Origin of the sequence: Rhodococcus sp. 14-2470-1a, assembly GCF_002259425.1 — a bacterium.
Lineage (GTDB): Bacteria > Actinomycetota > Actinomycetes > Mycobacteriales > Mycobacteriaceae > Rhodococcoides > Rhodococcoides fascians_E.
This window is the reverse complement of the sequence record NZ_NPFZ01000033.1, coordinates 57672-115342: the sequence shown is the minus strand read 5'-3', so window position 1 is coordinate 115342 and position 57671 is coordinate 57672. Positions and strand designations below refer to the sequence as shown.

Here is a 57671-nt window from a genome sequence, read left to right as displayed (position 1 = left end):
TCGTCTGTCTCAACTCAGAAATCTTGGATCGTTGCGATCCCTGGTGTCCGAGGGGGGACTTGAACCCCCACGTCCGTTAATAGGACACTAGCACCTCAAGCTAGCGCGTCTGCCATTCCGCCACTCGGACCAGATGTTGTTCAATTGTTCGCACACCCGCTCGCTGCGTGCTCGACAAAGATATAGCAAGGGTGCCCGATCGCCCAAATCCGCACGTCAGTTCGCCCGAGGCCCGAAGACTGGTGGTAGGAAAGTGGTGTGTCTTCTTCCGATAATTCACCTGTCAGTTCTGTCCGCACCACCGCGCTCGACGAGGTCGTGGACCTCGTCAGTTCGCTGATCAGATTCGACACGTCGAACACCGGCGAACTGGCGACGACCAAGGGCGAGAAGGAATGCGCCGAGTGGGTGGCGCAGAAGCTTCGGGAAGTGGGATACGAGACCGAATACGTCGAATCCGGTGCACCCGGTCGAGGTAACGTCTTCGCGACACTTCCGGGCGCGGACCCGAACCGAGGGACGTTGCTGATTCACGGTCACCTCGACGTCGTCCCGGCGGAGCCGGCGGACTGGAGCGTCCACCCGTTCTCCGGCGCGGTCGAGGACGGGTACGTCTGGGGCCGCGGCGCCGTCGACATGAAGGACATGGTCGGTATGGCACTCGCGTTGGCGCGCCAGTTCAAATCCAACGGAACGGTGCCGCCGCGCAACATCATGTTCGCGTTTCTCGCCGACGAGGAGAACGGCGGTCGGTGGGGTTCGCAGTGGCTCGTCGAGCATCGTCCCGACCTGTTCGAAGGCGTCACCGAAGCTGTCGGTGAAGTAGGCGGGTTCTCGCTGACCGTCGCCCGGCCGGACGGTACCGAGAAGCGTCTCTACATGGTCGAGACGGCGGAGAAAGGCCTCGGGTGGATGAAGTTGACCGCGAAGGCGAGGGCAGGCCACGGATCCTTCCTGCACGACGAGAACGCCGTCACCAATCTCGCGGAAGCTGTGGCGAAGTTGGGCAACCACACGTTCCCTCTCGTGATCTCCGACTCGGTCGCAGAATTCCTGTCCGCGGTCGCGGAGGAGACGGGCCTCGACTTCGACCCGACGTCGCCCGACCTCGACGGCACCCTGCAGAAGCTCGGAAGCATCGCCAGGATCGTCGGTGCCACGCTTCGGGACACCGCCAACCCGACGATGCTGAAGGCCGGGTACAAGGCCAACGTGATTCCGCAGACCGCGGAAGCCATGGTCGACTGCCGTGTGGTTCCCGGTAGGCAAGCCGAGTTCGAGCGCGAGGTCGACGAGTTGATCGGCCCGAACGTCGAGCGGGAATGGGTGACCAAGCTCGACTCCTACGAGACGACGTTCGACGGGCACCTCGTCGACGCGATGAACGATGCAGTCCTCGCGCACGACGAGAACGGTCGAACCGTTCCCTACATGCTGTCCGGCGGCACCGACGCGAAGGCCTTCGCGAAGCTGGGCATCAGGTGCTTCGGTTTCGCGCCACTGAAGCTGCCGCCCGAGCTGGATTTCGCGGCACTCTTCCACGGCGTCGACGAGCGGGTACCGGTCAGTTCGCTCGAGTTCGGTACACAGGTATTGGAACACTTCTTGCTCCACAGCTGACAAGCAATATTCGAGAGGGCTGATCACGTGACGTACGACCCCTATGCATCACTCCCGTCGCTTCCCACCTTCGAGCTGACGTCCGAGGACGTCACCGACGGTGGAACTCTGGCGACGCAACAGGTCAGCGGCATCATGGGTGCAGGTGGCCACGACAACTCACCGCAACTGTCCTGGTCGGGCTTCCCCGACGGGACCAAGAGCTTCGTCGTCACCGTGTACGACCCGGACGCGCCTACCGCCTCGGGCTTCTGGCATTGGGCAGTGGCCAACATCCCGGCATCGACGACGTCGCTCGTCTCCGGCGCAGGAGACGACGGTGGCACCGGAATCCCGAGCACCGCGGTGACGCTGAAGAACGACGCGGGGCTGTTCCGCTACATCGGCGCCGCACCCCCGGCCGGTCACGGGCCGCATCGCTACATCTTCGCGGTGCACGCCGTCGACGTGGAAAGACTGGAGGTCGACGAGACCGCGACGCCGGCGTACCTCGGGTTCAACCTGTTCTCGCACGCGATCGGCAGGGCGCTGCTGACCGCTACCTACGAAGCCTGATTCAGCGACTGCGCCCGCTCCGCCCGCTGTCGAGCGGGCGGAGCGGGCGCAGTTCGGCAGTGCAGCTGCCCGGCGGTGGAGTGGTTCGACTCAACTGTGCGCGGAGCCCACGGCGTCGGAGAGTGTGCTGAATCCTTCCGCGCGGAGCCGCTTCGCGATTCCTCGGTTGATCGACCGCATCCAGAACGGGCCGCCGTAGATGAAGCCGGTGTAGCCCTGAACCAACGACGCTCCGGCCGTGATGCGATCCCAGGCCTGATCGGGTGTCTCGATTCCTCCGACCGACACGAGTGTGATGGATCCTCCGACACGCGCGTACAGCCTCCGGAGGACATCCAAGGACCGGTCGGCCAACGGCGCGCCGGACAGCCCTCCTGCGCCGATGGTGTCCACCGCGTCGACGGGCGTCCGCAGACCGGACCGGCCGATCGTCGTGTTGGTGGCGACGATTCCGTCGAGACCGAGTTCGACGGCAAGGTCGGCGACCGCGTCGATGTCCTCGTCGAGCAGGTCCGGAGCGATCTTGACCAACACCGGCACCGATACGACGGATTGGACCGCCGACAGGATCGGGCGCAACGATTCCACCGCTTGAAGGTCGCGAAGACCAGGGGTGTTGGGGGAACTGACGTTCACGACGACGAAATCCGCGAGCGGCCCGAGGAGAGTCGCGCTTGCGGTGTAGTCCGCGGCGGCCTCGGACGCCGGGGTCACCTTCGTCTTGCCGATGTTGGCCCCGATGGGAATTCCTCCTCGGCGGTGGCGCAGCGCGTTCGCCGCATGACCGGAGCCGTGATTGTTGAAACCCATGCGGTTGATCAGTGCGCGGTCGGCGGGCAGCCTGAACAGTCGTGGCTGCGGATTGCCCGGCTGTCCCTGCGCGGTCACCGTGCCGATCTCGGCGAAGCCGAATCCGAGCGGCCCCCACACGTCGACTCCGTCGGCGTTCTTGTCGAATCCCGCGGCGAGCCCGAGTGGAGTGGGGAAGTCGACGCCGAAGGCGGTGCTCCTCAGCGCCGGATCGTTCACGACGAGGACCTTCGCCATGAGCGCGCGGATCGGTGACCACGCCGTTGCTGCGCGCATCGCGAAGAACGCGAGATGGTGAATGCGTTCCGGGGAGACAAGGAACATCAAGCGGAGCAGAGCGCGGTACACGAGCCTTCTTTCGACCTAGATTCCCGGATCCGGGATGTGGTGGGCAGTCTTCTTACGTTTGAGCAGTACTTTCCGGCTGCCGTCGGTGTAGAGGCGCACGCGAGAGAGCTCCCAACCACCGAATTCGGCTTGGATCGCCAGTCTCATGGATGCGGTCACTCGCGTGACATCGGGCGGCAGTCGCAACGGAATGTACTCCCAGTCGTCGGACCCGGACTCCCACTCCGTAGGCATCCTGCTGCGTGTGCTGTTGTTCTTCAAACGCTGCGCCCTTCCCTGCCGTGTGCCGTCGACCTGCGGTGTGCCGTCGACCTGCGGTGAGCGTTGCGAGTGCTCAGCCCCGTTCGGCGGTGTCGATCCGTTGTAGACCGCCTCCGGTGGCCGACCCGACGTAGAGCGCACCCGAATCCGGGTCGACCGTGATCGAGTCCGGCTGCCTCACCGTGGAGAACCTGCCGGACTCGACGGGAATTCCTGTGTCGAGGGTGTAGCCGACCACCTCGTTGTCCGCGGGAGTGGTGACCCACACTGTGTCGGACTTGTCATCGTAGGTGACTGCCCACGGCTGCGCACCGACCGGAAAACGTTGGCGAAGAAGAAGGTCGTCGGACGAGTACACCAGCAGTTCGCCGCCTGCGGCGTCCGTGACGAGGATCCGGCCGTACTCGTCCGTGTCGAGGCGTGCGGCGCCTGTGCCCGCCCTGAGGGCCAGACCGAGGGATTCGTCGTCGACGTTCACCTGGGTCAGCGAAGTCTGGTGGCGGTCGAGGGCGGCCAGCCCGTGTTCGGTGGACGCAAGTGCGTCGACGGAGGTCAGCCCGCCGATGGACTGTGACCGATTCGCACCGAAGTCGACGATATGAATGCTGCCACTGTCGTCACCGGCGACGACAGTGCCGTCCGAGAGAGTGGCCGCGCTGAGGAGGTTTCCGCCGGTGTCCACGTTTCGAACCCCGGAGCTGCGGAGATCGACCTCGGCGAGGCTTCCGTTCATCGGAAGAAGCAGGGTGCCGTCGACGCCGGGAACGACGTCGGCTGCCGCACCGGAAAGCGGGACCGACCGCGGCGGTGCGGCCGCGTCGTCGGCGTCGAAGACCGTCAGGGCGGTGCGAGCATCGTCGAGCGCGACGATGCTGCGCGTCACCGGTTCGAATGTGGTGGAATGCAGTCCGGAGGGGGAGGGAACGACCGAGCCGCTCGGGGGAACCGATGTGTCGGGCGACGTTATGCCGGTGAGGGGTTCGAGGTCGACCGCATCCGGTTCGTCCGACGAGCCGGAGCCGGAGTCCGAGCATCCGGCCACCAGCAGACATGCGGATGCGGCCGCGGCAAGTAGATGCCACGGGGTGTGTCGAACGTTCATCGATCCGCAAATCCTTCTCTCGGGGCGCTGTCAGCACCGTCGGTGCACCCGTTCACCTTGCCTGATGATCGATGACCGGTGTTCGCCGGACCTCCGGTGACCGGGCATGCACACATCGGCGGTACCGTGATTCGGCACCCTGTTCCGTCGAAGGCCAGGACCGTCGAGAGCCAGGACCGTCGAAAATACGAGGAGTGGAGTTGGCGACCGAACACGACAGCGACGCGTCGAGTGTCGCGACGTTCCAGGTGGAGCAGGTCAGCACCGGAGCTCAGGCAAGCGGGTTCGGCAGCACCGAGGACAACAGGCCCTTCGCGTTTCGCGTGTACAAGAGAACGCTGTACCTGGAGATCTATCGCGCGGATCTTCCGTCGCCGGTTCCGGACCGCTCCGACGTGACGGCCGTTGCGGAGCAGTCGGTCACGGAAATCGACCTGACCGACGAGCGAAGCATCGTGGCAGCGGTCAGAGATGCGGTCGGCTCCGCCGATTCGCTCGACGCGGACGCCAAGGAATCCTCGGCCGTCCGATCCTTTCTCGGCCGTGTCGGCTCGGTGATGGCGTCCATCTAGAAACCGGCTGGCTGCGAACCTTTCGCTCGATCGCCGCGAACGGGCAGTACCAGCAGTCCGCCGGTACGTGGATGGTCGAACACCTCCACGCGGTGGCCGTACACGCGGGTCAGAAGCTCCTCGTTCAGAGTCGACCGCGGAGAACCGACCGCGACCAGAGCGCCGCGGTCGAGGATCGCGATTCTGTCGGAGTAGGCGGCCGCCAGGGCGAGGTCGTGCAGGACCACGACGACTGCGTCTCCGCGGCGAGCTCGATCACGTGCCACGGACATGACGGTTTCCTGATGGCCGATGTCCAGCGCGGCGGTCGGTTCGTCGAGCAGCAGCGTCGAGGTTCTCTGCGCCAGCACTCGTGCCAGTGAGACTCGGGCACGCTCGCCGCCGGACAGACCGGCGAACGGTCGATCCGCGAATTCCGTGACATCGCAGTGCTTCATGGCGAGGGCGACCGCCGCATCGTCGTTCTCCGCCTCGTCCGTGCCCGCCCACGGCGCCCTGCCCATGCGGACGACCTGATGCGCGGTGAAGGAGAACCCGACGGTGTGCTGCTGAGGGAGCACCGAACGGCGTCTCGCGGCGTCGAGGTCCGACCAGCGCGTGAGCGGTCGTCCGTGCAGTTCGACCGAGCCTGCGGCAGGTCGGAGTTCGCCGGTGAGTACGGCCAGCAGTGTGGATTTGCCTGCGCCGTTCGGCCCGACCAGTGACAGAACTTCGCCGGCGACGACGTCGATGTCGACGCCTCGGAGTACTTCCCGACCGGAACGGACGGCGGTGACTCCGGCGGTGCTCATGGTCACGGTTCCGGCCGTCACGTCGTCGGGAAGGTCCCGGTTCCGTCGAAACAGCGTCATGCCCATCCGCCTTGCTCGGCGCGAGTTCTACGCAGCATCCAGAAGAAGAACGGTGCGCCGATCAGTGACGTGAGCATGCCGAGGGGCATGTCCACGTTGTCGACGAGCGTTCGTGCGAGGAGATCCGACGCCAGGAGAACGACGGCACCGCACAGCGCGCTCGCCGGAACCAAGGTTCGGTGAGCCGGACCGAGAAGCATACGCATCAGGTGCGGGACGACGAGGCCGACGAACAGGATGATTCCGGTGAACGCGACGCCGGAGGCGACCAGTACGGCCACGATGACGATGGCGGTCTGTCGCAGCCGTTCCACGTTCACACCGAGGTGCCGGGCGACGTTCTCCCCGAGTGCGAGCAGGTCCAGTCGTCGTGACAGGGCGACGGACGCCCCGATTCCGACGACGGCGAGCGGCGCCACCACGCCGACGGCCTGCCAGGTGGCGCCCGAGAGTGATCCGAGTTGCCAGAAGACGATCTGATCGCGTGCTGCCGGTGAGGCGACGAAGGTGAAGAACGCGATGAGACCGCCGGCGAACGCATTGATGGCAACGCCGGTGAGGATCAGCGTGACGACTTCCGTCCGTCCACCGCCTCGGGCCAGTACGTAGACGAGCACCGTCGTGATCAGACCGCCGAGGAATGCGGCGGTGGCGACCGACCACACCCCGGCGAACGCTCCTCCGAGCACGAACACGGAGGACGCGCCGACAGCTGCGCCCGAGGACACGCCGATCACTCCTGGTTCGGCGAGCGGATTGGCGAACACTCCCTGCAACAGTGCACCGGCCGTGCCGAGACAGGCGCCGACGACGGCACCGAGAACGATGCGTGGAAAGCGAACCTGCCACAGGGTGACTTCCCCGCTGGGGTGGGCAGGCATGGGTCCGACGTCGAGGCCGATTCGATGCAGGACGCTGCCCATCACTTCGAGTGGCGTCGTCGGAACCTGGCCGACGCACGCCGAATACACGGCGAGTCCGACGGCGAGGATCGCCAGAACGGCGAAGACGACGGTGGTGCGGAGCCGAGCAGGTGTCGGCACGGCTGCAGTCGAAGTGTCCATCAAGCGGGCGCGTAGACGGCCTCGGCCAGCGCACTCAGAACCTTGCCGGTGTTGGGGCCGAAGCTGAGAACGACGCCGTCGGCCATGTCGACGACGCGCTGGGACTGCCCTGCCGGTGTCTGTGCGATGCCGGGTACCTGCTCGAGGCCGTCGATCCCACCGATCGAGTCGAGTCCGCCGGTCATCATGAGGATGACGTCCGGTGCGGCGGCGATGAGGGCTTCGCTGGTGATCGGGACGAACTGTTCGGTGAGACCCGATGCGGTGCCCGCGTCTTCCGCGCCCAGGCCGGCGATGAGCGCATCGGCTCCGGACCCGGGCCCGGCGAGCATCTTGATCGCCGGACCGCGCATGTAGAGGAACGCGATCTTCACCGGTTCGCCGTCGGTGGGTGCACTCGACGATGCCTCGGCGATCTCGGCCTCGGTGCGCTGCGCGAGAACTGATCCGCGCTCGGGCACCCCCAGAGCGTTCGCGACGGAGACGATCTGGTCCCCGACCGTGTTCATCGTTCGGGTCGGATCGAAGAAGACGACGGGGATCCCGGCGGCGCGGAGCTGATCCTGCACTCCGCGTGGGCCGACACTGGTGTCGGTGAGCACTACCGTCGGGGCGAGCGCGAGGATGGATTCGGCGCTGAGCGAATGGCCGTTCGGCGTGACGTCGGTGACATCGGCGACGGCCGGAAATTCTGCGGACGTGTCCCGACCGACGAGGTTGTCGCCGAGTCCGAGCGCGTAGACCGTGGTGGTGAGCGTTCCGTATTGATCGGCTGCGACGATGCGGCTGGCGTCGGTGATCGTGACGTCTGTTCCGTCGAAACCGCGGACCGTCACCGGCAGGGTCGGCTGCTGCCGGGAATCGACGGGTTCCGGATCGGGGTCGGCGATCACGGCGGTGCGCGGGCCGATGGAATCCGCCCCGGAGTGCGTCTGCTGGTCGGGGGCGGAGCACGCAACCGAGGCCAACACGGTAGCCGCCACGACAGCAACCACAGCCGAGCGACGCGAAGAGCGTTGCAGTGTCGACGAGAAGTTCACGCAGACAAGGTTAGCCTGAGTTGACTCAGCTGCTGACGTCGTCGAGTGCGGACGTGATGGCGCGGGGGAGTTCCAGGTCCTCGACGACCAGGATGCCGGTGAGCTGAGCGAGATCACGTGCACCGACGATCGCCGACGCCACCCCTGGCCGGTCGCGCGCCCAGGCGAGGGCCACGGTGAGCGGGGATGTCTTCAAGCCACTTGCAGCGGTGACTGCGGCTTCGACGACGTTGGCGGCGCTGTCGGTCAGGTACCCGGCGATCGACTCGGCATAGGCGTCGTCGGCGCCGCGTGAATCGGCAGGTGTGCCGTGGCTGTACTTTCCGGTCAGTACACCGCCGGCGAGCGGAATCGCTGCCAGCACTCCGACACCGTGGTGCTGCGCGGCGGGCAGGAGTTCGTCCTCGATCCCGCGTGCGAGCAGCGAGTACTCGGCCTGCGTCGCGACGATTCGTCCTGCGTCTGCCGCGCCCGCCGCCGTCGCCAACTGCCAACCGAGGTAGCCGCGTGCGCCGACGTACCGCACCTTGCCGCTCGTCACCGCATAGTCCAACGTCGAGGCGATCTCGTCGACGGGGGTGTGCTCGTCCCAGGCGCCGACCTGCCACAGGTCCAGGTACTCGGTGCCGAGTTCGCGCAGCGTGTTGTCGAGTTGGTCGAGCAACGATCGGCGAGAGCAGTCGACGCGGTAGCGCCCACCGGTGGTGATCACTCCCGCTGCGCTGCTCACGATCAGTTCGCGCCGCGGGACGACGTCGTCGAGTACCTCGGCGAGTACGCGTTGGGCGCGGCCTTCGCCGTAGGACGGAGACGAGTCGACGAGTGTTCCACCGGCCTCGGCGAATGCCGACAACTGCGCGGCGGCGTCGTCGCCGTCCGTTCCGCTACCCCAGCCGAGAGTTCCGAGACCGAGTCGGGACACGCGCAGGCCACTGGATCCGACAGATCTCTGCTTCATGGTGTTCTCGAGATTCCTCACGTTGTGTCCGGCGCCAGATGAGCACAGTAGTGCGCCCGCACCGTCGATGCGAGCTTGCCGCGGCTCGTCAGCGTGTGTCGGCCTGTGCGGCAGTGCGCTGCCGGGTACCGTCGTGGCCGTGAAATGTGTAGAGGGCCCAGGTTTCGACGTGCTCGGGGAATCGGGTCGTGCGGGGGTGCGCCAGTGATCGGCGAGTCGATGACCTGGTTGCAGGCGATCATTCTCGGAGCTGTCCAGGGGCTGACCGAGTTCCTCCCGATCTCGTCGTCGGGGCACCTGAGGATCGTGTCGGAGGTGTTCTTCGGCGACGATGCAGGCGCGTCGTTCACCGCCGTGAGCCAGCTCGGCACGGAAGCTGCGGTGCTCCTCTTCTTCTGGCGCGACATCGTCCGCATCGTGAAAGCCTGGTTCGCCGGGTTGCTGGACAAGGCGAAGCGAGATCTCGATTACCGGCTCGGCTGGTACGTGATCATCGCGACCGTTCCCATCGGTGTCCTCGGCATTCTGTTCAAGGACCAGATTCGGACCGGCGCTCGAAACCTGTGGCTCATCGCCACCATGCTCATCGTGTTCGCGATCGTCATCGCGGTGGCCGAGTACGTCGGCACCAAGCGTCGCCCCATCGAGAAGATCACCACGCGTGACGGTCTCGTCATGGGTGCCGCTCAGTGCCTCGCGCTCATCCCGGGCGTGTCGCGTTCCGGAGCAACGACCAGCGCCGGGTTGTTCCTCGGTCTTGAGCGCGAGGCCGCCGTGCGATTCTCGTTCCTGCTGGCGATCCCCGCCGTCACCGCATCCGGCCTGTTCTCGCTGCCCGACGCGTTCGAGCCGGCCGGGGAAGGACTGAACGCGTCGGGTGCGCAGTTGGTGGTGGCGACGATCATCGCGTTCGCGCTGGGGTACGCATCGATCGCGTGGTTGCTGAAGTTCGTGGCGAACCATTCGCTGTACTGGTTCGTCGGTTACCGCATCGTGCTCGGCGTCGGTGTCATGGCGTTGTTGTCGGCGGGCGTCGTCTCCGCGACCTGACGGCTCGCCGACGGATACTAGTGTGGTGCCATGACGGTGATCTTGTTGCGGCACGGCCGCTCGACTTCCAACACCGCAGGAACGCTTGCGGGTAGGTCACCCGGGATCGACCTGGACGACAAGGGGCGCGAGCAAGCGCAGCGCCTCGCCGAACGTCTCGGCGGACTTCCCGTCGAAGAGGTCGTTCGCTCTCCGTTGCAGCGGTGCGCGCAGACTGTCGAGCCGCTGCTCGAGCGCAGAGGCCTGACTGCGGTCGTGGACGATCGTCTCGAAGAGGTCGATTACGGCGCGTGGACCGGCCGCAGCATCAAGGAACTGCTCGCCGAGCCGCTCTGGAAGGTGGTGCAGCAGCATCCGTCGGCGGCGGTGTTCCCCGGCGGTGAGGGTTTGGCTCAGGTCCAGGCACGGGCGGTGACGGCGGTGCGTGAACACGACCGCAGGCTCGCCGCCGAGTACGGGCGCGACGTGCTGTGGGTGGCGTGCTCCCACGGCGACGTCATCAAGTCGATCCTGGCGGACGCGGTCGGCTGCCACCTCGACGCGTTTCAGCGCATCGTGGCCGATCCGGCGTCGATCAGCGTCATCCGGTACACCGAGACCCGTGCTTTCGTCCTTCGAACCAACGACACGGGAGCCGATCTGTCGGGCCTCGTCGTCGCGGCCGAGAAGGCGCCGCACGCCGAGTCCGCAGCCGGTTCGCCGTCGGATTCGGACGCTGTCCCCGGTGGCGGCTCCGGGCCCGCGGCCCACAGTGGCGGATAGGTTCGGGGTCTTCGCCCCCTCGATAGCGGATAGGTTCGGGGTCTTCGCCCCCTCGGCGGCGGAGAGGTCCGGGGTCTTCGCCCCCTCGGCGGCGGATAATGGGCACTGCCCGCAGGGGCGGATAATGGAGAGCTGTGATCCTTCGTCGGTGAAGAATCACGAGACAGGATTGTCGACAATATCTAGACGCAGGAGGTGCAATGCCACGCGCAATACATGTTTTCCGCACCCCTGATCGATTCGTCGCCGGAACCGTGGGTGAACCGGGCGACCGATCGTTCTTTCTTCAGGCCGTGCACGAGCACCGCGTGGTGTCCGTTGCACTGGAGAAGCAGCAGGTGCAGGTCCTGGCGGACCGTATGGGATTGCTGCTCGACGAAGTGCATCGTCGTTTCGGCGCCGAGATCCCGCCCGAGGAAACCGAGGTCGGGGACACCAGCCCGCTCCTGACACCGATCGACACCGAGTTCCGAGTCGGGACCATGGGACTGGGGTGGGATGCGGATGCAGGCGCTGTCGTCGTGGAACTCCTCGCCGTGAGCGAATCGGAGATCGACGAGTCCGTCGTGCTCGACGACACCGAGGACGGTCCCGACGCCGTCCGCGTGTTTCTCACTCCGGTGCAGGCGCGAGAATTCGCCCTTCGATCCGAGCGCGTGATCGCCGCCGGACGTGCTCCGTGCCCCCTGTGCGGACAACCACTCACGCAGGAGGGCCACATCTGCATCCGGACGAACGGGTACCGACGCGACGCCACCTTCGGATCCGCGTCGGAACTCGGTGACGAGCTTTGACCGACACTCGGCCGCCGTTCGATGGCCTGCAGTCCATGACCGTCGGTGAGCTCACCGTCGTCGGACGGGTCGTCACGGCCAGCAACGCGACATTGGTGTGCGACGCAGCCGACGCTGCGGGCGGTGAACCCGTGCGGTGCGTCTACAAGCCGATTCGTGGCGAAATTCCGTTGTGGGACTTCCCCGACGGGACCCTCGCCGGACGCGAGGTCGCCTCGTTCGAGATATCCGACGCCCTCGGCTGGGACGTCGTGCCCCCGACCGTGCTGCGGGACGGTCCCTTCGGGCCCGGCATGGTGCAACGCTGGATCGACACCCCCGAACCGCACGGAGACCGGGGCGACCGAGTGGATCTGATCGACATCTGCAGGCCCGATCTGGTCCCGTCCGGGTGGATACCGGTGCTGCAGGCATACGACGGTGAGGGGGAGGAGGTCGCGTTGATTCACGCGGACGACCCTCGCCTCCAGCGGATGGCCGTTCTGGACGTACTGCTCAACAACGCGGACCGCAAGGGCGGTCACGCGCTCGAAGGACTCGACGGTTATGTCTACGGCGTCGACCACGGAATCTGCCTGCACTCGGAGGACAAACTGCGGACCGTGCTGTGGGGTTGGGCGGGCACCACCGTCGACGACGCGTTGATGGCCGACGTGGTGACCTTCGTCGACACCTTCGCCGACGCGGTGGAACCCCGCATTCGCGGGAAGATCACCGAGGCCGAGGTCGATGCTCTGCTGGCCCGCGCGTGCGCGTTGGTGGCCGACCCGGTCATGCCGGAGCCGCGCTCGAGCAGGCCGATACCCTGGCCGGCCTTCTGACGCCCTGCCCGCGCTCCGATCCGTCTCGGATAGGCTTGTACGCATGCAATCTTGGTCCGATACTGCCGTACCGTCGATCCCTGGTCAGGGGCCGCCGCTGCGGTTGTACGACACGGCGGATCGTCAGGTCCGGCCGGTCACACCGGGTTCCGAAGCGAAGATGTACGTCTGTGGAATCACCCCGTACGATGCCACACACCTCGGGCACGCCGCGACGTATCTCACATTCGATCTGGTGAACCGCATCTGGCGGGACGCCGGACACGACGTGCACTACGTCCAGAACGTGACCGACGTGGACGATCCGCTGTTCGAGCGTGCGGACCGAGACGGTGAGAACTGGATCGACCTGGGCACCCGCGAGATTCAGCTCTTCCGTGAGGACATGGAGGCGCTCCGAGTTCTTCCGCCCCGCGACTACATCGGAGCCGTCGAGTCCATCGACGAGGTCATCGAGTTGGTGGAGAAGCTGGTGGCTTCGGGTGCGGCGTACGTCGTGGACGATTCCGAGTTCCCCGACGTCTACTTCCGAGCAGACGCGACCACGGAGTTCGGATACGAGTCGGGCTACGACCGGGCAACGATGGACCGATTCTTCGCCGAACGTGGCGGCGACCCGGACCGTGTGGGCAAGCGTGACCCGCTCGACGCTCTGTTGTGGCGCGCCCACCGCGAAGGCGAGCCGTTCTGGCCGTCCCCGTTTGGAACTGGACGTCCGGGATGGCACATCGAGTGCGCCGCAATCGCACTGAACCGCATCGGGACCGGTTTCGACATCCAGGGCGGTGGAAGCGATCTGATCTTCCCGCACCACGAGTTCTCGGCCGCGCACGGTGAAGCAGCCGTCGGAGGCGGTCGGTTCGCCCGGCACTACGTGCACACCGGCATGATCGGTCTGGACGGTGAGAAGATGTCCAAGAGCCGCGGCAATCTCGTGTTCGTGTCCAAACTGCGTCTCGCCGGCGTCGACCCGGCGGCAATCCGCCTCGGCCTGCTGTCCGGTCACTACCGGCAGGACAGGGCCTGGACGGACGAGGTGCTGGGGCGTGCGACAACTCGTCTCGCGTTGTGGCGCGCGGCGGCCGCTCTCGAATCTGCCACGAGCGCAGACGATGTCATCGTTCGGCTGCGTCAGCACATCGCCGACGACCTCGATACCCCCAAGGCGCTCGACGCGCTCGACGCCTGGGCGAGCTTTGCCGTGGAACGCGGGGGAGCGGACACGTCCGCTCCGGCTGCATTCGCGGACGCAGTCGATGCATTGCTCGGGGTTTCGTTGCGCTGAGCCCTCCGGCCGTTCTTGTCGGGGACGCTCGGCTCAGCTCAGGTCGCGCAGAAGATCGGGGATGGTCCGTTCCTCCATCACTGCCCGGCCGGACCGGTGCATCGCGTGTGCCAATTCGGGGTCCCACGGGCTCTCCGCGGGAAAACCTTTGAGGGGCTCCGAGTTTCTCGCATCCAGCGCCTGCTCGTAGGACTGCAGGTCCATCCGCCAGGGGACGGCGTCGTAGCGGGCGACAGCGCGACCGGTCATGCGCAACCCTGCCCAGTCGAAGTCGTTGCGCCAGTGGATCTCGGTCCCCGACCGGCGCCCGGCGAGCAGTTTGTGCACCGCAGCGGACGGTTGCCCGTCGGTACAGACGATCGCCCCGGACTCACCACCCAATGTTCGCGCTGCAGCGGCGATCACGGCGATGTTCTCGCACACGAAGATTCGGTCCGCGGTGTTGGTCAGTGGTCCCCGAGTGATCATGTCGAGCGTCAGAGGAAAGGGAATGCCCGCGTCCGCGGCTTCGTTCGACCACCGGGCCACCACGTGGTCCTCGGAGACCCGATACCCCAGCACGACGACACGGCTGGACAGTGCATCGACCGAGACGCCCGCGGTTTCCCACAGCAGACGAATGCCGACAGGATCGACCGGCCGCGGAATACCCTCCTTGAGAGACAACGCTTCCAGGACCAGCTTGGGTGCACCGCCGGACGAGAGAGCCTTCGTGTCGCCGCAGGCCAGCTCGGCCACTTCCGTCAAGGAAAGACCGTCCGCGGGAAGCACTGCGAGGACCTTGGTCGCGACAGCCAGAGCATCGACGGCGACGCGGCCGCCGAGGGTTCCGTCCTGATTCAACAGAGACGAGAGCCAGCGATCCAACCACTCGCCGTGATCGGTTGTCGCGAGCAGCGAGCGAGCGTTGTCGAGCGCCCGCGCCTTGACGTCGGCCTTGTCCGCGGCGATGCGCTTCTTGTCCTGCAGCGGTGCACGCTCTCGCAGTGTGTCCAGCAATCCGACACCGCCGTTGACGGAGTGGCCGAGCCAGGCGTCGAACCGGGCAAGATCGAGTCGTGACGACCTCGCTCGGCTCAGTTGAGACGACGATCCGTTCACTGCGCTCATGAGCCTCGACAGGTCCGGCGCGGCATCGAGCTGTACGGTGACGCTGCCCTCGACCTTCAGCCAGTTGGACTCCAGCTTCTTGCGTGCAGCGGCCAACAGCACGTCGAGTTCCGGTGTGCCGCGCCACCCGGCGCCGTGATCATCGGACAAAGTCGAGCCCACCTTCCGCTCGGGTCGGAACGCGCCTCGTCAGCGGCGACCCGAGTGCGGACGCCAGGTCACCTCCGTCGTGTTCCTGGAGCAGCTCGCCGTTCGCCCATACCATCAATGCTGCGCTGACGGTGTTCTCGGCCGCTGAATGCGCCAGGTCGTAGTGCGCACAGCCCGGCACGTCGGCGTAGGTGATCCAGAGGTCGAATCCGGTCATGAACAGGTCGAGATCGAACTGAACGCTCAGGCCGAGCAACTCGCTGCGACCGTTGTCGTCGACGCCTGCGAACGCTTCGTCGAGCGCCAGCAGCCGTGGGCAGTGAGGATCCGCGGAGGACAGCATCACATGCGCTGCGGCGAACAACGGCAGGTGAAGCGACACCGACTGTTCGCCTCCGGACAACGCACTGTGCTTGGCGACGGTGAGCCGATCCTCGGTGCCGTCGCCTCGAATCAGACTGAACGAGAACACACGCCAGCGTCGGTAATCCAGCGTCGATGCCAGGATCTCGGGATACGAGCGCTCGGGATGCGCAGCTCGGGCAATTCTGATCTCGGATGCGAAGTGCGCGCGCATCTTCGCGAGGTCGTCCGAGCTCAATGCCGACGCGTCCCGGTCGAGCAGCTTGGAGATCTCGCGGGCACCGTCGTCGAGATTGTCCGCCAGAACCCAATGCACGCCGATGGTGTTGCCGGAGGACATCTTTCGCTGCTTCATCTCACTGGCCATCTGTCCGATGAGCTCACGAGCGTCGACGGTGCGTTCGTGGATCTGCTGTGCAAGCCCGGTCAGGAGAGCATCCTCGAGGATCCTGCGTTCGTGCTCGGTGAGGAGCGTCTCCTGGTTGGATCGTGCGTCGCCGATGCGGTCGGCGAAGTCGCCGATCGAGGAGTAGCCCTGTTCGTCCTGGACGCGAACCACTGTCAACCCGTCCGGGGCGTCCCACTGAAGTCGGTAGTCCTGACCGGACGACGCGAGCTGCGAGTCGAACTCCTGCAGCGCGGTCGTCAGCGACGTGCGCGTGCTCTTGCGGTAGGACTCACCGGCTTTCACCGATGCCGTGGCCTCGTCGAGCGCCGCGTGCAGTCCGGCGACTGCGACCGGGAGCACCTGGAAGTCGTCGTCCGGCGCCGCCGCATGCTGGATGCGGTAGAGGATCTGCTCGACGCCGAGCCACGCGGAGTCGCTCGACGGCCACGCGTACGGATCGTGCACACCGAGAATGGCGAGCAGGTCCTTGCGTGCGTAGGGAGCGAGACGCTTGGCGTCGTCGATTCCTTCGGTGAGTGCAGCGCGCAGACTCTCCTGTGCGGTGTTGCACGCACCCTCGGCCTTACCGATGGCCTCGCCTGCGTCCTTGTCGGCCTTGCGGGCGGCGCGCTGCTCGACCTTGCACGCCTCGATCTTCCCGCGCGCACGTTCCAGATCGGCGTTGATCTGATCGGCCGTCGACCCGAGCTTCTCGCTGAGAATCTCCAGCTTCTGGACCTGTTGAAGATGATTCTCCTCGGCGATGGCCGCTTCCTCCGCGAGTTCCTCGGCCAGGCCGGTCTGCTCCTCCAACCTGTTCAACGCTTCGCGACCGCGTTCGGCCTCGCGCACGCGGTCACCGCGTCGGCGCAGGACCAGCTCGCCTTGATTCTGGAAATGTCGAATGGCCGCGGCCAGCGAGTCGATCTCCCGCGCGGTGTGCGGTGTGCGGTGCGCGACCGCCGTGGAACGTAGATGCTTTTCTCGGGCGGACAGTTCCGCGATGGCCTGGTCGAGTTCGGCGTCCGCAGCAGCTGCCCCGGCCTGTGACGTCCGCAAAGCCCCGGCGGATTCCGTCACGGCCTTCTGCGACTTGATGATCGCCGACGCCTTGGGCAGCTGCTTGGCTGCCGCGGCGAGTCCGCGAAGAAGGTCGGCGGCCGAGCGTTCCTCTTCTCGGGTGGCGTTCAGCGACGCCTCGGAACCGGCGATGGATTTGTCGAGCTCGGCGATACGGGTAGCGCGGCGGGCTGCGCGGGCCGTCGCTCCGATGTACTCGGCGTCCTGCTTCCGATGCCGTCCCCGCTGAAGTCCCTGACGGAACCGGCCGTCGACACCGACACACGTCACGCCGTCGACCAGTCCCAACGAGATCGAGGACAGGATGTCTCGAATCAGTTCCTCCGGCACGTCCGTCCCCGACTCGGGAACGAGGACGTCCACCAAGGTGGGACCGGTCGGGCGGGACTCCACGGGAGCGGGAACGAGGTACTGCTCGGACTCGAGCGAGTCGGGGACGGCTGTCGGCGAGACCCAGCCGTCGAGCAGGTTCGCGGCCTGCAGTGCGGATTCGACACCTGCCGCCTCGGACGGATCGACGCCCTCGGCGAACCGCACGAGCTGCCACAGCGGCGCACCGAGCAGACCGTCACGCGAGGACGTGCGTGCCGCGAAGGGTGGAGGTGCGTCGTCGTGTTCGGCGCTGACGAGGTCCCGCTCGGCCCGCATCGAGGACAGTTCCTCGGTCAGCGCGGCAGCACCGAGCTGTGCGTGCGTTCGCCGAGCCCGGACGGTATCGAGTCCGTCGGCCGAGGCGTCGGCGAGCACGGTGTCCAAGCTCGGCCCGTCGTCCTCGCCGATACGCGGAACGGCGGCATCGAGAGCCTCGAACGCCGACGACGTGATGCCGGCGAGTTGGTAGGTGGACGAATGTTCGGACCACCACGCCCGCAGCGCCGACGTGTACTGCGCCCGTGCGAGTTCCACCGATGCCTCGGCTTCCGTCACGGCCGCGCGTGCGGCGTCCAGCAACTCGTGCGCCCTGGTGGCACTGCGGTCCGCGCGCGCACGTTCGGTGCTCGCCTTCTCCGCTGTTCCGAGCGCTTCCCGCACGGCGCGCACGTCGCCGTCACGTTCCTCGGCGTGACCACGCACAGCGGTGCTGAACTGGTCGGTGCGCGCGCCCGCGGGCATCGACGCCCACGCGATACCTGCGTCCTCGGCAGCGGCCTGCAACTCCTCCTCGGCGCGAGCGAGCGCTGTCGTCGCATCCTTCAGCGCAGTGTCCGCCCTCGCGGATTCGGTGGTGCGCTTCTCGAGTTCGGCCTGCGCACCCCGTGCACGCTCGGACTGTTGGGCGGCCGAGACCTTCAGTTTCGCAGCCGATTCCGCCAAGTCGTCGAGTTGCTGCTTGCCCTCGTACGCGCTCGAACGCTGCAGCGTCTCGCGATCGGCAAGGGCCTGGTCGAGGGCGCGTTCGGCGTCGTCGAATCGCTTCTCCGCCGCCAGACGCTCCTGCAACCGACGTTCCTTCAGTGCGGCTGCGGCGAAGTGCGCCGTTGTCGCATGGGTCACCGCTTCGAGCCTGCGGGAGACCTGTTCGACATCCGAGCGAGCCTGCACACGGAGATACTTCGAGTAGACCCCGACGAAATTCTTCGCCGCCTGGTCCGCCTGGGCAAGACCTTCGAGGGCCCGCCCGACCTCTTCCATGTCGCTGAACGAGCGCGCAGCTTCGAGCACCAACTGATCGTCGAGGGGACGCAGCCCGTCGGTCAGCGCCTGCGACAACCCCTTCGGATCCAGGTTCTTCGCGAGCTGCGGACGGCGAAGCGTCAGAATGAGATTGATCAGCTGGTCGTACCGCTCCGCGCCGAGTCCGAACATGCGAGCGTCGATAGCAGCCCGATAGTCCACGGGACGATCGGTCAAAGCGTCGGTGCCCAACTGCTCGGCGAGTTGCTTCTTGGTGAGCGGGCGGTCGTCGGAGCCCAGCAACGAGAAATCCACCCCGGCGCGACCGTCGGCGACGAAGTACCAGCGAGTGACCTTGTCGTTCTGTCTGCTGGCACGCATTCCGATTCCGACGGTGACCGACTCCGGGTCCTCGTGAGTGCCGCGCGAGAACTCCATCCAGACGTAGGAGTGCGCGCTCTCCTGACCGCGGTAGAGCAGGTTGGACTTCATCGTCCGTTCCTCACCCGCGAACGGGTTGAGCCGGCGCGGTTCGATGCGCCCGTCGAGGACGAAGGGGAACAGAACTTCGAGGGCTTTGGTCTTACCCGAACCGTTCGGACCACGGAGGACGAGCCGCCCGTCGGCGAACGAGAACTCCTGGTCACGGTAGTCCCACAGGTTGACGATTCCTGCTCGCGTCGGGCGGAAGCGCTCGGAGTGTGCGGTCATCTACTGCGCCTCGATTTCTGTGTCCGTGGAACGGCTGTCGAACAAGGAGTCCTGCGGTACCCGGTCTCGCACGCTCACCATCACATCGCGATACCGGGCGATGACGGGAAGCACGAGAACTCCGCCGGACATGATGTGCACCAACCGAAGTCGATGCAGCATCTGCACCGCTCGTTCACGCAGGCCGTCGGGGTCGGCTTGCCACTGGGCGGCGAACGTGCGGCCGAAACGTTCGACCAGATCGGCGACGGTGTGCGCGAGCCAACTGTTCTCCACGAACGGATAGGTGGCCGGTGGGGTGCCGGTATCGGGGACAGGGCCCGTCGGCGACCCGAATTCGGCCAGGTCGTCGAAGATTCCGCCGCCGGGGATGGCCGCATCCAGCCGCGTCACCAAGTCGTCGTCCGCGACGATCGCGTGGTGCGCGAGCGCATGGTGTGCGAGGGCGTCGGCGTCCGGGTCGACGACACGGTCGGATATCTCGCCGGCCAGGAGCAGTGCGACCTGGGCGATGGTGCCGGTACTCGGGAACCGTACGTCGGACATCCTGCCCGCGGTGTCGATCAGCGTGACACCCTCGGCGCGGCGTTCGGACACCAAGCCGGTGAGCAGTTCCACGTCGGCGACGGTTCTGTCCGCCGCGAGTGCGGTGCGCCCGTCCTGATCCAGATCCTCGAAGTACACGACGGGGCGTTCGACCAGAGCGCGTCTGACCTTGCGCAACGTCTCTTTCGGATCCGTGGGGCGCGCGGCGTCGTCGTCCGAATCCTCGTCGACCGGGGAGTCGGATCCCACGAGCAGGCCGGTGACCGAACGCAGATGCTGCACTGCTCGCGGCGGCCGGAACAACGCGACGACCACCGAACGCTCGATGTCGTACAACGCCTCGCCCGAGGACGGATTGCTCGCCCAGCCCGACGCGTCCCCGTCGGCGAGAGAGATGGCACCGCGCGCTGCCAACCAGCCGACCGCGTCGACGAACGCATCCCGGTCGGACGCTCGATCCGCTTCCAACTCGACGCCGTCGACCTGCCCGGCCTCGGCGGCGACGTGGTCGGCCAGTTCGGACAGAGTGATCTGGTTGCCTGCTCGTCCCAACGCGGCCATGGCCAGTGCCAGGTAGGCGTATCGGCGTCGATCGAAGATGCGGTCCGAGGCCGTGCGGGCGGGTTGGCTCGGATCGAGCGAGTCGATCACCGGGTACACGCGGGCCGTCGTCTCGGTGACCTCGAGTCGATACCCGAAGAGTTCGAGAAGGTCCTCGCGCAGTTCCGTCGCCCACCTGCGCAGAAGTGGCAGCGCGATTCGGTCCGGATAGTCTCGCGTGACCAGGTGGTTCGCCAATGCCACTCTCGCGGCGCGCTGGTAGGAATCGAGTGCGAGAGAAGGTATTTCACGTGCTCTCATCGACCGGCCACCTCGGCCACGTCCAGCTGCAGACGGTCCAGGTGCAGTCGGCCGCGCGCCGTGTGCACGACGGTCGAGGTCTCGGATGTGGTCAACGTGAGCTTCACCCCGCTGTCGGATCCAGTGGATCCCGACGTTCGTCCACTGACCCGAACTCGCGCGGTCAGTGCGGCGTTCAGTAGGCCGAGCAGCACCTCGGTTTCCTCCTCGTCGAGGGTCCGTTCGTAGACGCCGTCGGACGCCAGTGAACGTGCGGCTGCACTGCGGACTCGCTGGGCTTCGAGTTGCTGCTCGCGGAGCCTCCTGATTCCGCCGTCGTTGCGTTGCACCCGGCCGGGAAGCCCGGGCGACGGCGCCCGACCGGTCTCCGCCAGCGTCCGTGAGATCTCCACCGGTGGTGCCTCCCACCAGGAGCGGGAGGTGGGGATGATGTCGGCGTCCGGGTGCACCATCGACAGATGGCGCGGACGGCCGAGCCCGAACACGGCGTGGAACAGGGCATGCGCACTGTCTTCGCTGGACGTGTTCGCAAACCATCCCGCCAGGTGACGGAGCTGACTTTCACGGCTGACGCCGCCCTTCCGGGTCTCCGTGACGCGTCGGAGCAGCGACAGCACGGCCGCGATCGCGCTCATGGTGCCCTCGCGGAGGCGTTCGGACTCGCTGAGCTCGGCGTCTGCTGCGACGAACCAGTGCGACAGGCCGGACCACCGTGCCCGCCAGTCCGCCGTGCGTTCCTCGACGGTGAGGAACACGCGCTCGTCGCTGACCGCCGCCCGGTGGATCAGTTCCGATATTCCGGTCGACTCGACCACCGCGATGGCTTCGGCGAGCTTGGGTGCGTACCGCGTCAGATCCGAGCTGAACTCGCGCATGTGCGTCAACAGCGCATCCTTGTGCACCAGAAACGTCTCGGGGGTGATTTCCGTGGTACGCACCAGGTCGCCGAGAACGAGGTAGAAATGTGCTGCGCGCGTTGCCATTTCGGACAGCGCGGAGTCCAGGCGGCTAAGCTTGCGGTAGATGCGATCGCCGTCCGCTTGCCGATTGGCCTCGGCGAGCTCGTGCATGTCGGCGAGAAGTTCGGGCAGAACGAGCCGGGACAGAGAGGCGTCGTCGAGCCGTGCGCCCAGCACGTCCTCGACGGCGCGGAATGCCTTGTACCCGGCGCCGCTGAACTGATACACGAAATGACGGTTCCGATACTCCGCGAGTGTCGCCGCGCGAGATCCGTCGTAGCTCCGCTCGAGTAGTTCCCACGCGTGCAGTTGTTCGAGCAGGGGCGCGATCTCCGCCGCTCCGAGCCGAAGACTCTCCGGCGCATTCCTCGCCAGTGTGTCCGCGACATCGGCGGCGTGCAGCAACACGACGTAGTTGGCGCGTGCGATGTCGAACGCGCGCAACACCCAGAGGTACTCGGCCCGCTTCTCTGCCACCGTGAACGCGAACAGTTTCAGCCGTTCTTCCTGCAGAAAAGCAGTCGCAGTACTGTGCCGGATGTCGTCGACCACCGGCTCCGCTCCTGATTCGCTCACTGCAACAGGGTAGGCGTCCACTGCCCAGGAGCGAAAAACACGCCGAAGGGTGCGATTCAGACGTCGACGGTGACCTTCCCGTCCACCACCGCTGCCGGGTATGTCCTGACGGAATCGATGCCGCTGGGGCACACACCCGTGTCGAGCGAGAACGTGTACTGGTGCAGCGGGCACATCACCACGGAGCCGTCGATCTGGCCGTCCGCGAGCGGGCCTCCCTTGTGAGGACAGACGGCGTCCATGGCGCGTACGGTGCCGTCACCGAGCAGGAAGACGGCAACCTGCTTGCCGTCGACCACATAGGCGCGGCCTTCCCCAGGTGTCAGGTCCTCCACGGCACCGACGGGGATGCTCATCGGACCGGGACCCGAGGCAGCGGGAGCAGGGGGAGCGACGGTGCGAACTGGGCGGGCGACTTCTGCTCGACCCGGTCCTGCCACGGGTCGCGGTAGCCGTCGACGGACGTCTGCATTCGTTGCTCCAATCCCGCGACGATCCCGTCGGCGTCCTCGATCAAGATCCGCTGGAGTGCTTCCAGGCCGATACGGGGAACCCAGGCGTAGGTCCGCTCGAGCCAGTGGGCCGTCTCCCGATAGTGCTGGATGAAGATTCCCGCGACACGGATCACTTCATCGGCGCCGACCACGGTGGCGAGCAGATCGCCCTTCCTGATGTGCGCTCCCGCTGCACCGCCCACGTAGATCTCCCACTTGTCCTCGCCGACGGACACGACACCGAGGTCCTTGCACAGTGCCTCGGAACAGTTGCGGGGGCAGCCGGCGACGGCGAGTTTCAGCTTCGCCGGGGTCTCCAAGCCCTGGAACCGGTCCTCGAGCGCGATGCCCAGTGCGGTCGAATCGCCGAGACCGAACCGGCAGAAGTCGCTGCCGACGCAGGTTTTGACGGTCCGCATGCTCTTGCCGTAGGCGAAACCGGACGGCATGTCGAGATCGCCCCACACCTTGGGGAGGTCTTCCTTCTTGATGCCGAGCAGATCGATGCGTTGTCCGCCGGTGACCTTGACGAGCGGCACCTGGTACTTGTCCGCGACGTCGGCGATCCTGCGCAGTTGGTCCGGGGTGGTGACGCCGCCTTTCATCTGGGGAACCACCGAGAACGTACCGTCGCGTTGGATGTTGGCGTGGACGCGGTCGTTGATGAACAGTGCTCCGCGCTCGTCCACCCAGTCCGGTCCCCACACGGTGCGGAGCAAGGACGCCAACGGCATCTTCGACGGCACGTCCTCGCGGCCGCCGGTCGCCAGTTCGGTGAACACCTGCGACACCGACCTCAGATCACGCTCGCGGATCACCTCGATGAGGGCGGGCTTGGACAACGGGATGCACGGGACGTACCAGTCCGCAGCCGGGTCGGCTTCGACCGCGCCGCCTGCGGCACAGGCCAGGATGTCGGCGACCAACCCCTTGCACGATCCGCATCCTTTCCCGGCGCGGGTCGCGGCCGTGACGTCGCCCATCGACTTGGCGCCCGCGTGGACACAGGCGACGATCGTGCCCTTCGTGACTCCGTTGCAGTTGCACACCTGAACGTCGTCGGCCAGTTCGGCAGCCCCGGTCGCCGCGGTAGGGGTGCCCATGTCGAAGAGCATGCTGATCCGCTCGTCGGGCAGCGGTACCTTCTCGTCGAACGCCTGCGTCAAGAAGTTCGCTTTGCTGATGTCACCCAGAAGCGTTGCGCCGATCAACTTTCCGTCGCGGACGACCACGCTCTTGTAGGTACCGCTTCTGGGCTCGTAGAACTGGACGAACTCGTCGTCCTCACGCTCGGGTCCCTTCACGCCCATTGCGGCGACGTCCACCCCGGCGACCTTGAGCTTGGTCGTCAGCCTCGAACCGTGGTATGCGGCAGCGGGATCCGTGCCGGTCAGGTGCTCGGCAAGTACCACGGCCTGCTCCCACAGCGGTGCGACGAGGCCGTACACCTCGCCTCGGTGCTGGCAGCATTCACCGACCGCGAAGATCGATCCTTCGTCCTCGCAGCGCAACTGGTCGTCGACGACGATTCCGCGCTCGATGACGAGGCCGCCCCCTCGTGCGAACTCGACATTCGGGCGGATTCCCGCGGTGACGACGATCATGTCCGCGGGCAGCGACGTGCCGTCGCCGAAACCGACACCGGCAACTGCGCCGGTCTCGGTGCGCAGAACGGAGGTCGTGCGTTTGGACGTGTGCACTCCCACGCCCAGCGATTCGATCTTGTTCCGCAGCAGCTTGCCGCCGCGTTCGTCGAGCTGCTGGTTCATGAGATGACCGGGGGAGTGCACGACGTCCACATCGAGGCCCTGCGTGCGTAGACCGTACGCTGCTTCGAGTCCCAGCAGGCCACCGCCGATGACCACTGCGCGCAGGTCGTCCTGCGACGCCGCCATCTGCAGCATCCCGTTGGTGTCCTCGATGGTCCGAAACCCGAACACGCCGCGGGCAAGTCGGCCGTCGGGTTCACGGAGTCCGTCCATGTTGGGGAAGAAGGTGTTGCTTCCCGTCGCGATGATCAAGATGTCGTAGGGCACGTCGCGACCGCTCTCGCATCGCACCGATTTCGCGAACCGATCGAGGGACACTGCTCGGTCGCCCGCGTACAGAGTCACGCCGTTCTCCCGGTACCAACTCATCGGGTTCAGGAGGAGATCCTCGTCGTCGACGCCGGTCTCCCCGGCAAGCACGTGCGAGAGCATGATGCGGTTGTAGTTGCCGTACGGTTCGTCGCCGATCATCGTGACGTCGAACCGATCGGCGCTCCGTTTCAGAATTTCCTCGACCGTTCTGGCGCCTGCCATTCCGTTGCCGACCACGAGCAGGCGGGTCCTGTTCGATTCGGACCCCGACATCAGATCAACACCAGACCGAAGTCGACGACGACCTCGCCCGTCGTTCCCTCGGGAGCTGCGACGACCAGCTCCAGGACCGAGTCCGGGTCGACGTCCTCGACCACACGCAACGGGATGTTGACCCCGCTCTTGGCTCCCATGGGGAAGAGACGCATCGGCTGCCCGTCCCGGAGCAACGAGACCACGACGAGTTCGTCGCTGGAGTTTCCGCCCCTGAAGTACAGCGGCTGCGCGATCGATCCCGACGGTACGACGAAGGTGGTGGACGGGTCGACGTTCTCCGGCTTGTCGAGTCCGTGTCCGGTGAACGGGAAGACGCCCTGCAGAAACCGCGGTGTGCTTGCCATGCCACGACTGTCGCGCCGAACGGTGACGCGGTGGAGGCGTGCGGGTTACGGCAGGGTCAGAATGTGCTCACACGACACCGTGCTCGGATGTCAGGGCGCGGAGGTTCGGGGCATGGCGAGGGGCGCGACCACGGCGAGAAGCATTGCGGGTACGAGGAATCCCGCCGACGGATGTGCGAGATACAACGGCGTGAGAGCGAGCGGCGCAACCGCCGCGCCGGAGAATCTGAACGCCTGCACCACCGACACTGCGCCGCCCCGGCTGGACCCGCCTGCCAGTACCGCGGCGTTGACGCCGACGAGAACGAACTGTGACGCGATTCCGGCGACCGCCCAGGCAGCTGCGACCGCCCACAGCACGGGCACGGTGCCCGCAACCGCCACGAGCGCCGCACCGGCGACGGCACCGATCAACACGGTCCGCTGTGCGCCGAGGCGATCGATGAGGCGTCCGACGCTGCGCGCGGTCAGGATGCCGGTGAGCCCGAACACGGTCAGGAGCAGTCCGCGTTGGGACGCCGTCAGTCCGAACTGATCTTCCGCGCGATACGCGAGGAGGAAGTTCACCCCGCCGAGTGCTCCCCATCCCAGGAGCGCCACCACGCCGACTCTCAGAACGTAGGGCCGCAGGGCGTCGCGCAGACGTTCGCGGGGAGGTGCTGTCTGTTCTGCAGTGGTGGTTCTCGGGAGGCCGACAACGCCGAGAACCGCGGACACACAGGCGAGAACGACGAACGCGTATCGCCAGTCGAACTCGGCCGAGAGACCCCCGACGAGCGGGGCGCTCGTCTGTCCGGCCGCCTGCAGGGCACCGAACGTTCCGAGCACCCTGCCCAGCCGCGCTCGTGGGGTGGCCTCGGCGAGAGTCACGAGCAACAGTGGGGTCGTGAACGCGTTGCCGCATCCCTGCACTGCGCGAGCAGCGAGCAACACCTCGAGGCTCGGTGCGAACACGCACACGATCGACGCGGCCGTGTACACCGCATAGGCGATTCGGACGGTGCGAAGGCGTCCCCAGCGTGCGCCGAGCGTTCCGGACACCAGCATCACCGCGGCGAACGGAAGCAGGTACGCAGTCAGGGATGCCGACGCCGATCCTGTCGACACGCCGAGCGAGGCACCCATCTCGGGAAGCATCGAGGCCACGAGGGCGCCGCCGAACGGACCGAGAAATCCCCCGAAATAGAGTGCCGCAACACGCAGGCGCCCGGGGTCGGAACCGATCACAGCCCGAAGTTGCCCGGCCCTCGTCGACGCAGGTAGCGCTCGAACTCGGCAGCGATGGCGTCCCCGTCGATCTTGGAGATGGCCTCGGAGATGTCGACCTCGGCGTCGCCGCGCTCCTCCAGGGTGCGGACGTATTCGCTGATCTCCTCGTCTTCCTTCGTCATGTCGGTGACGGCTTCCTCCCATTCCTCGGCCTGAGTGGGGAGTTCGCCGAGCGGAACCTCGATGTCGAGAACGTCCTCGACACGCTGAAGCAGCGCAACGGTTGCCTTCGGATTCGGCGGTTGCGAGACGTAGTGGGGCACGGCCGCCCAGAACGAGACCGCCGGAACACCTGCTTTGACGCACTCGTCCTGCAACACGCCGGTGATGCCCGTCGGACCCTCGTAGCGCGTCTGCTCCAGGTTGAAGCGTTCCGCCGCTTCGACGCTGTACGCACTGCCCGTCACCGGAACAGGACGGGTGTGCGGGGTGTCCGCGAGCAAGGCACCCAGGATCACGACGGTGTCGACACCGAGTTGGTCGACGAACTCCAGCAGATCGTCGCAGAAACTTCTCCACCGCATGTTCGGTTCGATACCCCGAAGCAACACCACATCCCTGGCGCTTCCCGGCGGTGAGCACACCGACAACCTCGTCGACGGCCACTGAATCTCTCTGGTCACACCGTCCACCTGCCGAATGGTCGGCCTGTTGACCTGATAGTCGTAGTAGTCCTCCGAGTCGAGCTCGGCGAGAGGCGTCGCATCCCAGATCAACTCCAGATGCTCGACGGCTCCGCTCGCGGCGTCGCCTGCGTCGTTCCACCCCTCGAACGCGGCGACGAGTATCGGGTCGCGGAGGGTCGGGAGCGGAAGATCGTCGTCGTCGAGTTCGGAGGCCGTCGGCACCGGTGTTGCGTTCGACACAGCCGAGGACACCGCTTCCAGCAGTGCTTCGGCCGCACTGTCCGGATTGTCGTGTTCTGTATCGTCGTTGTCGGCGGGTTGGTTGCCGTCGAGGTTTCGGGGACTCACCACGACAGCCTACGACCAGGCTGCGCCGTGAGGGGCACAGCCACGCGCCCATTACTCTGTAGGGATGCCTGCGCTACACAGAACCAGCCTGCTCGATGCGATTCGCAGTCGCGTTGTCATCGGTGACGGGGCAATGGGCACGATGCTGCAGGATGCGAACCTGACGCTGGACGATTTCCTCGGACTCGAGGGCTGCAATGAAATCCTCAACGACACGCGCCCGGATGTCCTACGGGAGATACACCGCGCGTACTTCGATGCCGGTGCAGACGCGGTCGAGACCAACACGTTCGGGTGCAACCTCCCCAACCTCGCCGACTACGACATCTCGGATCGGATCCGCGAGTTGGCCGAGAAGGGAACGCGCCTCGCCCGCGAAACGGCCGACGAGATGGGACCCGGACGCGACGGGATGGAGCGGTTCGTCCTGGGATCGATGGGTCCTGGAACGAAGCTTCCGACGTTGGGGCATGCGCCGTTCGCAGTGTTGCGGGACGCGTACGTCGAGGCAGCGCTCGGCATGATCGACGGCGGCGCCGACGCCATCCTGGTCGAGACGTGCCAGGACCTGCTTCAGGTCAAAGCCGCGATCATCGGCAGTCAGCACGCGATGGACAAGCTCGGCGTGCGTATTCCGATCATCACGCACGTGACCGTCGAGACGACCGGGGCGATGCTTCTCGGTAGCGAAATCGGTGCTGCGTTGACGGCGCTGGAGCCACTGGGGATCGACATGATCGGTCTGAACTGCGCGACGGGTCCTGCCGAGATGAGCGAGCATCTGCGCCACCTGTCGAAGCATTCGACGCTCCCGGTGTCGGTCATGCCGAATGCCGGTTTGCCGACGCTCGGTCCTCGCGGAGCCGAGTATCCGTTGACGGCGCCGGAACTCGCCGACGCGCTCGGTGGTTTCGTGTCCGAGTACGGCCTGTCTCTCGTCGGTGGGTGCTGCGGAACCACGCCGGAGCACATCCGTCAGGTCGCGGACCTCGTCCACGGTGTCGCGAAAGCCGACCGGGCGCCTGCACCCGAGCCCGGCGTGGCATCGCTCTACTCGGCTGTGCCGTTCGAGCAGGACGCCAGCATCCTGATGATCGGCGAGCGGACGAACTCCAACGGGTCCAAGGCATTTCGCGATGCGATGATCGCCGAGGACTACGAGAAGTGCCTCGACATCGCCAAGGATCAGACGCGCGACGGTGCACACATGCTCGACCTCAACGTCGACTACGTCGGACGCGACGGTGCGGCCGACATGTCCGCGCTCGCATCACGATTGGCGACGGCGTCGACACTTCCGATCATGCTGGACTCCACCGAACCTGCAGTTCTGGAGGCAGGTCTCGAACACCTCGGCGGCCGCAGCGCCGTCAACTCCGTCAACTACGAGGACGGCGACGGACCGGATTCGCGCTTCCAGAAGATCATGAAGCTCGTCAAGGAGCACGGCGCGGCAGTCGTCGCATTGACGATCGACGAGGAAGGTCAGGCCCGCACGGCCGAGTGGAAGGTGCGCGTCGCCGATCGGTTGATCGAGGACATCACCACCAACTGGGGCCTGTCCCACGAGGACATCATCGTCGACACGTTGACGTTCCCCATCTCCACCGGTCAGGAGGAGGTCCGGCGAGACGGCATCGAGACCATCGAGGCAATTCGGCAGCTCAAGGCCAAGTACCCCAAGGTGCACACCACACTCGGTCTGTCCAACATCTCGTTCGGTCTCAACCCGGCAGCGCGTCAGGTCCTGAACTCGGTGTTCCTGCACGAGTGCACCGAGGCCGGACTGGACACTGCGATCGTCCACGCGTCGAAGATCCTGCCGATGAACAAGATTCCGGACGAGCAACGCGAAACCGCGCTCGATCTCGTGTACGACCGCAGGTCCGAGGGATACGACCCGCTGCAGAAGCTGATGCAGCTGTTCGAGGGGGTCTCGGCGGCGTCTGCGCGCGAGTCCCGGGCCGAGGAGCTGGCGCGGCTGCCACTGTTCGAGCGACTCGAGCGCCGCATCGTCGACGGTGAGAGAAACGGCCTCGACGTCGATCTCGATGCCGCGATGGGCGAGAAGCCACCGCTCGAGATCATCAACGAGACGCTGCTGTCCGGCATGAAGACCGTGGGTGAGCTGTTCGGATCGGGTCAGATGCAGTTGCCGTTCGTCCTCGCCTCCGCCGAGGTGATGAAAGCCGCTGTGGCATACCTGGAACCACACATGGAGGCCACCGACGACGACGGCAAGGGGCGCATCGTGCTCGGAACCGTCAAGGGCGACGTCCACGACATCGGCAAGAACCTGGTCGACATCATCCTGAGCAACAACGGATACGAGGTCGTCAATCTCGGTATCAAACAACCGATTGCCACCATTCTGGAAGCGGCGATCGACAAGCGCGCCGACGTCATCGGCATGTCCGGGTTGCTCGTGAAGTCCACGGTCGTCATGAAGGACAACCTGATCGAGCTCAACAACAAGGGTGTTGCCGAGCAGTTCCCGGTTCTGCTCGGTGGGGCCGCGTTGACGCGGTCCTACGTCGAGAACGATCTTCAGGACGTCTATCAGGGCGATGTCCACTACGCCCGCGACGCGTTCGAGGGTCTACGGCTGATGGACACCATCATGACCACCAAACGAGGCGGGGGACCGGCACCGGACAGTCCGGAGGCGCTCGAAGCCAAGGCGAAGGCCGAGGAACGGAAGGCGCGTCACGAGCGCTCGCGCCGAATCGCCGAGCAGCGGAAGGCGGCCGAGGTTCCCGTCGTCGTTCCGGAACGGTCCGACGTGGCGATCGATGTCGAGACTCCTGTGCCGCCGTTCTGGGGCACCCGCATCGTCAAGGGCGTGTCGTTGTCGGAGTACTCGGGTCTGCTCGACGAGCGCGCGCTCTTCCTCGGGCAGTGGGGTCTGCGCGGCGCTCGCAAGGGTGAGGGAGCGACGTACGAGGATCTCGTCGAGTCGGAGGGCAAGCCGCGGCTGCGGTACTGGCTGGACCGCCTCAGTACGGACGGCATTCTCGCCCACGCGGCGCTGGTGTACGGCTACTTTCCTGCGGTGTCCGAGGGCGACGACGTGATCGTCCTCACCGAGCCGAATCCTGATGCGCCCGAACGCTTCCGATTCACCTTCCCGAGGCAGCAGCGGGACCGTTTCCTGTGCATCGCGGACTTCGTTCGGTCGCGAGAGCGTGCTCGCGACACCGGTCATGTCGACGTGTTGCCGATGAACCTGGTGACGATGGGCCAGCCCATCGCGGACTTCGCCAACGAACTGTTCGCGGCGGATTCCTACCGCGACTACCTCGAGGTGCACGGTATCGGTGTGCAGCTGACCGAGGCGCTCGCCGAGTACTGGCATCGCCGCGTCCGCGAGGAGCTGAAACTCACGGGTGGTCGAAGCGTCGCCGAGGACGATCCCGAGGACGCGGAAGGCTTCTTCAAGCTCGAATATCGCGGCGCTCGTTACTCGTTCGGCTACGGTGCGTGCCCGGACCTCGAGGATCGCGTCAAGCTCGCGGCACTGCTCGAACCGGAACGTATCGGCGTGAAGCTGTCGGAAGAACTGCAGCTGCATCCCGAGCAATCCACCGACGCATTCGTTCTTCACCACCCGGAGGCCAAGTACTTCAATGTCTGACAACTCGTCTCTGCAGGGCGTCCTGTGGGACATGGACGGCACACTGCTCGACTCGGAGAAGATCTGGGACGTTGCAGTTGCGGAACTGTCCGTGACCCACGGGCGTGAGCTCACCCCCGAGGTTCGCGAGAGCACGCTCGGCAACTCCATGCGCGGCGCGCTCACCAAGGTCTTCGTGCACACCGGCACCGACGTCACCGAGGAATCGCTCGCCGCTGGACGCGACTGGCTGACCGCCCGTGTGTCCGAACTGTTCGCCGAAGGCATCCCGTGGCGTCCCGGCGCCAAGGACGCGCTGGCGCTCGCCCGCGACATCGGGCTGAGGACCGCACTGGTCACCAACACCGAACGCGGACTCGTCGAAAACGCGTTGGACACCATCGGGCGTGAGTACTTCGACTTCACCGTCAGTGGCGACGAAGTCGACGAAGGCAAGCCGCATCCGGCGCCCTATCTGAAGGGCGCTGCTCTGCTCGACCTCGACCCGTCGCAGTGCCTCGCGGTCGAGGACTCTCCGACCGGGTCGCTGTCGGCTCACCGAGCAGGATGCTCCGTACTCCTCGTGCCGTCGGAGGTTGCTGTGGCGGCGTCTCCGGGCTACGTCGTACGCGAATCGCTCGTCGGTCTCACGGCCGACGACCTCCGCTCGGCATGGTGCGATGCACGGCGTCCCGCGTCGTCATGAAAGAATCTTTCACCGTGAAGACCTTCGATTCCCTGTTCGCCGAGCTGACCGACCGCGCTGCCACCCGCCCCGAGGGCTCCGGCACCGTCGCTGCGTTGGATGCAGGCGTGCATGCGCAGGGCAAGAAGATCATCGAAGAAGCGGGTGAGGTCTGGATCGCCGCCGAGCACGAAGGCGACGAAGCGCTCGCCGAGGAGATCTCGCAGCTGCTGTACTGGGTCCAGGTGCTGATGGTGGGTCGGGGCCTGACGCTCGACGATGTCTACCGACATCTGTGAACAGTGTGCACACGTTCACCGTCTGACTTTCCCGATCTAAGGACCTCGCAATGTTGCGTGTAGCAGTTCCCAACAAGGGCGCCCTCTCCGAGTCCGCAGCCGAAATTCTCAAGGAGGCCGGCTATCGTCGCCGCAGCGACTCGAAGGACCTGACCGTCCTCGACAACGCGAACGGCGTCGAATTCTTCTTTCTCCGTCCCAAGGACATCGCGATCTACGTCGGTTCGGGTCAACTCGACCTGGGCATCACCGGCCGCGACCTCGCACTCGATTCCGGGGCGCCGGTGGAGGAGTTGCTCGGTCTCGGCTTCGGTCGCTCCACCTTTCGGTACGCAGGACCTCAGGGCAAGGAGTGGTCGACGGCAGACCTGAACGGGCTGCGAATCGCCACGTCCTATCCGAACCTCGTCAAGGCCGACCTGGCGGCTCGAGGGTTGGAAGCAACGGTCATCCGTCTCGACGGTGCTGTGGAGATCTCCATCCAACTCGGTGTCGCCGACGCCATCGCCGATGTCGTGGAATCAGGCCGCTCACTACGTCAGAACAACCTGGTGGCATTCGGCGAGTCGCTGTGCGATTCCGAGGGAGTGCTCATCGAACGTGAGGGCAGCGATCGCTCCGACAGGACTCGCAAGCAGCTCATCGCTCGCGTCCAGGGCGTCGTGTTCGCGCAGCAGTATCTGATGCTGGACTACGACTGCCCCAAGGCCATTCTCGACGAGGCCGTCAAGATCACGCCCGGAATCGAGTCCCCGACGCTGTCGCCGATGGCCGACGAGAACTGGATCGCCGTGCGTGCCATGGTCTCTCGCAAGGTTCACAACACCGTCATGGACGATCTCGCCGACCTCGGCGCGAAAGCTATTCTCGCGTCGGACATTCGGTCCTGCCGGGCATTCTGACCGGTTCGGTCAGGAACGGGGACGGACCAGCACGGTCTGGGCGATACGCCCGACCGGTCCGTGCTCGTCGTGCAGTACGCCGGCGGACATGGCCACTCCGTCCGGACCCACGGAGGTCTCGGCCGCGACACCTACCCACTCGCCCTCCGGGATCCGGAACACATGCACGGTGAGGTCCGTGTTCAGGAACGTCCAATGGTCGAGGTCCAGAGATGCACCGACCCCGTTGGCGATGTCGGCGATGGAGAACAGACGCTCGAGTGGGGTCATGGTTTCACCGAGGACCAGAGCGGTCTTCGGGCGCGCCCAGACGAGGCCCGGTCCGTCGGCGCCGATGCTTCCGAGTGCCTGAACCTCGATGTTGTCGAGGTACCCGGACTTCCACCGCCCTCCCCAGGAATGCAACGACGCGTCCGTCAGCGGCGCGAGTTGCCGATCCGCGGCATGGGCAACGGCCGCGGTGTCTTCCGTCGTCATCCGCCACGCGGTTCCGCGAGCGACAGCACGGTCCACCCCGGTCGCAGTGGTTGCCCACAACTCGGCCGCGACGAGTTCGATGTTCTTGCCTGGACGCTCCACCCAGGACCTCACCACGATGTCCGCGATGGGAACCGGTCCGAGCAGTTCGACGACCACCCGCGTCACCCGAACGTCGGATCGGGCTTCCACACGTTCGAGAGCACGGAGCAGCAGAGCCGACGGCGGAGCACCGTGCTGCATGGTCGGCGCCCAGAGGCTCGTCGTCCGCTCTGTACTCGAGAACTGCTCTGTACTCGAGAACTGCTCTGTACTCGAGAACCGTTCGGTACCCGGTTCCGCTCGTCCGAGCGGTACGAAGAAAGCGTCGGGAATGCCGGTCACGACCGCGCCTCCGGCCAACCCGGATACGCCGGGGGAGTGCCGCCGAACTCGGGACACAGCGCCTGGTGATCGCACCAACCGCAAAGCTTTCCACGTTTGGGCTGAAAATCGCCCGACTTGCCTGCGGCGACGATGGCTTTCCAGATCGCCGAGAGCATCCGCTCGAATCTGATCAACTCACCCTCGTCCGGGGTGTAGGTGAGTGATTGCTTGTCCGCCAGATACATCAGCTTCAGTTGTGCCGGAACGATTCCGCGTAGACGCATGACCACGAGCGCATAGAACTTCATCTGGAACAGCGCCTTCGCCTCGGTGAACTCCCGCGGGGCCTTACCTGTTTTGTAGTCCACGACGCGGACCATTCCGTTGGGCGCGACGTCGATTCGGTCGATGAAACCTCGGAGCGGAGTACCGTCCTCCAGGTCGATCTCGACCCGTTGCTCGCAGGACTCCGGATCGAATCGAGTGGGATCCTCCATCTCGTAATACCCGGCGACCAGGTCACGAGCCTGGTCCAGCAGAACGGTGCGCTCGTCACCGACGAGCGCGTCCGCGACTTCAGGAGATTCGGCGCACACCCGATCCCACGCGGCATCGACGAGACCGACAGCCGTCTCCGAATGTCTGCTCTCGCTGGGCATTCCGTAGAGCGCCTCCAGTGCGGCGTGCACCACCGTCCCCTTGACCTGCGCCTTCGTCGATTTCTCCGGTATCCGATCTATCGCACGGAAGCGGTACAGCAGCGGGCACTGCTTGTAGTCACCCGCGCGGGACGGAGAAAGGGCCGGTGCGCTCCGTCGGGTCGAGCTGGTGGAGCCGGTTCGGACGGGTGGTGCAGGCACATCGGTGATACTCACGCTCTGCAGACTAAGCCCGTGGACCGACAGATTCACGCAAGGCCGTAGTCTTAGGCGGCCGAGTGTCGGCCCGCCGGGCCCACCGGATCTGTTCTGCAAAGCGAAAGAGGTAGTCGGCTGTGTCTTCCGGGTTTTCGGAGTCTTCGGACGAAACCGTGTTCGGGACTGCTGAACCGTCGGCACAGGCTCCCGAGACGCAGTCGGAGACAGAGGCGCAGTCGGAGACGGACGACACCCAGGCGCTGTCCACGGGGCCGGCGCGCAGTGGTCCGTTCCGCGTCGGCGACCGCGTCCAGCTCACCGACGGCAAGGGCAGGCACTACACCGTCGTTCTCGACGCGGGCAAGGAGTTCCACACGCACCGCGGTGGAATCACCCACGACGCGCTCATCGGTGCGGACGAGGGAAGCGTCGTCACCTCGGTCAACGGCACCCCGTACCTGGCGCTGCGACCGCTGCTCACCGATTACGTCCTGTCGATGCCACGCGGCGCGCAGGTGATCTATCCGAAGGACGCCGCGCAGATAGTGCACGAGGGAGACGTGTTCCCCGGTGCACGAGTGCTCGAGGCGGGGGCCGGTTCCGGTGCGCTGACGTGCTCGCTGCTGCGCGCCGTCGGTTCGGAGGGCAAGGTCATCTCCTACGAGATCCGTCAGGACCACGCCGACTACGCGGTGAAGAACGTCGAGACCTTCTTCGGTGAGCGTCCGCCCAACTGGGAACTGACCGTCGCGGACATCGACCGTTTCGGGGCGGACCACCCCGGGGAGACGGTCGACCGGGTCGTTCTGGACATGCTCGCGCCATGGGATGCGCTCCCTGCCGTCGCCGAGTCGCTCGTGCCCGGGGGAGTACTGATCGTGTACGTCGCGACAGTCACGCAGTTGTCGAAGGTCGTCGAGACCCTCCGCGGGCAGGAATGCTGGACCGAGCCCAGATCGTGGGAGTCGATCGTGCGCGGGTGGCACGTCGTCGGCTTGGCGGTGCGCCCCGAACATCGGATGCAGGGGCACACTGCGTTTCTCGTCAGTGCACGCAAACTTGCGGCGGGCACAGTGACTCCGAAGCCTCAGCGTCGCTCCGGCAAGGGCTGACGCGCTAGACGCAGGGCGCCTGTCCCATGGCGAGCAACGCGCACGCGGACGCGTCGGAAACCTTCCACTTGCCGTCGATCAGAACCCAGGTGTTGGGCGAGGGTGCCGCTGTTCCTCGCGGCGTCGCGATGGCAACGTCCGCGGTGGCAGTTTCGCCCTCCACCGTCGGCTCGGACACGTCGAACGTGATCTCGCCGTAGTTCGCGAGCGCAGCCGTCATCTGTTCCAGGTTCGCGATCCGCGCCTGGCCGTTCTCGATCTCCGCGGCCTTGGTGGCGGCGTCGACATCGGGAGCGACGATGAGGGTCAACGAGTCGGTGAGTTCCGCCGTCGTCGGTGCAGCAACCGCGGCGTCGGCCGTCGTCGTTGCCGCTTCGGTGGTCGACGCAGCGGCGGATTCCGAACTGTGATCGGCGTGATCGGAATCATCGCTTCCACCGCAGCCGGTGACGAGCAGCGCGGTGGCAGCAGCAGCCGCGAACGCCGAGGTGATGCGCTTGTTCACTGGTGAAGCCCCATTTCGAGATAGCGTCGGACCGTATTGGTCAGGTGAGGCTAACATGGCCGATCCGCCCGTCCGGGGTGCAACCGATCGGTCACAAGTGCGCGGTGCTCGAACGTGTCCACACGCACATTCGTGAAACTGCCGGTAGCGTTGACTGATCTTCACTGGGAGGAGTCGCTCATGAGCTCAACAGACAATCCGGATTCGGCTGCGGCCCGGGCGGAACTCGAGGAGCTACGTGCCGAGGCGGCGTCGCTGAGGCGTCAGCTCGGTGGGCTCGGAGAATCGCCGGAGCGTGTCCGTGAACTGGAGTCTCGCATCGACTCGCTGTCGTTGCGCAACTCCAAATTGATGGACACGCTCAAGGAAGCTCGTCAGCAGTTGATCGCACTGCGCGAGGAAGTGGACCGGCTGGGTCAACCGCCCAGCGGCTACGGCATTCTCATGGCCGTCCACGAAGACGACACCGTCGACGTCTTCACGTCCGGTCGCAAGATGCGCCTCGCGTGCTCACCCAACGTCGAGTCCTCGTCGTTGGCTGCGGGTCAGACGGTACGGCTCAACGAGGCACTCACCATCGTCGAGGCCGGTTCCTTCGAACAGGTCGGCGAGATCAGCACGCTCCGTGAACTTCTCGGAGACGGTTCGCGGGCACTGGTCGTCGGCCATGCCGACGAGGAACGCGTGGTGTGGCTCGCCAAGCCGCTCGTCGACATGGCGAACGACGAGGGCATCGACGACCCGGACGAGCCGTCGCGCAAGCTGCGTCCCGGTGACTCGCTGCTCGTCGACACGAAGGCCGGCTACGCCTTCGAGCGGGTCCCCAAGGCCGAGGTCGAGGACTTGGTGCTCGAGGAAGTTCCGGACGTCGGCTACGAGGACATCGGCGGTCTCGGTCGCCAGATCGAGCAGATCCGAGACGCCGTCGAATTGCCGTTTCTGCACAAGGACCTCTTCCGCGAGTACTCGCTCAGGCCTCCGAAAGGTGTTCTGCTGTACGGGCCGCCCGGCTGCGGCAAGACTCTGATCGCCAAGGCCGTCGCCAACTCGCTCGCCAAGAAGATCGCCGAGGCGCGCGGCCAGGATGCCAAGGAAGCCAAGTCGTTCTTCCTCAACATCAAGGGCCCCGAGCTGCTCAACAAGTTCGTCGGCGAGACCGAACGGCACATTCGGTTGATCTTCCAGCGTGCGCGCGAGAAGGCCTCCGAGGGCACGCCGGTGATCGTGTTCTTCGACGAGATGGACTCGATCTTCCGTACGCGTGGTTCCGGTGTGTCCTCGGACGTCGAGACGACGGTCGTTCCGCAGCTTCTCGCCGAGATCGACGGTGTGGAAGGGCTGGAGAACGTCATCGTGATCGGTGCGTCCAATCGCGAGGACATGATCGATCCTGCGATCCTTCGCCCGGGGCGCCTCGACGTCAAGATCAAGATCGAACGTCCGGACGCCGAGTCTGCGCAGGACATCTTCTCCAAGTACCTGACGGATTCGTTGCCGGTCAACGCGGACGATCTCGCCGAGTTCGGCGGCGACCGGACCTCGTGCGTCCGCGCGATGATCGAACGTGTCGTGGACCGCATGTACGCCGAGAGCGAGGACAACAGGTTCCTCGAGGTCACCTACGCCAACGGGGACAAGGAAGTTCTGTACTTCAAGGACTTCAACTCGGGTGCAATGATCCAGAACATCGTCGACCGCTCCAAGAAGTACGCGATCAAATCGGTTCTGGAGTCCGGTAATCCGGGTTTGCGGGTCCAGCACCTCTTCGACTCCATCGTCGACGAGTTCGCGGAGAACGAGGACCTGCCCAACACGACCAATCCGGACGACTGGGCGCGAATCTCGGGCAAGAAGGGCGAGCGCATCGTCTACATCCGGACGCTGGTCACAGGCAAGAACGCCAGTGCGTCGCGTGCCATCGACACCGAGTCGAACACCGGCCAGTACCTGTAAGGATTCGAGGAGTTCGACGCTGCCCGCGACCGCTGTGACGGTCGCGGGCAGCGTCGGTTCCACGGGCGGACGGCGCGATCACCTAGGCTCGGGGCCATGGAGCGCATCATCGGTATCGAGGTCGAGTACGGAATCTCGTCCCCGACCGAACCCACGGCCAACCCGATCCTCACCTCGACCCAGGCGGTGCTCGCGTACGCGGCGGCTGCGGGAGTTCCGCGGGCGAAGCGAACCCGGTGGGACTACGAGGTCGAGTCGCCGCTTCGTGATGCGCGCGGATTCGACCTGGGTCGTTTCAGTGGGCCCGCTCCCGTCATCGACGCCGACGAGGTCGGCGCCGCGAACATGATCCTCACCAACGGCGCCCGTCTGTACGTCGATCACGCGCATCCCGAGTACTCGGCTCCCGAGGTTCGAGACCCGCTCGACGCGGTGATCTGGGACAAGGCAGGCGAGCGCGTGATGGAGGCCGCGGCGCGTCACGCGTCGAGTGTTCCCGGTGCACCGCGCTTGCAGTTGTACAAGAACAACGTGGACGGCAAGGGCGCGTCCTACGGCACCCACGAGAACTACCTCATGTCCCGCGCGACTCCGTTCTCGGCCGTCATCGCCGGGCTGTCACCGTTCTTCGCCTCCCGCCAGGTCATCACCGGCTCCGGTCGCGTCGGCATCGGCCAGTCCGGTGACGAGTCCGGGTTCCAGTTGTCTCAACGAGCGGACTACATCGAGGTCGAGGTCGGTCTGGAGACGACGCTGAAGCGCGGGATCATCAACACCCGTGACGAGCCGCACGCGGACGCGGACAAGTACCGCAGGCTGCATTGCATCATCGGCGACGCCAACCTCGCGGAGATGGCCACGTATCTCAAGGTGGGTACGACGGCGCTGGTTCTCGACATCATCGAAGCAGGCGTCGATCTGTCCGACCTGCAGCTCGCTCGGCCGGTCACCGCGGTTCACCAGATCAGCCACGACCCGACGCTTCGTCAGACGGTCGCACTGACGGACGGGCGGGAGCTGACCGCCCTCGCGTTGCAGCGGATCTATCACCAGAGGGTGGCGAAGTTCGTTGCAGGCGAGGGCAAGAACGATCCTCGTGTCGCGGACATTCTGGACAAGTGGGCCATGGTTCTCGACCTTCTCGAACGCGATCCGATGGAGTGCGCGAACCTGCTGGACTGGCCGGCCAAACTGCGTCTGCTCGAAGGGTTTCGTCAGCGCGAAGGCCTCGGGTGGTCGGCGCCGCGACTGCATCTGGTCGACCTCCAGTACTCGGACGTTCGCTTGGACAAGGGGCTCTACAACCGGCTCGTCGCGCGCGGGTCGATGGAACGGCTGGTCACCGAACAGCAGGTGCTCGACGCCGTCTCCACTCCGCCGTCCGACACGCGCGCGTACTTCCGAGGCGAGGTGTTGCGTAAGTTCGGCGCCGATATCGCGGCTGCGAGTTGGGATTCGGTGATCTTCGATCTCGGCGGCGACTCGCTGGTGCGTATTCCGACGTTGGAACCGCTGCGTGGAAGCAAATCTCATGTCGGCGAACTGCTGGAAAGCGTGAACACCGCGGCGGAACTGGTGGACCAACTCACGTCCTGAGTCGATTGCCGTCGCGTCTTGACGCCCCATGACGCTCTGTGATCGGTAGGGTGAAGGTCCGAGCAGGTACTGCGATGACGTAAGGAGGTCGACGACTATGGCTCAGGAGCAGACACGACGCTCTGGCGGTGGTGACGGCGACGACGAGGTTCCCGGCGAGGCCGGTGGCGGTCAGGAACGACGCGAGAAGTTGGCCGAAGAGACCGACGACCTCCTCGACGAGATCGACGACGTGCTCGAGGAAAACGCCGAAGACTTCGTCCGCGCCTACGTTCAGAAGGGCGGCCAGTGACGGTGGATCGCAGCGCGAACCCCTCGGCGGCCGATTTTCTGCCGGCGTTCGGCTCGCATCACTCCTCGTTCACCGACCATCTGCGTGATCACGCCCCGCACCTCCTCCCCGAGAGCCGGATGCAGTTTTCCGGCGGTCTGGACGAGCGGGGCCTCACGAGCGACCGCGGAGGAAACCCGGTGCACTCGGACCTGGCACCGCACGGCACGACGATCGTGGCGGTGACGTACGCCGGTGGCGTGCTCATCGCCGGTGATCGCCGTGCCACGCAGGGCAATCTGATTGCCAACAGAGACATGCAGAAGGTGTTCGTCACGGATGAGTTCTCGGCGGCCGGCATCGCCGGAACGGCGGGTATCGCCATCGAACTCGTTCGTCTGTTCGCGGTCGAACTCGAGCATTACGAGAAGATCGAGGGCGTGCCGCTGACGTTCAACGGCAAGGCGAACAAGCTGTCGTCGATGGTGCGGAGCAACCTCGGTGCGGCAATGCAGGGTCTGGCCGCGGTGCCGTTGCTCGTCGGTTTCGACGTGGACATCGCAGATCCCGATCGCGCCGGTCGCATCGTGTCCTACGACGTCGTCGGCGGACGTTACGAAGAACGGTCGGGGTATCACGCGGTCGGGTCGGGTTCGCTGTTCGCGAAGTCGGCACTCAAGAAGCTCTACGCCCCCGGGCTGAGCGAGGACGACGCGTTGCGGGCGGCCGTGGAGTCGCTGTTCGACGCGGCGGACGACGACTCCGCGACGGGTGGACCTGACGTGACCCGCGGGATCTACCCGACCGCGGTGACCATCACCAGTGTCGGCGCTGACGAAGTGGCCGAGGATCGCATCTCGGCCGCAGCTCGCGCCGTCATCGCCGACCGCACGATCGAAGGGGGGACTGCGTCATGACCATGCCGTACTACGCGTCGGCCGAGCAGATCATGCGCGATCGCTCCGAGCTCGCGCGCAAGGGTATCGCCCGCGGTAGAAGCGTCATCGTGCTGTCCTTCGCGGACGGGGTGCTGTTCGTGGCGGAGAACCGGTCGTCGGCGCTGCACAAGGTGAGCGAACTCTACGACCGCCTCGGGTTCGCCGCGGTGGGGAAGTACAACGAGTTCGAGAACCTGCGCAAGGCAGGCATCCTCCACGCGGACACCAAGGGTTACACCTACGACAGGCGCGACGTGACGGGTCGATCTCTGGCGAAGACGTACGCTCAGGCGCTCGGAACCATCTTCACCGAACAGCTCAAGCCGTACGAGGTGGAGATCTGCGTCGCCGAGGTGTCCCATTCCGACGAACCGGTCGCCAGCCAGCTCTACCGGATCACCTACGACGGATCGATCGTCGACGAGCAGGACTTCGTCGTCATGGGTGGCACCACCGAGCCGATCGTCACCGCCCTCAAGGAGTCCTACCGCACCGGGCTCGACTTGGCCTCGGCTGTGAAGATCTCGGTTGCCGCACTCGAGGCGGGCGCAGCACCGGCTGCGTCGCCGGCGGGACAGGGCGGCACGGAGCCGGAGAAGAAGGTGCTCGAGGTCAGCGCTCTCGAGGTCGCCGTGCTGGATCAGGGACGGCCCCGGCGGGCGTTCAGGCGCATCGCCGGAGCTGCGCTGCAGGACATGCTTCCTCGGCGCGACGCCGCCGACCAGGAACCCACGCCCGGGCAGCCGGGAGTGGAGCCCGCGGAATGACCTGAGTAGAGCCGGGAGTGGAGCCCGCGGAATGACCTGAGTAGAGCCGGGAGTGGAGCCCGCGGAATGACCTGAGTAGAGCCGGGAGTGGAGCCAGCGGAATGACCTGGGTAATCCCGGGAGTGGAGCCCGAGGAATGACCTGAGTAGCGCCCTGCCTTCATCTTCGGGAGCCTGCGGCCTCGTGTTCTATCGATCTCGGTAGAGCGCGAGGCCGTTCTCGTCGACGCCGAATTCGAATGTGCGACCGTCTGCGGTGACTTCGCCGTCGGTGGCGAGCGCGACTTCGGGGCCTTCGACGGCGACCTTCAGCGAGTGAACCGACGAGTGGACGTAGGTCGACGACGATCCGAGCGTTCCGGTGAGTGCCGCCAGAACGAGCCGGGTACGAGACAGGAACGGAGTCGACGGCAGATACCTCAGGTCCAGCGTGCCGGAACCTATCGAGGGCCTGGACATCGGAACCCGGTCCGTGGGCGCGTACTGGCCGTTCCCGACGAACAGCATCCACACTGCCTGCCGACGGCCGTCCAACTCGATCTGCATCGGCTGGGCGCGGCCGAGTACTCGTACCATCGCGACGGCAGCAGCAGGCCATTTACCGATGCGGTCCTGCAGCTTCTCCCGCAGCCGCACGGAGTCCGGGTATCCGCCGAACGTCGCAGTGTTGACGAACGAGATCCGATCCCGGCCGTCGACGACGACGTGGGCGAGATCGACACGATCGGCGGTTCCGTTCTCGATGCTGCGTGCGGTGGCGGCGACATCGGCGACCCCGGCGTCGTGAGCGAAATGGTTGAGAGTTCCTCCCGGGAACACCGCGAGTGGGAGGTCGTGCCGCACGGCGGATTCCGCGACGCTGACGATTGTCCCGTCCCCGCCACACACGCCGAGTGCCGTGGGCGACGTCGCGGCGATACGCTCCTCGAGTTGCGTGGTGAAGTCCCCGTCGGTGTCGGGCCGGAACAGGTCGGCGTCCGGCAACAAGCGTCGGATGTCGTCCTCTATCGTGTCGTCGGAACCGGATCCGGGGTTGATCATGATCAGCATGTTCTTGCCGCGCGGAAGCTGCGGCGCCGCAACGGATCTGCCGAGCTCGGCAGGTTCTTCCGTGCGTACGGCCCACCACCGCCGCGTCGACAACGCAATTCCGGCACCGAGAGCGGCACCGGCGACCACATCCGTCGGCCAGTGAACTCCGGTGTGCACCCGTGAATAGCACACCGCCGCGGCCACCGGCGCCAAAGCAGCTGCAGCGAGCGGAGATTCGAGCGCCACGCCGGTGACGAACGCAGCCGCCGACGCCGAATGGCCGGAAGGGAAAGAAGACGACACAGGCGGTGACAACACTCGACGGACGAAAGGGGTCCGCTCGAAACCAGGACGGCTACGGGGAAACGCAGGCTTGAGGACACCGTTCGCCAATGCACTCGCTGCCGCCACGGCCAACAACCCGCGTACCGCGCCGCGACGAGTCGGACCCCGCTTGCTCGCCAACACTCCCGACGCGGCGATCCACAAGCCACTGTGGTTCGCCGCAGTGCTGAGGTTTCGGAGAATCGGATCGGCGACGGATGCACGACTGGCTGCGGTTCGGTCGAACAATCTGACATCCCAGGCGTGGATGCGATCGGGCAAGGAGGGGGATGTCTCGGTCACCACCCCAGCCTAGAGCCGGTCGTTCCTGCCGGCTCCACTCCCGGCTCACTGGGTCGTTCCTGCCGGCTCCACTCCCGGCTCACTGGGTCGTTCCTGCCGGCTCCACTCCCGGCTCACTGGGTCGTTCCTGCCGGCTCCACTCCCGGCTCTCTGGGTCGTTCCTGCCGGCTCCACTCCTGCCAGACAGCCCGCGGAAACCGACACAATTTCACCGTGCGTCGTTCGGACGCTCCATCGGCGCGTCTGCGTTGTACTGTCGAAGTGTGCAGCGACGAATCATGGGCATCGAGACCGAGTTCGGTGTCACCTGTACCTTTCACGGGCACAGGCGGCTGAGCCCGGACGAGGTGGCCCGCTACCTCTTCCGCCGGGTCGTGTCGTGGGGCCGTAGCTCCAACGTGTTCCTCCGCAACGGTGCGCGCCTGTACCTCGATGTCGGGTCGCATCCCGAGTACGCGACGGCCGAGTGCGACAGTCTGCTGCAGTTGGTCACTCACGACAGGGCCGGTGAACGAGTCCTCGAGGACCTGCTGATCGACGCCGAGCAGCGGCTCGCCGAGGAAGGTATCGGCGGGGACATCTATCTGTTCAAGAACAACACCGACTCGGCCGGCAATTCCTACGGCTGCCACGAGAACTACCTGGTCCAGCGAGCGGGAGAGTTTTCGCGGATTTCGGATGTGCTGCTGCCGTTCCTCGTCACTCGCCAGCTCATCTGCGGCGCCGGGAAGATTCTGCAGACGCCCAAAGCCGCCACCTTCTGCCTGTCGCAGCGCGCCGAACACATCTGGGAAGGTGTGTCGTCGGCGACCACCCGGTCACGTCCCATCATCAACACGCGCGACGAACCGCATGCGGACGCCGAGAAGTACCGCCGGTTGCACGTCATCGTCGGTGATTCCAACATGGCCGAGACAACCACGATGCTCAAGGTCGGTACGGCCGCTCTCGTGCTCGAGATGATCGAGGCCGGGGTCTCCTTCAGGGACTTCGCGCTGGACAACCCCATCCGCGCGATCCGCGAGGTCAGTCACGATCTGACCGGTCGACGGCCGGTTCGCCTCGCCGGCGGACGGCAGGCCAGTGCACTCGAGATTCAGCGTGAGTACTACGCCAGGGCGGTCGAACATCTGAAGACGCGCGAGCCCAACACTCAGATCGAGCAGGTCGTGGACCTGTGGGGTAGGACTCTGGACGCGGTCGAAGCCCAGGATTTCGCCAAGGTGGACACCGAGATCGACTGGGTCATCAAGCGAAAGTTGTTCCAGCGCTACCAGGATCGGTACTCGATGGAGTTGTCCGACCCGAAGATCGCGCAGCTCGATCTGGCCTATCACGACATCAAACGGGGTCGCGGGGTGTTCGACCTGCTCCAGCGCAAGGGTCTTGCGAAGAGGTTGACCGAGGACGAGCAGATCGACGAGGCTGTCGATCTGCCTCCCCAGACGACACGCGCAAAGCTCCGCGGGGAATTCATCACCGCCGCGCAGGATGCGGGCCGCGATTTCACGGTCGACTGGGTTCACCTGAAGCTCAACGACCAGGCTCAACGCACCGTTCTGTGCAAGGACCCGTTCCGCTCCGTCGACGAGCGAGTGGAGCGGTTGATCGCGTCGATGTAGTGGTCGCAGGCGCGCGATGCGACCGAAGCGACTCGGACGGTTAGGGTTCTTGGGGTGGCGATCACCAAAGTCGAACGATTGATGAATCTCGTCATCTGTCTGTTGTCGACACGTCAGTTCGTGACGGCCGAACGGATCAGGGACAGCGTCGCGGGTTACGGAGACTCGGGCAGCGACGAAGCCTTCAGTCGGATGTTCGAGCGTGACAAGAACGAACTCCGTGACCTCGGCGTACCCCTCGAGACCGGGATCTCTGCCGGGACGTTCGGCGTCGAAGGCTATCGAATCAACCGTGATGCCTACGAGCTCCCGGAGATAGATCTCTCGCGCGAGGAAGCGGCTGCGGTCGCGGTCGCGGTGCAGTTGTGGGAATCTCCGGAATTGACCTCCGCGGCGCAGAGCGCGTTGGTCAAGCTGCGCGCCGCCGGAATCCAGGTCGATCAGGAAGACTCGGCGGCGTCGGTGACGGCGGTTCCGGCTCGTACCCGCGGATCGGAACCTGCCCTCGGCGCTCTGCTCGCGGCAATCGACGCGGGCCGGTCGGTGAAGTTCCAGCACCGCAGCTCGGCAACGGATCCGTACACGACCCGCACCGTCGAACCGTGGGGTGTGGTCACGTTTCGGGGCCGGTGGTATCTGGTCGGACACGACGTCGATCGCAACGACACCAGGACGTTCAGGTTGTCGCGTATCGGCGACGACGTCACGACGTTCGGTCGGGCGGGAAGTATCCGCAAACCCGACGACGTGGACGTTCAGTCCATTGTCGCGCGCGTGGCCGGAACCGCCGAGGTCAACGGAACTGCGACGGTGTGGGTAGCCGAGGGTGGAGCGGTGGAGCTCCGCCGGATGGGGACGGCAGTGGAGGATCGCATGATCGGTGGACGTCCCGGGTCGGTGATCCGGATTCCCGTCCGTTCGTGGGAGTGGGTCGCCCGGTCGATCGCCGGACACGGGTCCGACGCGGTGGTGCTCGAACCCGCCGAGCTTCGATCGGATGTCATCGCGACCCTGCGTTCGGTTGTTCCGGCGGTCGGGCGATGAGCGCGAGACTGTCGGTCCGGCTGGCGCGGCTGCTGAACATGGTTCCGTTCTTCCTCGCCAATCCAGGCCTGAGCGCCGAGGAAGCTGCGCGCGAGCTCGGGGTGTCCACGTCGACGCTGATGACCGATCTGAACCAGCTCTGGATGTGCGGGCTGCCCGGTTACGGGCCGGGTGATCTGATCGATCTGTCGTTCTCCGAGGAGAGCATCGAAGTCACGTTCTCGGCGGGTATCGACCGCCCTCTGCGACTGACGTCCACCGAGGCGACGGCGTTGCTCGTGGCGTTGCGGTCGCTCACGTCGATGCCGGGCATGGTCGACCCGAGCGCGGCCCAGAGCGCCATCGCCAAGATCGAGCAGGCCGCCGGTTCGGCGAGCGCGAACGTTCCGGGAAACGTCAGCGCCGAACCCGCGGACGACCGTCCCGAGAGCCCGATCGCGACCGCTGTCCGCTCCGCTCTGCGCAGCAAGCACGCTCTGGAACTGACGTATTACTCCGCGTCGCGTGACGCCGTGTCCGAGCGCGTCGTGGATCCGATCCGAACGGTGTCGATCGACGATCACAGTTACCTGCAGGCGTGGTGCCGCAGCGCGGAAGGTGTGCGTCTGTTCCGGTTGGACCGCATCGATCGGGCCGTGGAACTCGAGGTGCCGTCGACACCGCCGGAGGGAGCGAACGAGGACGACAGCTTCGAGATATTCAACGACGACGCGTCCCTGCCTCAGGCGCGACTGCGCGTACTGCCGAGTCACGCATGGATTCTGGACTATTACCCGATGACTCTGGTGGACACCGAGGACGACGGATCGCTCGTGGTGACGATGAGATTTGCGACACCCGCGTGGATGACGCGTCTTACGCTGGGGTTCGGCGAAGGCGTGCAGGTCCTGGGTCCGCCGGAACTTCGGCGTAGCGTCGAGAGCAGGGCCGCCGAGGCGTTGGCGGCGTACGACGACGTCATGTCGGGAAAGTCCGGTGTGAACGCACCGTAAACGTACGGCGACGAGGGAGTCCACGTGGCGAAACGTCGGGTAGGCTCGAGTCATCTGATCTTGGGAGGTAGAACATGGGAGCCATGAGCCCGTGGCACTGGGCCATCGTTGCTTTGGTGGTCGTCATTCTGTTCGGTTCGAAGAAGCTGCCCGACGCAGCACGCGGTCTCGGTCGCTCGCTCCGGATCTTCAAGAGTGAAGTCAAGGAAATGCAGAACGACGGCAAGTCCGATACGCCGGCAACACCAGCGCCGAATCGGATCGACTCGCAGGCCAGCGATATTCACGCCACGGGCAGCGTGACGTCGCAGCCGGACTCCAAGTCCGCCTGACGCGACATCGTGGTAAACCGGGGTGCTGAACAGCACCCCGGTTCACTGCTGAGCGAAGACAGAGTATGCGAATTCCGTTCGATCCGAGGCGCAGCAAGCGCCGTTTGAATCCCGACGGCACCATGTCGTTGGTCGATCATCTCTACGAGTTGCGCACGCGACTCATGTGGTCGCTTCTCGCCATGGCAGTCACCACGGCCTTCGGCTTCTTCTGGTACTCCCACACGATTCTCGGTATCGAGAGTCTCGGCGATCTTCTTCGCGGCCCGTACTGCTCGCTCGATCCGAGTCTTCGAGCGGACCTCAGCGGCAACACGAGCGGTGTCGACGAGTGTCGGTTGCTCGCGACCGGTCCGTTCGACCAGTTCCTGTTGCGGTTCAAAGTCGCATTCACGGCGGGCGTCGTGCTCGCTTGCCCCGTCTGGCTGTATCAGATCTGGGCGTTCGTCACGCCTGGCCTCTACAAGCAGGAGCGTCGCTACGCGGTCTCGTTCGTGACCTCCGCTGCCATCCTGTTCGTCGGCGGAGCCGTGCTGGCGTACTTCATCGTCTCCAAGGGCCTGCACTTCTTGCTGTCCATCGGTGACAACGTGCAGATAACGGCGCTGAGCGGCGCCCAGTACTTCGGCTTCGTCATCAATCTGCTGATCATCTTCGGCGTGAGCTTCGAAATCCCGTTGCTCGTCGTGGCCTTGAATTTCGTCGGTGTACTCACGTACGAGCGCCTCAAGGCGTGGCGACGCGGACTCATCATGGGTCTGTTCGTGTTCGCGGCGATCGCGACACCCGGCCAGGATCCGTTCTCGATGCTTGCCCTGGCTCTTGCACTCACGCTGCTGTTCGAGATGGCGGTGCAAGTAGCGCGCATTCACGACAAGCGTAAATTGCGGAAGAGAAAAGATGATTGGGGTGATGTATCCGATGACGAAGCATCGTCGATCGAGTCCGCTGGTCCGCTTGCATCCCCGATTTCGGTCACTCCTCCGAAGCAACCCGAGCGGGATTTCACCGACACGATCTGACGTGATCGTGTGACGGTGTCGACGTCCGAACTGCAGCGATTCGCGGGGCACCTCGATTTTCCGTTGGATCGTTTCCAGGTGGACGCGTGCACCGCGCTGGAATCCGGGCACGGGGTCCTGGTCTGTGCTCCGACGGGCGCGGGCAAGACGATCATCGGCGAGTTCGCCGTCCACCTTGCGCTTGCCGCAGGTCGAAAGTGCTTCTACACCACACCGATCAAGGCGCTGAGCAACCAGAAGTTCGCCGAACTCACTGCCCGCTACGGACGTGACACGGTCGGTCTGCTCACGGGCGACTCCAGTGTGAACGCCGATGCCCCCATCGTGGTGATGACCACCGAGGTCCTGCGGAACATGCTGTACGCGTCGTCGGATGCGTTGCGTGGCCTCTCGCACGTCGTGATGGACGAAGTTCATTACCTCGCCGACCGTTTTCGTGGCGCAGTGTGGGAGGAAGTGATCCTGCACCTGTCGCAGGATGTACGGCTGGTCAGTCTGTCTGCGACCGTCAGCAACGCCGAGGAGTTCGGCGCGTGGATGGAGACCGTCCGCGGCGACACCACCGTGGTGGTCGACGAGAACAGGCCGGTTCCGCTGTCTCAGCACATCATGGTGGGGAGGCGGCTGTTCGATCTGTTCGACAGCCGTGCCCAGAGCGGAGAAGGATCGGCACGGCTCGTCGTCGACAAGGACCTCGTTCGCTACGTGAAACAGCGTCAATCGCTCGACCACGTCGATCGATGGCAACCACCGCACGGCAGGGGACGAGGCCGTGGCCGCGCCGGCGGTTCCAGCATGGCCAATCGTCCGCTCCCGCGTCCGGAGGTCATCTCCAAGCTCGACGAGGAAGGACTTCTGCCTGCGATCACGTTCATCTTCAGCCGGGCCGGATGCGACGGTGCGTTGACGCAGTGCCTTCGGTCCCGGTTGGTGTTGACCACGCCTGAGCAGGCCGAGGAGATTCGCTACATCGTCGACAAACACACCGCCGAGCTGCCGAGGGAGGATCTCGAGGTTCTCGGATACTGGGAGTGGCGTGAAGCCCTCGAGCGCGGCCTCGCGGCCCATCACGCGGGCATGCTGCCGGTGTTCCGCCACACGGTGGAGGAACTGTTCGTCAAGGGCCTGGTTCGCGCCGTGTTCGCGACCGAGACCCTTGCCCTCGGCATCAACATGCCTGCGCGCACCGTGGTCCTCGAGAAACTGGTCAAGTACAACGGTGAATCTCACGCGGAGTTGACCCCGGGGGAGTACACCCAGCTCACCGGCCGTGCCGGTCGACGCGGAATCGACGTGGAAGGACACGCTGTCGTGCTGTGGCAGCCGGGAACCGAGCCGACGGAGGTCGCCGGTCTCGCATCCACCCGTACGTTCCCGCTGCGCAGTTCGTTCCGCCCGGGATACAACATGTCGATCAATCTGATCGAGCAGTTCGGTGCCGCCGAATCGCGGACGCTGCTGGAACGGTCGTTCGCACAGTTCCAGGCAGATCGATCGGTCGTCGGTCTGGTCCGTGGGATCGACCGCAACGGCAAGACCCTCGCAGGACTGTTGGAACAGCTCGGCGGCGTCGACGGCGAGTATTTCGAGTACGCGAAACTGCGGGAGCGACTCACCGAGCGTGAGCGGCTGCTCGAGCGTCAGGGCAGGCAGGACCGGCGAGATCAGGCGGTCGAGTCACTGCTCGAGCTCAAACGAGGCGACGTCGTCTCGGTTCCCAGCGGTAAGCGCGCCGGATTGGCCGTGGTGTTGGAATCCGACGACGACCGGGTCGATCCCCGACCGCTGGTGTTGACCGAAGATGCGTGGGCCGGACGATTGTCGGCGGCGGACTTCCCGTCAGCCGCGTACGCACTCGGTCGTATGCGCCTGCCGAAGTTCATCGACCACCGCACTGCTCGCACGCGGCGCGACCTGTCGGCGGCATTGCGGTCGACAGGCATCTCGGCTCCGTCGGATCGGCGTCGGCGCAAGTCGACGGCAGCAGACGACAGTGAACTCGCCACGCTCCGTAGAAGTCTTCGATCGCATCCGGTTCACTCGCGCTCGGACCGGGACGAGCTCGGCCGCGTCGGTGAGCGCTACAACAAGCTGGCTCGTGACACCGAATCGATGCGTCAGAAAGTCTCCGCAACAACCAATTCGCTCGCGCGAACCTTCGACCGCATTCTGGCTCTCCTCGCGGAGCGCGACTACATCACCTCCGGTGCGGCGCCCACGGTGACCGAACACGGGGCGCGGCTCGGCCGTATCTACTCCGAGTCGGACCTGCTGGTGTCCGAGTGTCTGAGACAGGGTCTCTGGACCGGGCTCGCGCCGGCCGAACTGGCTGCGGTGGTGTCGGCCGTGGTGTTCGAGTCCCGTCAGGAGGTCGGCGACACCGTTCCTCAGGGCCCGACCGGGCCGATCCGTCATGCGCTGGGCGAGACGGTCCGCGTGTGGGGCGAGTTGCGGTCCGACGAGATTCGGCACAAGCTGCCGCAGACCCGCGAACCGGACATGGGATTCGTGAAGGCGGTCTACCGCTGGGCAAGCAATCACACGCTCGCCGACGCGTTGATGGCTGCGGGCGATCGCGGAAAAGCACTGTCGGGCGGCGACTTCGTTCGGTGGTGTCGACAGGTGATCGACCTGCTGGATCAGGTCCGGCTGGCGTCGCCGGATCCCGCGTTGTCGAAGGCGGCGGCGCGGGCGATCGCGGCGTTGCGCCGAGGAGTCGTAGCAGTCGACGCTGCGTAACCGTGTCCGATATGGTTGCTGCCGGTCAATCGAATTCACGTGGAGGCGAGATGAGCGGCCCGTACGGTCCGAACAACCCCGATGATCAGTGGTCGCGCGATCAAGGAAAGCCGGAGAGTGCCACCCCGGACACCGAGCAGTGGGGCCGGTCCCAGGACGGCGGAGCCACGTCGGCGTACCCGACTCAGGCTTATCCGGACGCGTCGGGCTCGAATCAACAGGGTTCGCAGGGACAGTATCCGCAGCAGGCGTACGGGCAGTACGGATACCCGCAGGGGCAGTACCCGGGCCAGCCGTACGCCCAGCAGCCGGGGCAGCAGCCAGGGTATCCCGGTCAGCCTGCTCAGCCGGGCCAGTATCCAGGCCAGACCAACACCCAGTACCCAGGCCAGCAGTACGGCCAGCCGGGGCAGCCGGGGCAGTCCGGTCCGCAGCCGGGGCAGTATCCAGGCCAGCCGTACGGTCAGCCGAATGCCCAATATCCGGGCCAACCGTACGGTCAGCAGCCTGGCCAGCAGCCCGGTCAGTATCCGGGACAGCCGCAGTGGGGGCAGGGGCAATACCCCGGTCAGCCGCAGGGACCGGGCAATCAGTGGAATTCTGCCCAGCAGACACCCGGCGGTACCAAGTCGAAAACGCCGTACTTCGTGATCGGTGGTCTGGTCGCTGCCATCGTCGTGATCGGTGGAGCCGCGTTGGCATTCGGAGGTTCCAAGAATCTCGATCCCGCAGCTGCCGAATCCGGTGTCGAGGACATCGTGACCGGTACCTACGGTGCATCGTCCGTCAGCAACGTCTCGTGCCCCGACGGCAAGAAGATCGAGAAGGGAGCATCGTTCGAATGCTCTCTTCAGGTGGACGGTTTCGAGCGCACGGTGACGTTGACGTTCACCGATGACGACGGCACCTACGAGGTCTCCCGCCCGCGTTGACGTCGAACGCCCGTCACGACCAGTGGGCCGGCCGCCACATTCAGGACCCGTGGACCGACAGGGCTGCGGTGAGTCGGCCCACGGCGTTCTCGATTCCCAGTCGAGCGGCGAGTTCGGCCAGCTTGTCCGCGTCGGCGGGGACGGCCGGTATGACGTCGGACCTGGAGAGCACCACATCGGCGTCGCGGACGACACGGACCACCGGTAGCGCCGCATCGAGGTAGTCGGCAGCCGCGGCGAGTTTGGCCCGCACGCCCTGCGCCATGTCCGACGACGGGTCGAGAGCAGCGTCGCGCAGCGCAGCCACCGAGCCGTACCGGAGCATGAGCGTGGACGCAGTTTTCTCGCCGACACCTTTGACTCCGGGCAGACCGTCCGAGCTGTCCCCGCGCAGCAGAGCAAGCTCGGCGTAGGCGTCGCCTGCTCGATCCGCGGGCACTCCGTACTTCTCGGCCACCTCGGCGGGACCGAACAGTTCGGCTTTCGCCAGACCACGTCCCACGTAGAGGACTTTCACCTGATTGGGTTCGTCGGCTGCGACCTGAAGTAGATCCCGGTCTCCGCTGACGACCACGACAGGGTCGGTGCGCTCGCGCGCGGCGAGGGTACCCAGGACATCGTCCGCCTCCAGGCCCTCAGCGCCTGCAGTCGCAATGCCTGCTGCAGCGAGCACCTCCATGATCAGATCCACCTGGGGCGACAGGCTGTCCGGCACTTCCTCGCTCTCCGGTGTGCCCGGTGCAGCCTCGGCGACGCGATGAGCTTTGTACGACGGCACGAGGTCGACGCGGAACTGCGGTCGCCAATTCAGATCGAGGCAGACCGCGAGGCGACTCGGCTCGGTGCGGGCCATCAGCGCCGACACCATGTCGACGAATCCACGCACGGCGTTCACCGGTGTGCCGTCGGGTGCTGTAATCGATTCGGGCAGAGCGTAGTAAGCGCGAAACCACAGGCTGGCTCCGTCGAGAAGGAGCAGCGGCGACGATCCAGGGGCGGTCATGTGGATCATCTTGCCAAAACGTCGATAGCCTGTAGATCATGAGTTCCACTTCCGCACAGTCCCCAGCCAGATTCCCATCGGAGACCTACGCGTCGCGACTTGCACGTGCCGCCGAATTCGCCTCCGAGGCCGGACTCGACGCACTGCTGATCTCGCCGGGGCCGGACCTTCGGTACCTGCTCGGCTCACAGGCGAGTTCGTTCGAGCGTCTGCTCTGCCTCGTCGTGCCGTCGAGTGGTGCTAAGCCGACGGTGGTGGTTCCGAGGATGGAGCTCGCCGCACTGAAGGACTCGGCCGTGGCCGACCTCGGGCTCGAACTCGCCGATTGGGTGGACGGTACGAGTCCGTACGACATCATCGCGGCGGCACTGCCCGAGGGCGCCACCACCGCAGTCGACGACGCGATGCCGGCGCTGCACTTCGTGCCCGTCGCCAACCGACTCGGTGTCGTACCGGTTCTGGCCACGGACGTTCTGCGTCGACTCCGGATGGTCAAGGACGAGGCGGAGATCGACGCATTACGTCGAGCAGGCCAGGCCATCGACCGAGTCCATGCACGGATGGAGGATTTCCTGAAGGTCGGCCGCACCGAAGCCGACATCGCGGAGGATATCGCCGCCGCCATCCTGGAGGAGGGCCACACCGAAGCGGCCTTCATCATCGTCGGGTCCGGTCCGCACGGCGCCGATCCGCATCACGAGGTGTCCGATCGCGTGATCGAGGCAGGCGACGTCGTGGTCATCGACATCGGCGGGCCCGTGGCGCCGGGATACAACTCCGACTCGACTCGCACCTACGTCCTCGGCGATCCCCCCGCGGACGTCGCGGCGCAGTACGCCGTACTCGAGCGAGCACAACAGGCCGCCGTGGATCGGGTGCGTCCCGGTGTCTCGGCCGAGTCCGTCGATGCCGCAGCCCGGGAAGTCCTGACCGCGGAGGGCCTGGGCGAGGCGTTCCTGCACCGCACCGGTCACGGAATCGGCTTGTCCGTGCACGAGGAGCCCTACATCGTGTCCGGCAACGACATCGAACTCACCGAGGGAATGGCGTTCAGCGTCGAACCGGGAATCTACTTCCGCGGACAGTGGGGAGCCCGGATCGAGGACATCGTGATCGTCACCGCCGACGGGTGCGAGTCGGTCAACCTCCGCCCGCACGGACTCATGGTGCTGCCGGTGTCGTGAGCAGCGACCGCGACCCGAGCACACGTCGAACCGAAATTCGAATGACCACGCGTTCGGGATTCTCCCGGGGAACCCGGTACCGCACCGCGTAGCGGTTCTCGGCGTCGACCACGTCGTCGCGGTCGGTCAACACCTCCGAGGTGCCCTCCAGTGTCAACCACCGAGGGCCGTCGATCTGACTGACGGCAGCGTATCCGCCGCGGGAGGCGTTCAGTGCTTTCTGCGTCGCGCGTCCGGTGATGACTCGGGCGAACCCGCCGTCGGGATCCCAGGTGAATCCGACGGCGACCACGTGCGGAGTGCCGTCACTGCGCAAGGTGGTCAGCGTTGCGAGATGGCGTTCGGTGAGGAACTCCACGGCGTCGGGTGTCAAGGATGCGGGGGTGGTGACCATGATGCACACGGTAATCGGCCACAATGACCGTCGTGACGACCACTGCACCCGAAGGCACGGTTCTTGTTCTCGGCGGACGTAGCGAGATCGGACTCGAGCTCGCTACGCGTCTGGCGTCCGGCCGGACCGTCGTGCTTGCCGCACGCCGGAGCAACGACCTGACCGAACAGGTGGACGCGGTCGTGGCCGCAGGTGCGACCACCGTGGCGACGGTCGAGTTCGACGCCGACGATCTCGGGTCGCACGGCGCCGTGCTCCAGTCGGTCGTTGCCGAGCACGGGCCCCTGTCCACCGTCGTGTTGGCGTTCGGCATCCTCGGCGATCAAACACGTGCCGAGCAGGATGCTGCTCATGCAGCGGCGATTCTGCACACCGACTTCGTTGCACAGGCCGCCGTGTTGACCCGGATCGCCACTGTCCTGCGCGCTCAGGGCACCGGCCGGATCGTCGTGTTCTCCTCCGTCGCGGGAGTGCGTGTGCGCAAGGCGAACTACGTGTACGGATCGGCCAAAGCCGGTCTCGACGGATTCGCGACGGGCTTGTCCGACGCTCTTCGAGGGTCGGGTGTCAGCCTGCTGCTCGTTCGCCCCGGTTTCGTCGTCGGTTCGATGACGAAGGGTATGACTCCCGCCCCGTTCTCGAGCTCACCTGCACAGGTCGCCGACGCGGTGGCCGCGGCTCTGGGTGCCGGGAAGTCGAGGGTGTGGATTCCCGGCATCCTCGCGCCGATCTACTTCGCCGTCCGATTCGTTCCACAGTGGTTGTGGCGGAAGGCCCCTCGATGACCTCGCTGCAGGCGCAGCCCATTTCCGTCGTCGGAATCGGGGCCGACGGGTGGGCCGGACTCTCCGAGTCGGCACGGGTGATCGTCGCGGAGGCCGATGTCGTGTTCGGGTCGAGGCGCCAGCTCGACTCGACTCCGGTTCCGCCCGAGAAGGCGCGCCGGTGGCCGACTCCGCTCGTCCCGAGTCTGCGTACCTCGTTCGCGGAGTGGCACGGCCGAAGAATCTGCGTGCTCGCGAGCGGCGACCCGATGTTTTACGGAATCGGGGTGACGCTCGCCCGCGAATTCGGGGCCGCGAGATTGCATGTCGTTCCCGCTCCGTCCTCGGTGTCGCTCGCCTGCGCCAGGCTCGGTTGGGCGGTGCACGAGGTGGTCACCGTCAATCTCGTCAACACGGCGCCGAGCACTCTCGTCGCGGCATTGGCGCACCGTGCACGCATCGTCGTCCTGTCGCGCGATCAGGACACGCCGGCAGCCGTGGCCGAAAAGCTTTGTGAGGCCGGCTATCCTGCGTCGTCGATGACCGTACTCGAGCAACTGGGTGGGCCGTCCGAGCACTCGGTGGCGGGTGAGGCCGGTTCGTGGAACCACCCGGCCGGAGATCCACTGAATGTCGTCGCGATCGACTGCGTCGCCGACGACCGGTCGGGCCGGCTCACCCGAGTTCCGGGTCTGCCCGACGACGCCTACTCCGGCGACGGCCAGCTGACCAAAGCCGAGGTCCGAGCCTTGACCGTGAGTGCACTCGCGCCCGCGCCCGGTGAGCTGCTGTGGGACGTCGGGGGCGGCTCGGGTTCCATCTCCATCGAGTGGATGCGGACGCACCCGCGTTGTCGAGCAACGACTTTCGAATCCATTGACGCCAGACGAGCGCAGATCGACGCCAACGCGTCGGCGTTGGGAGTGCCGAGCCTTCGAGTACTCGGACGTGCACCTGCTGCGTTCGAAGAGGTACCCGACGACGTACCCGACGCCGTGTTCATCGGTGGCGGCCTGACCAGCGACGCCATGGTCGACGTCTGCTGGGAGCGACTTCGCGTGGGCGGGCGACTGGTTGCCAATGCGGTCACCGCCGAGTCGGAATCGCTGGTTCTTCACTATGTTTCGAAGTTCGGCGGTTCTCTGCGCAGATTCCAGATCTACCGGGCCGAGGCGCTGGGATCGTTCACCGGCTGGAGGCCCCACATGCCCGTCACGCAATGGACAGCCGTCAAACGGTGAAGATCCTTCTGCTGGGCGGAACTTCGGAGGCTCGTTCGCTCGCCGCCGAGGTCCACGGCGATCCGCGCCTCGACGTCGTCTCGTCCTTGGCGGGACGTGTGCACGAGCCACAGCTGCCGGTCGGTTCGGCTCGGGTCGGAGGTTTCGGAGGTCCGGCAGGATTGACGCAGTGGCTCGAACACGAATGCGTCGACGTCGTCGTGGACGCGACGCACCCGTTCGCGACGTCGATGTCGTCCAACGCGCGCGAGTCCTCGCGCGCCACCGGTACACCGCTCGTCCGGCTCGTGCGCCCTGCCTGGACGCCGTCGGCGGACGACCGGTGGATTCGTGTCGGATCGATCTCGGAGGCTGCCGAGGCAGTCGAACGCTTGTCCCGTCGGTCGTTTCTGACGATCGGACGACAGAACGTCGATGCGTTCGCGTGGATCGAGCGCACCTGGTTCCTCGTCCGGAGCATCGATCCGCCCATCGGCGCACTACCGCCGCATCACGAGGTGCTGCTCGCGCGCGGACCCTTCGCGGAGGCCGACGAAATCGAGTTGATGAGGGTGCATCGCATCGACACGATGGTCACGAAGAACAGCGGTGGAGCGATGACGGACGCAAAGTTGGCCGCAGCCCGTCGCCTGGGTGTCCCCGTCGTGATGATCGACCGACCTCGGGAAGCGGGGGCGGATTTCACTGCAGACTCCGTCGGAGCCGTCGTGGAGT

At 65.7% G+C, this 57671-nt stretch carries 51 protein-coding genes and 1 tRNA gene (1 of these 52 only partly in view); 29 read left to right on the top strand and 23 right to left on the bottom strand.

The window, feature by feature from the left end; all coding sequences use genetic code 11:
- Positions 1-41 precede the first annotated feature (41 nt).
- Positions 42-130 (bottom strand) — tRNA-Leu (locus tag CH292_RS22680).
- Between the two features lie 128 nt (positions 131-258).
- Here CH292_RS22680 and CH292_RS22675 point away from each other — a divergent pair.
- Together CH292_RS22675 and CH292_RS22670 are read left to right on the top strand one after the other, a co-directional pair.
- A complete protein-coding gene (locus CH292_RS22675; protein ID WP_094655804.1) occupies positions 259-1620 on the top strand; it encodes a M20/M25/M40 family metallo-hydrolase in 1362 nt (453 codons plus the stop codon).
- Positions 1621-1647: 27 nt separating this feature from the next.
- A complete protein-coding gene (locus tag CH292_RS22670) occupies positions 1648-2175 on the top strand; it encodes a YbhB/YbcL family Raf kinase inhibitor-like protein (protein ID WP_019666303.1) in 528 nt (175 codons plus the stop codon).
- A 90-nt stretch (positions 2176-2265) separates the two neighbouring features.
- Here the strand turns inward: CH292_RS22670 and CH292_RS22665 are convergent, their stop codons facing one another.
- From CH292_RS22665 to CH292_RS22655, 3 genes are all read right to left on the bottom strand, one after another.
- Positions 2266-3333: a quinone-dependent dihydroorotate dehydrogenase gene (locus CH292_RS22665; protein ID WP_094628173.1), complete on the bottom strand. Its 1068-nt coding sequence runs from the start codon at positions 3331-3333 to the stop codon at positions 2266-2268.
- Between the two features lie 15 nt (positions 3334-3348).
- Positions 3349-3567, bottom strand: a complete 219-nt coding sequence (locus tag CH292_RS22660; protein WP_051104945.1) for a DUF5703 family protein — start codon at positions 3565-3567, stop codon at positions 3349-3351.
- 100 nt (positions 3568-3667) lie between these two features.
- The gene (locus CH292_RS22655; RefSeq protein WP_094628174.1) at positions 3668-4696 is read right to left on the bottom strand and encodes a YncE family protein; all 1029 of its coding nucleotides are present in this window, start codon (positions 4694-4696) and stop codon (positions 3668-3670) included.
- Between the two features lie 194 nt (positions 4697-4890).
- Between CH292_RS22655 and CH292_RS22650 the strand changes: the two genes are divergently transcribed.
- The gene (locus tag CH292_RS22650) at positions 4891-5268 is read left to right on the top strand and encodes a hypothetical protein (RefSeq protein WP_051104943.1); all 378 of its coding nucleotides are present in this window, start codon (positions 4891-4893) and stop codon (positions 5266-5268) included.
- On the opposite strand, the gene CH292_RS22645 is transcribed toward CH292_RS22650, so the two are convergent.
- The 4 genes from CH292_RS22645 to CH292_RS22630 form a co-directional block, all read right to left on the bottom strand.
- On the bottom strand, positions 5265-6125 hold the full coding sequence (locus CH292_RS22645) for a heme ABC transporter ATP-binding protein (protein WP_037181298.1): 861 nt from the start codon (positions 6123-6125) through the stop codon (positions 5265-5267). The genes CH292_RS22650 and CH292_RS22645 overlap by 4 nt on opposite strands.
- Complete coding sequence (locus tag CH292_RS22640; protein WP_094655803.1) at positions 6116-7183, bottom strand: iron ABC transporter permease; 1068 nt, start codon at positions 7181-7183, stop codon at positions 6116-6118. The genes CH292_RS22645 and CH292_RS22640 overlap by 10 nt, the downstream gene beginning before the upstream one ends.
- A complete protein-coding gene (locus CH292_RS22635; protein ID WP_230595727.1) occupies positions 7183-8151 on the bottom strand; it encodes a hemin ABC transporter substrate-binding protein in 969 nt (322 codons plus the stop codon). The genes CH292_RS22640 and CH292_RS22635 overlap by 1 nt, the downstream gene beginning before the upstream one ends.
- A gap of 97 nt (positions 8152-8248) precedes the next feature.
- Positions 8249-9181, bottom strand: coding sequence for an aldo/keto reductase (locus CH292_RS22630; protein WP_019666295.1), 933 nt, complete (start codon positions 9179-9181; stop codon positions 8249-8251).
- A gap of 207 nt (positions 9182-9388) precedes the next feature.
- Here CH292_RS22630 and CH292_RS22625 point away from each other — a divergent pair, with 207 nt between their 5' ends.
- The 5 genes from CH292_RS22625 to mshC all read left to right on the top strand — a co-directional run bounded on the left by CH292_RS22625 (position 9389) and on the right by mshC (position 13893).
- Positions 9389-10231, top strand: coding sequence for an undecaprenyl-diphosphate phosphatase (locus CH292_RS22625; protein WP_170947582.1), 843 nt, complete (start codon positions 9389-9391; stop codon positions 10229-10231).
- Between the two features lie 30 nt (positions 10232-10261).
- Entirely contained in the window at positions 10262-10993 is a 732-nt protein-coding gene (locus tag CH292_RS22620; RefSeq protein ID WP_094628176.1) for a histidine phosphatase family protein, read from the top strand.
- Between the two features lie 200 nt (positions 10994-11193).
- Positions 11194-11787: a DUF3090 domain-containing protein gene (locus tag CH292_RS22615; RefSeq protein WP_026347991.1), complete on the top strand. Its 594-nt coding sequence runs from the start codon at positions 11194-11196 to the stop codon at positions 11785-11787.
- A gap of 35 nt (positions 11788-11822) precedes the next feature.
- Positions 11823-12608, top strand: coding sequence for an SCO1664 family protein (locus CH292_RS22610; RefSeq protein WP_179278054.1), 786 nt, complete (start codon positions 11823-11825; stop codon positions 12606-12608).
- Between the two features lie 43 nt (positions 12609-12651).
- Positions 12652-13893: a cysteine--1-D-myo-inosityl 2-amino-2-deoxy-alpha-D-glucopyranoside ligase gene (gene mshC / locus CH292_RS22605; RefSeq protein ID WP_094655801.1), complete on the top strand. Its 1242-nt coding sequence runs from the start codon at positions 12652-12654 to the stop codon at positions 13891-13893.
- 33 nt (positions 13894-13926) lie between these two features.
- Here mshC and CH292_RS22600 read toward each other — a convergent pair whose 3' ends face one another.
- From CH292_RS22600 to CH292_RS22560, 9 genes are all read right to left on the bottom strand, one after another.
- Positions 13927-15153: a DUF2399 domain-containing protein gene (locus CH292_RS22600; RefSeq protein WP_230621017.1), complete on the bottom strand. Its 1227-nt coding sequence runs from the start codon at positions 15151-15153 to the stop codon at positions 13927-13929.
- Entirely contained in the window at positions 15143-19309 is a 4167-nt protein-coding gene (locus CH292_RS22595) for a TIGR02680 family protein (protein WP_094655800.1), read from the bottom strand. The genes CH292_RS22600 and CH292_RS22595 overlap by 11 nt, the downstream gene beginning before the upstream one ends.
- Positions 19310-20716: a TIGR02678 family protein gene (locus tag CH292_RS22590; protein WP_026347988.1), complete on the bottom strand. Its 1407-nt coding sequence runs from the start codon at positions 20714-20716 to the stop codon at positions 19310-19312.
- Positions 20713-22173, bottom strand: a complete 1461-nt coding sequence (locus tag CH292_RS22585; RefSeq protein ID WP_179278053.1) for a TIGR02677 family protein — start codon at positions 22171-22173, stop codon at positions 20713-20715. The genes CH292_RS22590 and CH292_RS22585 overlap by 4 nt, the downstream gene beginning before the upstream one ends.
- 134 nt (positions 22174-22307) lie before the next feature.
- Positions 22308-22607: a nitrite reductase (NAD(P)H) small subunit gene (locus CH292_RS22580; protein ID WP_019666284.1), complete on the bottom strand. Its 300-nt coding sequence runs from the start codon at positions 22605-22607 to the stop codon at positions 22308-22310.
- Positions 22604-25099: a nitrite reductase large subunit NirB gene (nirB, locus tag CH292_RS22575; RefSeq protein WP_019666283.1), complete on the bottom strand. Its 2496-nt coding sequence runs from the start codon at positions 25097-25099 to the stop codon at positions 22604-22606. Before nirB ends, CH292_RS22580 begins: the two co-directional genes overlap by 4 nt.
- A complete protein-coding gene (locus CH292_RS22570) occupies positions 25099-25446 on the bottom strand; it encodes a hypothetical protein (protein WP_019666282.1) in 348 nt (115 codons plus the stop codon). Before CH292_RS22570 ends, nirB begins: the two co-directional genes overlap by 1 nt.
- 90 nt (positions 25447-25536) lie before the next feature.
- Entirely contained in the window at positions 25537-26673 is a 1137-nt protein-coding gene (locus CH292_RS22565) for an MFS transporter (RefSeq protein ID WP_094655798.1), read from the bottom strand.
- The gene (locus CH292_RS22560) at positions 26670-27581 is read right to left on the bottom strand and encodes a PAC2 family protein (protein WP_051104939.1); all 912 of its coding nucleotides are present in this window, start codon (positions 27579-27581) and stop codon (positions 26670-26672) included. Before CH292_RS22560 ends, CH292_RS22565 begins: the two co-directional genes overlap by 4 nt.
- Before the next feature lie 172 nt (positions 27582-27753).
- Here CH292_RS22560 and metH point away from each other — a divergent pair, with 172 nt between their 5' ends.
- From metH to hisG, 4 genes are read left to right on the top strand one after another with little or no spacing between them, the layout of a single operon-like run.
- Complete coding sequence (gene metH / locus CH292_RS22555) at positions 27754-31323, top strand: methionine synthase (protein ID WP_094655797.1); 3570 nt, start codon at positions 27754-27756, stop codon at positions 31321-31323.
- Positions 31316-32008: an HAD family phosphatase gene (locus CH292_RS22550; RefSeq protein ID WP_094655796.1), complete on the top strand. Its 693-nt coding sequence runs from the start codon at positions 31316-31318 to the stop codon at positions 32006-32008. Before metH ends, CH292_RS22550 begins: the two co-directional genes overlap by 8 nt.
- Positions 32005-32286, top strand: coding sequence for a phosphoribosyl-ATP diphosphatase (locus CH292_RS22545; protein WP_094620656.1), 282 nt, complete (start codon positions 32005-32007; stop codon positions 32284-32286). Before CH292_RS22550 ends, CH292_RS22545 begins: the two co-directional genes overlap by 4 nt.
- Positions 32287-32336: 50 nt before the next feature.
- A complete protein-coding gene (gene hisG / locus CH292_RS22540; protein WP_020110075.1) occupies positions 32337-33188 on the top strand; it encodes an ATP phosphoribosyltransferase in 852 nt (283 codons plus the stop codon).
- A gap of 9 nt (positions 33189-33197) precedes the next feature.
- Here hisG and CH292_RS22535 read toward each other — a convergent pair whose 3' ends face one another.
- On the bottom strand, positions 33198-34067 hold the full coding sequence (locus CH292_RS22535; protein ID WP_094655795.1) for a thioesterase family protein: 870 nt from the start codon (positions 34065-34067) through the stop codon (positions 33198-33200).
- The gene (locus CH292_RS22530) at positions 34046-34906 is read right to left on the bottom strand and encodes a RecB family exonuclease (protein WP_094655794.1); all 861 of its coding nucleotides are present in this window, start codon (positions 34904-34906) and stop codon (positions 34046-34048) included. Before CH292_RS22530 ends, CH292_RS22535 begins: the two co-directional genes overlap by 22 nt.
- 242 nt (positions 34907-35148) lie before the next feature.
- On the opposite strand from CH292_RS22530, the gene CH292_RS22525 reads away from it, so the two are divergent.
- Positions 35149-36000: a tRNA (adenine-N1)-methyltransferase gene (locus CH292_RS22525; RefSeq protein ID WP_179278052.1), complete on the top strand. Its 852-nt coding sequence runs from the start codon at positions 35149-35151 to the stop codon at positions 35998-36000.
- 4 nt (positions 36001-36004) lie between these two features.
- Here CH292_RS22525 and CH292_RS22520 read toward each other — a convergent pair whose 3' ends face one another.
- On the bottom strand, positions 36005-36505 hold the full coding sequence (locus CH292_RS22520) for a hypothetical protein (protein WP_020110071.1): 501 nt from the start codon (positions 36503-36505) through the stop codon (positions 36005-36007).
- A 180-nt stretch (positions 36506-36685) separates the two neighbouring features.
- Between CH292_RS22520 and arc the strand changes: the two genes are divergently transcribed.
- From arc to prcA, 5 genes are all read left to right on the top strand, one after another.
- Positions 36686-38458: a proteasome ATPase gene (arc, locus tag CH292_RS22515; RefSeq protein WP_026347981.1), complete on the top strand. Its 1773-nt coding sequence runs from the start codon at positions 36686-36688 to the stop codon at positions 38456-38458.
- Positions 38459-38554: 96 nt separating this feature from the next.
- A complete protein-coding gene (gene dop, locus CH292_RS22510) occupies positions 38555-40054 on the top strand; it encodes a depupylase/deamidase Dop (protein WP_019666270.1) in 1500 nt (499 codons plus the stop codon).
- A 97-nt stretch (positions 40055-40151) separates the two neighbouring features.
- Complete coding sequence (locus CH292_RS22505) at positions 40152-40346, top strand: ubiquitin-like protein Pup (RefSeq protein ID WP_019666269.1); 195 nt, start codon at positions 40152-40154, stop codon at positions 40344-40346.
- Entirely contained in the window at positions 40343-41242 is a 900-nt protein-coding gene (gene prcB, locus CH292_RS22500) for a proteasome subunit beta (protein WP_019666268.1), read from the top strand. Before CH292_RS22505 ends, prcB begins: the two co-directional genes overlap by 4 nt.
- A complete protein-coding gene (gene prcA, locus CH292_RS22495) occupies positions 41239-42030 on the top strand; it encodes a proteasome subunit alpha (RefSeq protein ID WP_019666267.1) in 792 nt (263 codons plus the stop codon). The genes prcB and prcA overlap by 4 nt, the downstream gene beginning before the upstream one ends.
- A gap of 188 nt (positions 42031-42218) precedes the next feature.
- On the opposite strand, the gene CH292_RS22490 is transcribed toward prcA, so the two are convergent.
- Positions 42219-43688 carry a bifunctional phosphatase PAP2/diacylglycerol kinase family protein gene (locus CH292_RS22490; protein WP_230595691.1) on the bottom strand — a complete coding sequence of 490 codons (1470 nt, stop codon included), beginning with the start codon at positions 43686-43688 and terminating at the stop codon, positions 42219-42221.
- Between the two features lie 263 nt (positions 43689-43951).
- On the opposite strand from CH292_RS22490, the gene pafA reads away from it, so the two are divergent.
- The 7 genes from pafA (at position 43952) to CH292_RS22455 (ending at position 52371) form a co-directional block, all read left to right on the top strand.
- A complete protein-coding gene (pafA, locus tag CH292_RS22485) occupies positions 43952-45310 on the top strand; it encodes a Pup--protein ligase (RefSeq protein ID WP_026347980.1) in 1359 nt (452 codons plus the stop codon).
- Between the two features lie 54 nt (positions 45311-45364).
- Positions 45365-46354, top strand: a complete 990-nt coding sequence (locus tag CH292_RS22480; RefSeq protein WP_033189713.1) for a YafY family protein — start codon at positions 45365-45367, stop codon at positions 46352-46354.
- On the top strand, positions 46351-47346 hold the full coding sequence (locus CH292_RS22475) for a YafY family protein (protein WP_019666262.1): 996 nt from the start codon (positions 46351-46353) through the stop codon (positions 47344-47346). Before CH292_RS22480 ends, CH292_RS22475 begins: the two co-directional genes overlap by 4 nt.
- A gap of 74 nt (positions 47347-47420) precedes the next feature.
- A complete protein-coding gene (tatA, locus tag CH292_RS22470; protein ID WP_020110066.1) occupies positions 47421-47678 on the top strand; it encodes a Sec-independent protein translocase subunit TatA in 258 nt (85 codons plus the stop codon).
- A gap of 65 nt (positions 47679-47743) precedes the next feature.
- The gene (gene tatC, locus CH292_RS22465; RefSeq protein ID WP_019666260.1) at positions 47744-48700 is read left to right on the top strand and encodes a twin-arginine translocase subunit TatC; all 957 of its coding nucleotides are present in this window, start codon (positions 47744-47746) and stop codon (positions 48698-48700) included.
- Between the two features lie 9 nt (positions 48701-48709).
- Positions 48710-51439 carry an RNA helicase gene (locus tag CH292_RS22460; RefSeq protein ID WP_094655792.1) on the top strand — a complete coding sequence of 910 codons (2730 nt, stop codon included), beginning with the start codon at positions 48710-48712 and terminating at the stop codon, positions 51437-51439.
- 50 nt (positions 51440-51489) lie between these two features.
- Positions 51490-52371 (top strand): DUF4333 domain-containing protein, encoded by an 882-nt coding sequence (locus CH292_RS22455; protein ID WP_094655791.1) that lies wholly within the window; start codon positions 51490-51492, stop codon positions 52369-52371.
- Between the two features lie 40 nt (positions 52372-52411).
- On the opposite strand, the gene CH292_RS22450 is transcribed toward CH292_RS22455, so the two are convergent.
- Complete coding sequence (locus tag CH292_RS22450; protein WP_019666257.1) at positions 52412-53383, bottom strand: 5'-3' exonuclease; 972 nt, start codon at positions 53381-53383, stop codon at positions 52412-52414.
- A 29-nt stretch (positions 53384-53412) separates the two neighbouring features.
- On the opposite strand from CH292_RS22450, the gene CH292_RS22445 reads away from it, so the two are divergent.
- Positions 53413-54558, top strand: coding sequence for a Xaa-Pro peptidase family protein (locus tag CH292_RS22445; protein ID WP_094655790.1), 1146 nt, complete (start codon positions 53413-53415; stop codon positions 54556-54558).
- Here CH292_RS22445 and CH292_RS22440 read toward each other — a convergent pair.
- Positions 54536-54952 carry a PPOX class F420-dependent oxidoreductase gene (locus CH292_RS22440; RefSeq protein ID WP_020110062.1) on the bottom strand — a complete coding sequence of 139 codons (417 nt, stop codon included), beginning with the start codon at positions 54950-54952 and terminating at the stop codon, positions 54536-54538. The genes CH292_RS22445 and CH292_RS22440 overlap by 23 nt on opposite strands.
- Before the next feature lie 23 nt (positions 54953-54975).
- Here CH292_RS22440 and CH292_RS22435 point away from each other — a divergent pair, with 23 nt between their 5' ends.
- The 3 genes in view from CH292_RS22435 to CH292_RS22425 are tightly spaced (each overlapping or abutting the next) and all read left to right on the top strand, a layout consistent with a single transcriptional unit that may run on beyond the window.
- Positions 54976-55737 carry an SDR family NAD(P)-dependent oxidoreductase gene (locus CH292_RS22435; protein ID WP_094655789.1) on the top strand — a complete coding sequence of 254 codons (762 nt, stop codon included), beginning with the start codon at positions 54976-54978 and terminating at the stop codon, positions 55735-55737.
- Entirely contained in the window at positions 55734-56957 is a 1224-nt protein-coding gene (cbiE, locus tag CH292_RS22430; RefSeq protein WP_179278044.1) for a precorrin-6y C5,15-methyltransferase (decarboxylating) subunit CbiE, read from the top strand. Before CH292_RS22435 ends, cbiE begins: the two co-directional genes overlap by 4 nt.
- On the top strand, positions 56936-57671 hold the 5' portion of the coding sequence (locus CH292_RS22425; protein WP_094628192.1) for a cobalt-precorrin-6A reductase. Its footprint extends 32 nt past the window's final position; the window shows 736 of its 768 coding nt (coding positions 1-736); its start codon is at positions 56936-56938; its stop codon lies off the right edge, out of view. Before cbiE ends, CH292_RS22425 begins: the two co-directional genes overlap by 22 nt.

Coding starts and splice junctions, on each gene's coding strand:
- CH292_RS22660 (WP_051104945.1), bottom strand. CDS start 3,567: ATGCCTACGGAGTGGGAGTCCGGGTCCGACGACTGGGAGTACATTCCG.
- CH292_RS22655 (WP_094628174.1), bottom strand. CDS start 4,696: ATGAACGTTCGACACACCCCGTGGCATCTACTTGCCGCGGCCGCATCC.
- CH292_RS22645 (WP_037181298.1), bottom strand. CDS start 6,125: ATGGGCATGACGCTGTTTCGACGGAACCGGGACCTTCCCGACGACGTG.
- CH292_RS22640 (WP_094655803.1), bottom strand. CDS start 7,183: ATGGACACTTCGACTGCAGCCGTGCCGACACCTGCTCGGCTCCGCACC.
- CH292_RS22630 (WP_019666295.1), bottom strand. CDS start 9,181: ATGAAGCAGAGATCTGTCGGATCCAGTGGCCTGCGCGTGTCCCGACTC.
- CH292_RS22620 (WP_094628176.1), top strand. CDS start 10,262: ATGACGGTGATCTTGTTGCGGCACGGCCGCTCGACTTCCAACACCGCA.
- CH292_RS22615 (WP_026347991.1), top strand. CDS start 11,194: ATGCCACGCGCAATACATGTTTTCCGCACCCCTGATCGATTCGTCGCC.
- CH292_RS22610 (WP_179278054.1), top strand. CDS start 11,823: ATGACCGTCGGTGAGCTCACCGTCGTCGGACGGGTCGTCACGGCCAGC.
- mshC (WP_094655801.1), top strand. CDS start 12,652: ATGCAATCTTGGTCCGATACTGCCGTACCGTCGATCCCTGGTCAGGGG.
- CH292_RS22595 (WP_094655800.1), bottom strand. CDS start 19,309: ATGACCGCACACTCCGAGCGCTTCCGCCCGACGCGAGCAGGAATCGTC.
- CH292_RS22590 (WP_026347988.1), bottom strand. CDS start 20,716: ATGAGAGCACGTGAAATACCTTCTCTCGCACTCGATTCCTACCAGCGC.
- CH292_RS22580 (WP_019666284.1), bottom strand. CDS start 22,607: ATGAGCATCCCCGTCGGTGCCGTGGAGGACCTGACACCTGGGGAAGGC.
- nirB (WP_019666283.1), bottom strand. CDS start 25,099: ATGTCGGGGTCCGAATCGAACAGGACCCGCCTGCTCGTGGTCGGCAAC.
- CH292_RS22570 (WP_019666282.1), bottom strand. CDS start 25,446: ATGGCAAGCACACCGCGGTTTCTGCAGGGCGTCTTCCCGTTCACCGGA.
- metH (WP_094655797.1), top strand. CDS start 27,754: ATGCCTGCGCTACACAGAACCAGCCTGCTCGATGCGATTCGCAGTCGC.
- CH292_RS22550 (WP_094655796.1), top strand. CDS start 31,316: ATGTCTGACAACTCGTCTCTGCAGGGCGTCCTGTGGGACATGGACGGC.
- CH292_RS22545 (WP_094620656.1), top strand. CDS start 32,005: ATGAAAGAATCTTTCACCGTGAAGACCTTCGATTCCCTGTTCGCCGAG.
- hisG (WP_020110075.1), top strand. CDS start 32,337: ATGTTGCGTGTAGCAGTTCCCAACAAGGGCGCCCTCTCCGAGTCCGCA.
- arc (WP_026347981.1), top strand. CDS start 36,686: ATGAGCTCAACAGACAATCCGGATTCGGCTGCGGCCCGGGCGGAACTC.
- dop (WP_019666270.1), top strand. CDS start 38,555: ATGGAGCGCATCATCGGTATCGAGGTCGAGTACGGAATCTCGTCCCCG.
- CH292_RS22505 (WP_019666269.1), top strand. CDS start 40,152: ATGGCTCAGGAGCAGACACGACGCTCTGGCGGTGGTGACGGCGACGAC.
- prcA (WP_019666267.1), top strand. CDS start 41,239: ATGACCATGCCGTACTACGCGTCGGCCGAGCAGATCATGCGCGATCGC.
- CH292_RS22475 (WP_019666262.1), top strand. CDS start 46,351: ATGAGCGCGAGACTGTCGGTCCGGCTGGCGCGGCTGCTGAACATGGTT.
- tatA (WP_020110066.1), top strand. CDS start 47,421: ATGGGAGCCATGAGCCCGTGGCACTGGGCCATCGTTGCTTTGGTGGTC.
- tatC (WP_019666260.1), top strand. CDS start 47,744: ATGCGAATTCCGTTCGATCCGAGGCGCAGCAAGCGCCGTTTGAATCCC.
- CH292_RS22455 (WP_094655791.1), top strand. CDS start 51,490: ATGAGCGGCCCGTACGGTCCGAACAACCCCGATGATCAGTGGTCGCGC.
- CH292_RS22450 (WP_019666257.1), bottom strand. CDS start 53,383: ATGATCCACATGACCGCCCCTGGATCGTCGCCGCTGCTCCTTCTCGAC.
- CH292_RS22445 (WP_094655790.1), top strand. CDS start 53,413: ATGAGTTCCACTTCCGCACAGTCCCCAGCCAGATTCCCATCGGAGACC.
- CH292_RS22440 (WP_020110062.1), bottom strand. CDS start 54,952: ATGGTCACCACCCCCGCATCCTTGACACCCGACGCCGTGGAGTTCCTC.
- CH292_RS22435 (WP_094655789.1), top strand. CDS start 54,976: ATGACCGTCGTGACGACCACTGCACCCGAAGGCACGGTTCTTGTTCTC.
- cbiE (WP_179278044.1), top strand. CDS start 55,734: ATGACCTCGCTGCAGGCGCAGCCCATTTCCGTCGTCGGAATCGGGGCC.